The following is a 57,671-nucleotide window of genomic DNA, read 5'->3' on the forward strand; positions in this document are numbered from 1 at the left end:
TTCGGATGGGCTTTTTTCTCCACTTTTCGTTTTCGTCATATTTCCTCTGGCTCAGTCACGACTGAACCGATTAGGATGTATTCACCAAAAGAGTGCAGGAGTCTGCGTAATGGCAACAGGCACGCTGCCCGATGCTGGGCAGATCCTTAATTCTCTCATTAATAGTATTCTGCTATTAGATGATGATTTGGCTATCCATTATGCCAATCCCGCTGCGCAGCAACTTCTGGCGCAAAGCTCTCGTAAACTTTTTGGTACACCCCTGCCCGATTTATTAGGCTATTTTTCTCTTAATATCGACCTGATGCGGGAAAGTCTGATCGCCGGTCAAGGTTTTACCGATAACGAGGTGACCGTAGTTGTTGATGGCCGCGCGCATATTTTGTCGCTGACAGCACAATCACTGCCAGAAGGTTTTATATTGCTGGAAATGGCGCCGATGGATAATCAGCGTCGGTTAAGCCAAGAACAATTACAACATGCACAGCAAGTCGCAGCCCGTGATCTGGTTCGTGGGCTAGCTCATGAGATTAAGAACCCGTTAGGTGGCTTACGGGGGGCAGCACAATTATTGTCTAAAGCATTGCCTGATCCGGCATTGTTGGAATATACCAAAGTGATCATTGAGCAGGCAGACCGCTTGCGTAACTTAGTTGATCGCTTATTAGGCCCACAACGGCCCGGTCAACACATCACACAAAGTATCCATCAGGTTGCTGAACGGGTTTGTCAGTTAGTCTCGCTGGAAAAACCAGATAATGTGACGTTAATCCGTGACTATGACCCAAGCTTGCCTGAACTGGCCCATGATCCAGACCAAATTGAACAAGTGTTGCTGAATATCACTCGCAATGCATTACAGGCTTTGGGGGGAGCTGGCGGCACTATTACGCTGCGCACCCGTACTGCGTTTCAGATAACACTGCATGGTATGCGCTATCGTTTGAGCGCTCGCATTGATATTGAAGATGACGGTCCGGGCGTTCCAACGCAATTACAAGATACCGTGTTCTATCCGATGGTAAGTGGTCGCGAGGGGGGAACTGGCCTTGGCTTGTCTATCGCCCGTAATCTTATCGATCAACATTCGGGTAAAATTGAATTCAACAGTTGGCCGGGACATACCGAATTCTCGGTTTACCTGCCTATTCGCCAGTGAGGTTTCTATGCAACGAGGGATAGTCTGGATCGTCGATGACGATAGCTCCATCCGCTGGGTGCTTGAACGTGCACTGACTGGAGCAGGTCTGAACTGTGCAACCTTCGATACCGGTAACCAGGTGTTGGATGCACTCGCGACACAAACCCCGGATGTGTTGTTATCGGATATTCGCATGCCTGGCATGGACGGATTAGCCCTGCTGAAACAGATTAAGCAGCGCCACCCGATGCTCCCGGTCATCATAATGACGGCACATTCTGATTTAGATGCTGCGGTCAGTGCCTATCAGCAAGGGGCTTTTGATTACCTGCCTAAACCTTTTGATATTGATGAAGCCGTAGCTCTGGTTGAGCGGGCTATCAGCCATTATCAGGAGCAGCAGCAACCGGCACGCAGCCAACCAGCCAGCGGCCCAACCGCTGATATCATTGGCGAAGCACCGGCGATGCAAGACGTTTTCCGTATCATCGGCCGCTTATCTCGTTCTTCTATTAGTGTGCTGATTAACGGTGAGTCGGGTACCGGTAAAGAGTTAGTGGCCCATGCGTTACATCGCCACAGCCCACGGGCTAAAGCGCCGTTTATCGCGCTGAATATGGCGGCGATCCCGAAAGATTTAATTGAATCTGAATTATTCGGCCACGAGAAAGGTGCCTTTACCGGCGCGAATCAAGTGCGCCAAGGTCGTTTTGAACAAGCCGATGGCGGCACACTGTTTTTAGATGAAATCGGTGATATGCCATTGGATGTACAGACCCGCCTGCTACGCGTGCTGGCTGATGGTCAGTTTTATCGCGTCGGGGGTTACGCACCGGTCAAAGTAGATGTTCGTATTATTGCCGCTACCCACCAAAATCTGGAGCTGCGTGTTCAGGAAGGTAAATTCCGTGAGGATTTATTCCATCGTCTGAATGTGATTCGGGTACATCTGCCACCGCTGCGTGAACGTCGTGAAGACATTCCGCGTTTGGCTCGTTACTTCTTGCAAGTGGCGGCTAAAGAGTTAGGTGTGGAAGCCAAAAATCTGCACCCTGAGACCGAAGTGGCGCTAACCCGTCTGCCTTGGCAGGGTAACGTGCGCCAACTGGAAAACACCTGTCGCTGGCTGACGGTGATGGCTGCCGGGCAGGAAGTACTGACTCAAGATTTACCTTCTGAATTGTTTGAAACCAGCACGCCAGATGCTTCAGGTCAGCGGACGCCGGACAACTGGGCAACCCTATTGGCACAATGGGCTGAACGCGCCCTACGTTCCGGTCATCAGGATCTGTTATCTGAGGCACAGCCGGAAATGGAGCGCACGCTGTTAACCACGGCATTACGCCATACTCAAGGTCATAAGCAAGAAGCGGCACGTCTGCTGGGTTGGGGCCGCAACACCTTAACGCGGAAGTTAAAAGAGCTGGGAATGGAGTAGTTGGGAGAAACAGAGTAATTCCTGCCTAAATTCCCCCTCAAGGTAATGTTGACCATTGAGGGGGACATCATCAGATCACGCGTGAAAACTGCTGCTTGCGCGCCTGTTTCCGTAAATAGATATCGAAACACATACAAATATTACGAATCAGTAAGCGCCCGCGCGGTGTTACCCGAATGCCTTTATCATCCCGCTCCACCAGCCCATCGTGTTCGAAAGGTTCTAGTAGCTCAAAATCTTCAGCAAAATAATCTGCAAAACGAATACCATACTGCTGCTCAATCGGCTGATAACTGATTTGGAAATTACAAATCAGCGTTTTAATCACATCACGGCGCAAGCAATCATCTTCAGTCATCGCCAAACCACGCCACAGCGCATTGCCACGCTGCTCCACGCAGGAATAGTAAGTCTTCAAATCTTTTTCATTCTGCGCATAGCTGTCACCCAACATGCTGATAGCAGAAACCCCCAAACCGAGTAAATCACTGTCGCCTTGGGTGGTATAACCTTGGAAATTACGGTGTAATTCACCTTCACGCTGCGCAATGGCTAATTCATCATCTGGCCGGGCAAAATGATCCATACCAATAAATTGATAGCCAGACTCAGTTAAGAAACTGATGGTGTGCTGCAAAATATCTAGCCGCTGTTCGGCGCTCGGCAGATCGGCATCTTTAATTTTACGTTGAGCAGCAAACAGACTCGGTAAATGTGCGTAATTGAACACACTCAGGCGATCAGGATTCAGCTCTGCCACCCGTTTGAGGGTAAAAGCAAAACTCTCTGGTGTCTGTTTTGGCAAACCATAAATCAAATCGATATTGGTTGAGTTAAAACCAAGGGCTTTAGCGCGGGCAATCAGGGCAAAGATAAAATCCTCATCCTGCTCACGATTAACCAGCCGTTGAACCTCTTTATTAAAATCTTGCACCCCCATGCTTAGGCGGTTAAACCCCTCAGCACGCAGGTGATCAAGGACATCCAGTTCAATTTCACGTGGGTCTACTTCTATTGATTGCTCAGCACCGGGCAGGAAATCAAAGTTTTCACGTAGCAGATTCATCAGGTGGGTAATTTGTATTTTATTCAGGTAAGTGGGCGTACCACCGCCCCAGTGCATCTGGCTAACCTGACGCCCAACAAATAACGCCGCACGCTGGCGGATCTCTTTTTCCAAGACCGCCAGATACTCATCAGCTTTATGCTGTTGCCGTGTCACCAGCTTATTGCAGCCGCAGAAATAACACAGCTTATGGCAAAACGGGATATGCACATACAGCGACAAAGGCCGTTGTGGGTAACGCTTCACTGCCTGCTGAAAAGCAGATTCATTATAATCTTCACTGAATTCAAGCGCAGTGGGGTACGACGTATAGCGCGGCCCTGAATAATTATATTTTTGAATCAGGGATAAATCCCAAACTATAGCCTGCTCAGACATGTTCATTCCTTCCGATATTTGCGCCTACCGGGCCGGTTAGAGGGCAGATGTTTTCGTTGTCTGGCCGCAGTAGCACTGCGCAACCGCTTTCTTCGTTGCGACAGTAGCCATAGTTTACCCAATAACCACACTAGATAACATGTAAGCAGTAGGGCTATTATCAGGATCACCCAATTCATGGTTTAAAATGTATCTTTTGGGTTACCGCGTTTCAGCAATTGCAAAATGTCTTCCTGCTTTTCTTCTGGCGCTTCGTCATCTTCATCGTCGCCCAATTCAATACCCAATTGTTCCATTAGGGCATCAATACGATCCAACGTCAGATCAACATAAGCCTGATCTTCTTTGCTCAATACTTCATCATTATCCAGACGATCCAGCAATGCATCCAGACGCTCATCGTTTTCCAGCTTAGACAGCTCTTCTTCCGGCGTCAGACGTGGCTTAGCTTCAACTTTAGCCACCGGCTTAGTGGTTGGCTTAGCTTTAACCTTACTCTCAACCACCAGCGGCACGGGTACTTTACTGCCGATACGTGGATCTTTCTCTTGAGTCTCGGACTGGCCCTTCTTATTGCTGCCTTCTACATTGGTTCTCGCCCCTGAGCGATTGCCACTATGTTTCTTCTGACGTTTACGCTCGCGAGCTTCAATATCAAGCTCTACACGGGTCTTTCTAATACGCTTAGGCGTCGCGGTACCTTTCGGGGCCGCAATATTCGCGCGTGGTGCTTTATTTGGCTGCTTCATAACCTGTGCTCTTAAATGGGTAAATAAGTATGGGATCGGATTTAGTATAGGATTGGGCCGGAATCTAGCAGAAAGAAGAGAAAGAAAAAAGGCGGCAGATTAACCTGTCGCCCTTTTTCGCATCTTCTGCGGAAGGATATCCTTACAGCACACTCCCTGCACTGACATAACAACCGGATATCTCCCTCCTGCAATGCGCCATCCTTGCCATATCTGCGGCCCTCAAGGCAACTCAACCAGCGCGCCTGCCAGTATACCTGAACCCTGTTACTTGAAGGGTATAAAAGATAAACCCCCTTTTTTTTGCCTGATGCAGTTATAATCGCTGCATGTAAGCTATCTCTCACGGAGACGACAAATTTTGACTATTAGAAACTATAACTATCACATGACCCACTTCGTCATCAGTGCTCCGGATATCCGCCATCTGCCACGTGATGAAGGTATTGAGGTGGCATTTGCTGGCCGTTCAAATGCCGGTAAATCGAGTGCACTTAATACGTTAACTAACCAGAAAAGTCTGGCCAGAACCAGTAAAACACCCGGCCGTACTCAGCTAATTAACCTATTTGAAGTCGTTGACGGTATTCGTCTGGTTGACTTACCGGGCTATGGCTATGCTGAAGTCCCGGAAGAGATGAAACTCAAATGGCAACGCGCGCTGGGTGAGTATTTGCAAAAGCGTAACTGTCTGAAAGGATTAGTTGTGTTGATGGATATTCGCCATCCACTGAAAGATTTAGATCAGCAGATGATTACCTGGGCGGTTGCGGTTGGCACCCCGGTTCTATTATTGCTGACCAAAGCGGATAAGCTGGCTTCGGGCGCCCGTAAGGCTCAATTGAACATGGTGCGAGAAGCGATTATTCCATTTATGGGTGATATTCAGGTTGAAGCTTTCTCTTCTTTGAAGAAGATTGGCGTCGAAAAACTACGGGAAAAACTGGATACCTGGTTTAGCGAGATACCACCAGAAGTTATGATTGATGATTATGACGATGAAGGTGAGTGAGTAAGCGCTAACAGCAGCCCGCAAGGGCTGTTATCCCCAAGGGTGATGTTTTATATCGCCCTGAGTTAATACCTGGCAATACCACTTCCCCCTAGAGTAAAAAAATCATCAACCCGTATTTTCACGGGTAATGCCGGGCTGTTTTCCTATCGGTTCGCGAAAAGTGCTCACAAATCCCAATAAAAAACGCCCCAGTCAATAAATGACTGGGGCGGCTAATATATAGCCAAATCCGATTACGTGAAGTAAAAGGTCTGAAAGATAGAACATCTTACCTCTGTACCCTACGTCTGTAACTCTACATCATTTTTTCGCGGGGCAAAAGAATTTTTTGTTGTATAGTTACACAAATTGGCACGATTCAGCGCACATCTTCCCCGCATAATGGCGGATAAATGTAGCTTAATTACATAAAATGCTTTATTTATCGCCACTTACCCACAAAGCTAGTGAGCCTGGTCCCAGTTATCACCAACACCGACATCCACCTTCAGTGGTACCGCCAGTTGCATACTCTGCTCCATCAGTTCACGAATCTTTTGTTCCGCGCTTTCCAATACACTTTCATGCACTTCAAACACCAATTCATCGTGTACCTGCATGATTACCCGCACCAATGGTTCTGGTTCCTGTTGTAACCAGGCATCCACTGCAATCATTGCCCGTTTGATAATATCAGCGGCGGTACCTTGCATTGGCGCATTGATAGCTTCACGTTCAGCAGCTTTACGGCGAGTTGCATTACGAGAATGAATGTCTGGCAAATAGAGGCGACGGCCATCCAGCGTGGTGACATAACCTTGATCGGCGGCTTGCTTACGTGTGCGCTCCATGTATTCCAACACACCGGGATAGCGCTCAAAATAGAGATCCATGTAGCGCTGCGCCTCTCCACGGGGAATGCTTAGCTGCCGCGCCAGACCAAAAGCGCTCATACCATAAATAAGACCAAAGTTAATCGCCTTGGCACTGCGGCGTTGTTCAGTTGTGACCTTTTCTAGTGGCATACCAAAGACTTCCGCAGCTGTCGCACGGTGGATATCTTTTCCCGCAGCAAATGCAGCTAATAGCCCTTTATCCTGCGACAAGTGCGCCATAATACGCAGCTCAATCTGTGAGTAGTCAGCCGCCATAATGCGATAGCCTTTAGGCGCAATAAAAGCCTGCCGTATACGACGCCCTTCTTCATTCCGCACTGGAATGTTTTGCAGGTTAGGATCACGTGAGGACAAACGCCCTGTCGCGGTCACCGCCTGGTGATAAGAGGTATGGACCCGGCCCGAAATTGGGTTAATCATCAACGGCAGCTTGTCGGTATAGGTACTTTTCAGCTTAGCCAGACCACGATATTCAAGGATCACCTTCGGCAACGGGTAATCTAATGCCAGCTCAGCCAACACTTCTTCATTAGTTGACGCGGCCCCGCCAGGGGTTTTCTTCAAGATGGGCAGTTTTTGTTTTTCGTACAAGATGGTCTGAAGCTGCTTAGGTGATGCCAGGTTGAACGGCTCTTCAGCCAATTCATGAGCCTGTTTTTCTAACTCATCAAGGCGGATAGTCAGCTCTTTTGAATGTGCGGCCAAGATATTCTGGTCAATCAAGACACCAGTACGCTCGATGCGAGACAGAATTGGCAATAGCGGCATCTCAATTTCCTGGAATACCCGCTTTAACCCTTCACTTTGTTGCAGTTTTGGCCACAGCACCAAATGCAACTGTAGCGTAACGTCGGCATCTTCTGCGGCATAAGGGCCTGCTTGTTCCAACGCAATTTGATTAAAGGTCAGTTGGTTTTTACCCTTACCGGCGATCTCTTCAAAGGTAATAGTTTTGTGGTTGAGATAACGTTCTGCCAGACTATCCATATCATGGCGACCAGCAACACTGTCTAAAACGTAAGATTCCAGCATAGTATCGAAAGCGATACCGCGCAGCTCAATGCCATAACGTGCCAGCATGCTTTGGTCAAACTTGAGATTCTGGCCAACTTTAAGGGCTTTATCGTCTTCCAGTAGTGGTTTTAGCGTGGCCAAAACCCAATCCCGGTCGAGCTGTACAGGAGAGTCCAAATAATCATGCGCCAAGGGTAAATAAGCGGCTTCGCCTGGTGCAACGGCAAAAGAGATACCAATTAAATTGCTGCTAAGCGTATCCAGGCCGTCAGTCTCAGTATCAAACGCGAAAACCTCTACTTTTTTGAGGCGCTCAATCCACTCTACTAAGGATTTCTCATCCAAAATGGTCTGATAATTTTCTTGTGATAGTACTGCGGTGACCTCAACCGCATCAGCTGGCTCTACTGCCACAAAAGCTTTATTACTTGTTTGTGCCGTTGGCCGATCTTTTTTACCGTCCAGCCATTTGCCCGCTTCTACATCCACTAACCAGCGCTTAAATTCATAACGGCTGAATAACTGATGTAATTGATCATCATCTGGGGGGGAAACTTTTAGCTCATCACAAGTCACATCCAATTCAACATCTGTTTTAATGGTGGCTAATTTATAGGAGAGATAAGCAACATCTTTATTCTGCTCTAACTTGGCTGACATGGTTTTGGCACCACGGAATGTCAGTGTGGATATTTTATCCAAATTACTGAACAGCGCATCCAGCCCACCCAAACCTTGCAATAAAGCTTGTGCGGTCTTTTCGCCAACACCTGGAACCCCTGGAATATTGTCTGAGGAGTCCCCCATTAGTGCTAGAAAATCAATAATCAATTCAGGAGGTACACCATATTTTTCACAGACTTCCTGTGGCCCCAAAATAGCGTTATTCATTGTATTGATTAAAGTGATATTTGGCGTAACTAATTGCGCCATATCCTTATCACCGGTACTGATTAATACAGCATGACCTGCTTTTTCAGCTTCCTGCGCTAAAGTACCAATAACATCGTCGGCCTCAACACCGGAGACAACCAATAAAGGTAGCCCCATTGCCTTAACCATTTGGTGCAACGGCTCAATTTGAGCTCGCAAATCATCTGGCATCGGTGGCCGGTGGGATTTATAGTCAGCGAAAAGCTCATCACGGAATGTTTTACCTTTAGCATCGAATACTACCGCTACATGGCTAGGACGATATTGCAGCAATAGACTGCGCAACATGTTCAACACGCCGTACATCGCACCCGTTGGTTCACCGCTGCCGTTGGTCAGTGGTGGGAACGCATGGTAAGCACGATAGAGGTAAGAGGAACCGTCAACGAGGATCAATGGGTTTTCTGCAATCTGGGCCATAGGGTTTCTTCATCTTTATTCAGCAAGGTCTAACGCTAAGAATGCCATAGCTGGCGACAAGAGACGAATTTTAGCGTCCATTGTTGTGCGAAAGAGAGCATTTTTACGTAGTGATCCTGAAGATCCAATCTGTGGATAACTTTGTGAGTAAAAGCATGTGCAGATTATATCTGCTCTACTTATTTTTTAGAGGTAATATTTAAAATTATAATAATCATATAGTTACATTCATTGTTTTTTTATTTTACTGTCATTTTTTCTTTATCTAAATTGTGGATATTACTTATTCAGTTACAGTCTTAAGGTAAATAAATTCCACGGGTGGATAATTTAGTGTTCTCTCTTTTTTATTACCCACCATCAAGTCGTTTTCTCTTTTTAGCATCGCTAATATCCGTATTTATCCATCACTGAAATAAATAAATCTATCGAAAACAACATGGAAAAAAATATAAAATCAGTATTTAGTCGTATTACTGTCACATTAGTAAATATGATGATTCCGTGGCAGAGATAGATACAGAATTGAAGTGCTGATGACAATGTAGGTATTGGATAAGTGAAAGAGGAGCTAACAAAAGCCAGCTCCTCCTTTTGTACAATTACTTTTGGGTCAGTAGGAACTTAACGACATCCGCATACTGTTTAACATAGGTATCCATTGAGCTGGTATCCATGCCATCATTCTTAATCATATATTTGCCATTAACAAACATGGCTGGCACACCACGTAATTGTAAATCTTCAGCCGCTTTTTGTTGTTGAGCAACCAGTGATTTAACGACAAAACTATTTAATGCTGCATCATAATCTTCGCCACTCACACCCGCTTTAATAAAGACATTACGAATATCATCAGGGGTTTGAACAGTTTGTGTTTTCTGTACACCTTCAAACATCAGTGGGGTGATTTTTTCCTCAACACCCAATGCCATGGCAGCAGCCCATGCCTGAGTCAATTGCTTACCTAATGGCCCAAGGAACTCAACATGGTATCGAGTCATTTTTGTCCCTTCTGGCAGTGCTTTTTTTACTGCCTGAGGGATATGATAAACTTCTTCAAACTGAAAGCAGTGCGGGCAATAGAAAGAGAAAAACTCTAAAACCTGAGGCTCACCCGTTACTGGTTTATTTAACGTCTGGTACTGGGTTCCATCTGTAAACTGTGCGGCAGATGCACTGAATGCCATCACCATGCCAACGAGAGCTAACCATACATTTTTCATACTATAACAATCTCCATTATCTTAGCTTTAGTACATTGGCATCAGCTGCAAAGGGGGTACCTGCAACAGCTTAACCTGTTCTGTAAATGATGCAGTCTGCTGTAACCAAAAATCAGACTCCGCCATCCACGGAAAACTTTTCGGAAATGCAGGGTCCTGCCAACGTCTGGCGACCCATGCAAGGTAATAAACCATGCGCATTGCGCGTAAAGGTTCAATCAATGCAAATTCACGCTGATCAAAATCAGCAAATTCACCATAAGCTTCCAGCAAGATATCCAACTGGATCAATTGCTCTCTGCGCTCGCCGTGTAATAACATCCACAAATCCTGAACCGCCGGACCATTTCTGGCATCATCCAAATCGACGAACATTGGCCCATCACGCCACAAAATATTACCAGGATGGCAATCACCATGTAGCCGCAACGGCTGCCAATCGGTGTGCCAATACTGCTTAATGGTGGCGATCAACAGATCGGTTGCCGCCAGAAACTTGTCTTTCTGTTTTGCCGGCACTAACACACTGCTGGCCAGTAACTGACGTGGCTCGGTCAGATATTCCTCAATACCCATCGTTGGCCGGGCAACAAAAAGTCCATCGCTACCCACCTGATGAATTCTGCCGAGAAAACGGCCCACCCACTCCAGTTGATCAAGATTGTCTATTTCATATTGCCGCCCACCGACACTTGGGAACACAGCAAAGAAAAAGCCGCCATGAGTATGCAAAGTTTCGCCGTTTAGCGCTAATGGGGCGATAACCGGAATCTCAGATTCTGCCAAATCAAGCGAGAATCGATGTTCCTCGATAATTTGTTCACTGCTCCAACGCTCGGGACGATAAAACTTCACCACATACCGTTTACGATCTTCATCCATAAACTGATAGACGCGGTTCTCATAACTATTAAGCGCGGTTAACCCTGAATCCACCCGTAATCCTACAGCCTCAAGGGCGTCCATAATCAGGTCTGGAGACAAAGTCTGAAAATTAAAAGCAGAATTGTTCATAACAACATTCAGTCTGTATAAGTAACAGCGGCGTGCTGAGAATAAGAAATAGTATCATTAAAGCCCCCTCCCTACGCAGACAGGAGTGTGACTAATCTTTAATGATGCCACGAGCTCTCAATAATGCTGTTTTAAAATCCTCTTCATAATCCTTTTTCAGTCCTGGAATCACTTCCGTTGATGCCGAGCCACGCATTTTCAGATGATAAATAAGAATATCGTCTGTCAAATCTGCGAAATTACCTTCAAAACCAGCTTCCTCTGACAATTTTTGTAAAAACTGCACCAGATTTAAATCAGGTTCTTGCTGCCAGGCCGGATGTAAAAGCTCAATCAGTTCATTAACACGATGACATTTCATAGCGAAGTTATCCTATTCAAAAATATGCTGACAAAGTAGCAGGGATATTCACACAGGGAAAGAGAGCCTATTGTCAATAAAAGTAAATCCTGACCTGTTCACCTATTTGAAGATACAATCCCATAGTCAGTTTAATACCGTGGAGTGATAGAAATGCGACCTAATATTACAGGCGTTATTCTTGCTGGAGGCCTTTCGTCCAGAATGGGCGGAAATGATAAAGGATTAATCTCCCTAAATGGAAAGCCACTGTATCGACATGTGATTGATAGGTTAAGACCTCAGGTTGAGAATTTACTGATTAATGCTAATCGTAACCAAGCCCTCTATCAACAAAGTGGCGTTCACGTCATTAACGATATCATTACTGGCTTTGTAGGCCCATTGGCTGGCATGCATGCTGGATTAAGCCATTCAACTACCGAATGGGTTGTCTTTGCTCCCTGTGACGTTCCTATGCTTCCACTTAATCTGGTTTCTCAACTCTGGCAGTCAAAAGGGCAGGCTCTTGCTGCTTATGTTAGTGATAACGAGCGTGAGCATCCAACATTAGCTTTAATGCATGTTAGTCTTAAACCAACGCTAGCAACGTATCTGGCAAAAGGGGAGCGTAAGTTAATGATATTTATGACGAGTATCAACGCGCAAAGAGTGGTATTCGATGGACAACCCAATCAATTCAGTAACCTAAATACTCCCGCAGATTGCGAGTTATGGGAACAAGCTAAAAGAGAGCCATTATGAGCAGCAAGACGCCCCCGTTACTCGGTATAGCCGCGTACAGTGGTACAGGAAAAACAACCTTACTAAAACATCTGATCCCCTTACTTCAACAGCGCCAAATCCGCGTTGGCTTAATCAAACATACTCATCACAATATGGAAATTGATACGCCGGGCAAAGACAGTTATGAATTGCGTAAAGCTGGAGCCCATCAAACGTTAGTTGCCAGTGATTGCCGCTGGGCATTAATGACAGAAACACCAGAACAGCCTCCGATGGATCTTCACTATCTGGCTAGTCGATTAGATACATCAACTATCGATTTGATTTTGGTTGAGGGCTTTAAGCACGAGCCGATCAGCAAAATTGCTCTTTATAGAGCAGCTGTAGGTAAGCCTTTCGCTGGTTTGATTGATGAATACGTTATCGCTTTGGCAAGTGACGAGCCGATAGATACTGTAGTAAAGCAATTAGATATTAATCAACCAGATCAGATCGCAGAGTTTATTTATAGCTGGCTCAAGATGGATCAGTCAGAGCTATAAAAACAAAAAAAGCCACCTATCAAGGTAGCCTTTTATTTTATTCATCGCTGTGACCGCCGGATTTGACTCACCTGCCCCTGCAATATTTGACTCGTCTGACTATGAGCCCTGCGACGCAACCACTCTAAGGTCACTATTTATACCTATTTCACTATTCTGCCCATAGCAAAAACCCCACGCTTTTGGCATGGGGTCTCGGCTTTATTTGATGCCTGGCAGTGTCCTACTCTCGCATGGGGAGACCCCACACTACCATCGGCGCTACGGCGTTTCACTTCTGAGTTCGGCATGGGATCAGGTGGGACCACCGCGCTATGGCCGCCAGGCAAATTCTGTCTAAACTAACCCGCTATGCAATCCTGCACACAGCCAGCCAGCCCAATCTCGGAACTTCGCTGAAAATTTCTATCTCTCAAATCTAAAACACCTTTGGTGTTGTAAGGTTAAGCCTCACGGATCATTAGTACTGGTTAGCTCAATGCATCGCTGCACTTACACACCCAGCCTATCAACGTCATAGTCTTTAACGTTCCTTCAGGGGGCTTAAAGCCCCAGGGAAGACTCATCTCGAGGCAAGTTTCCCGCTTAGATGCTTTCAGCGGTTATCTCTTCCGAATTTAGCTACCGGGCAATGCCATTGGCATGACAACCCGAACACCAGTGATTCGTCCACTCCGGTCCTCTCGTACTAGGAGCAGCCCCTCTCAATCTTCCAACGCCCACGGCAGATAGGGACCGAACTGTCTCACGACGTTCTAAACCCAGCTCGCGTACCACTTTAAATGGCGAACAGCCATACCCTTGGGACCTACTTCAGCCCCAGGATGTGATGAGCCGACATCGAGGTGCCAAACACCGCCGTCGATATGAACTCTTGGGCGGTATCAGCCTGTTATCCCCGGAGTACCTTTTATCCGTTGAGCGATGGCCCTTCCATTCAGAACCACCGGATCACTAAGACCTACTTTCGTACCTGCTCGAGCCGTCACTCTCGCAGTCAAGCTAGCTTATGCCTTTGCACTAACCTCACGATGTCCGACCGTGATTAGCTAACCTTCGTGCTCCTCCGTTACTCTTTGGGAGGAGACCGCCCCAGTCAAACTACCCACCAGACACTGTCCTCACCCCGGATCACGGGGCCGAGTTAGAACATCAAACATTAAAGGGTGGTATTTCAAGGTTGGCTCCATGCAGACTGGCGTCCACACTTCGATGCCTCCCACCTATCCTACACATCAAGGCTCAATGTTCAGTGTCAAGCTATAGTAAAGGTTCACGGGGTCTTTCCGTCTTGCCGCGGGTACACTGCATCTTCACAGCGAGTTCAATTTCACTGAGTCTCGGGTGGAGACAGCCTGGCCATCATTACGCCATTCGTGCAGGTCGGAACTTACCCGACAAGGAATTTCGCTACCTTAGGACCGTTATAGTTACGGCCGCCGTTTACTGGGGCTTCGATCAAGAGCTTCGCCTTGCGGCTGACCCCATCAATTAACCTTCCAGCACCGGGCAGGCGTCACACCGTATACGTCCACTTTCGTGTTTGCACAGTGCTGTGTTTTTATTAAACAGTTGCAGCCAGCTGGTATCTGCGACTGGCTTCGGCGCCGGGAGCAAGTCCCATTACCTAATGCCAGCGTGCCTTCTCCCGAAGTTACGGCACCATTTTGCCTAGTTCCTTCACCCGAGTTCTCTCAAGCGCCTGAGTATTCTCTACCTGACCACCTGTGTCGGTTTGGGGTACGATTTAATGTTACCTGATGCTTAGAGGCTTTTCCTGGAAGCTTGGCATCAACTACTTCACCACCGTAGTGGCTCGTCATCACACCTCAGCGTTGATAAGCAACCGGATTTACCAAGTCGCTCCGCCTACATGCTTAAACCGGGACAACCGTCGCCCGGCTAGCCTAGCCTTCTCCGTCCCCCCTTCGCAGTAACACCAAGTACAGGAATATTAACCTGTTTCCCATCGACTACGCTTTTCAGCCTCGCCTTAGGGGTCGACTCACCCTGCCCCGATTAACGTTGGACAGGAACCCTTGGTCTTCCGGCGTGCGGGTTTTTCACCCGCATTATCGTTACTTATGTCAGCATTCGCACTTCTGATACCTCCAGCAACCCTCACAGGTCACCTTCAACGGCTTACAGAACGCTCCCCTACCCAACAACACCTAAGTGTCGCTGCCGCAGCTTCGGTGCATGGTTTAGCCCCGTTACATCTTCCGCGCAGGCCGACTCGACCAGTGAGCTATTACGCTTTCTTTAAATGATGGCTGCTTCTAAGCCAACATCCTGGCTGTCTATGCCTTCCCACATCGTTTCCCACTTAACCATGACTTTGGGACCTTAGCTGGCGGTCTGGGTTGTTTCCCTCTTCACGACGGACGTTAGCACCCGCCGTGTGTCTCCCGTGATAACATTCTTCGGTATTCGGAGTTTGCATCGGTTTGGTAAGTCGGGATGACCCCCTAGCCGAAACAGTGCTCTACCCCCGAAGATGAGTTCACGAGGCGCTACCTAAATAGCTTTCGGGGAGAACCAGCTATCTCCCGGTTTGATTGGCCTTTCACCCCCAGCCACAAGTCATCCGCTAATTTTTCAACATTAGTCGGTTCGGTCCTCCAGTTAGTGTTACCCAACCTTCAACCTGCCCATGGCTAGATCACCGGGTTTCGGGTCTATACCTTGCAACTAGACGCCCAGTTAAGACTCGGTTTCCCTACGGCTCCCCTATTCGGTTAACCTTGCTACAAAATATAAGTCGCTGACCCATTATACAAAAGGTACGCAGTCACCCAACAAAGTAGGCTCCCACTGCTTGTACGTACACGGTTTCAGGTTCTATTTCACTCCCCTCGCCGGGGTTCTTTTCGCCTTTCCCTCACGGTACTGGTTCACTATCGGTCAGTCAGGAGTATTTAGCCTTGGAGGATGGTCCCCCCATATTCAGACAGGATGTCACGTGTCCCGCCCTACTCATCGAGTTCACAGCAAGTGTGTTTTGGTGTACGGGACTATCACCCTGTACCGTGCGACTTTCCAGACGCTTCCACTAACACACAAACTGATTCAGACTCTGGGCTCTTCCCCGTTCGCTCGCCGCTACTGGGGGAATCTCGGTTGATTTCTTTTCCTCGGGGTACTTAGATGTTTCAGTTCCCCCGGTTCGCCTTGCATGGCTATGTATTCACCATGCAATAGTGCAACGAATTGCACTGGGTTTCCCCATTCGGGTATCGTCGGTTATAACGCTTCATATCAGCTTACCGACGCTTTTCGCAGATTAGCACGCCCTTCATCGCCTCTGACTGCCTAGGCATCCACCGTGTACGCTTAGTCGCTTAACCTCACAACCCAAAGGTGTTTTTCGTTATTGGTGTGGCTGTGAACACACTCGGCTATGTTGTGCAGTGCGCGCAATCCTCATGAACGTTAAGTTCACTCCGGTTGCTGTGCGCTGTACGCCTTGCTGAGTGTCTTCTCGCTCACACTGCAACAATGATTACCCATTGGCATTGCGATTATTTGAGAGACTCTATTACAGGTTACTCTTTATCTCAGTACATCTACGGAGAGATAAATTTCGGCTGTAATGTTTCAATTTTCAGCTTGTTCCAGATTGTTAAAGAGCAATATCTTAAACACGACTCGTTAAAGTCATCTTTAAGATATTCAGTTGATAATGTCTTTCACACATTATCGGAGTGGCGTCCCCAAGGGGATTCGAACCCCTGTTACAGCCGTGAAAGGGCAGTGTCCTAGGCCTCTAGACGATGGGGACACAAAAATTTCTACTGAATCACTGATTCAGTATTTTTGTGTAAAGGTGAGAATGTGGTGACACATTCGAACGACTGATGCAGTAAAAACTCGATACCGAGGTCTTATTGCACAATCATCACCCTCATCAACAGGTGCTCTTGCTCATTTACATTCATCAGACAATCTGTGTGGACACTGCGCAATGCGTATCGTTAGGTAAGGAGGTGATCCAACCGCAGGTTCCCCTACGGTTACCTTGTTACGACTTCACCCCAGTCATGAATCACAAAGTGGTAAGCGCCCTCCCGAAGGTTAAGCTACCTACTTCTTTTGCAACCCACTCCCATGGTGTGACGGGCGGTGTGTACAAGGCCCGGGAACGTATTCACCGTAGCATTCTGATCTACGATTACTAGCGATTCCGACTTCATGGAGTCGAGTTGCAGACTCCAATCCGGACTACGACAGACTTTATGTGGTCCGCTTGCTCTCGCGAGTTCGCTTCACTTTGTATCTGCCATTGTAGCACGTGTGTAGCCCTACTCGTAAGGGCCATGATGACTTGACGTCATCCCCACCTTCCTCCGGTTTATCACCGGCAGTCTCCCTTGAGTTCCCACCATTACGTGCTGGCAACAAAGGATAAGGGTTGCGCTCGTTGCGGGACTTAACCCAACATTTCACAACACGAGCTGACGACAGCCATGCAGCACCTGTCTCACAGTTCCCGAAGGCACCGAAGCATCTCTGCTAAGTTCTGTGGATGTCAAGAGTAGGTAAGGTTCTTCGCGTTGCATCGAATTAAACCACATGCTCCACCGCTTGTGCGGGCCCCCGTCAATTCATTTGAGTTTTAACCTTGCGGCCGTACTCCCCAGGCGGTCGACTTAACGCGTTAGCTCCGGAAGCCACGCCTCAAGGGCACAACCTCCAAGTCGACATCGTTTACAGCGTGGACTACCAGGGTATCTAATCCTGTTTGCTCCCCACGCTTTCGCACCTGAGCGTCAGTCTTTGTCCAGGGGGCCGCCTTCGCCACCGGTATTCCTCCAGATCTCTACGCATTTCACCGCTACACCTGGAATTCTACCCCCCTCTACAAGACTCTAGCTTGCCAGTTTCAAATGCAGTTCCCACGTTAAGCGCGGGGATTTCACATCTGACTTAACAAACCGCCTGCGTGCGCTTTACGCCCAGTAATTCCGATTAACGCTTGCACCCTCCGTATTACCGCGGCTGCTGGCACGGAGTTAGCCGGTGCTTCTTCTGCGAGTAACGTCAATCAACCGTGCTATTAACACGATTGCCTTCCTCCTCGCTGAAAGTGCTTTACAACCCGAAGGCCTTCTTCACACACGCGGCATGGCTGCATCAGGCTTGCGCCCATTGTGCAATATTCCCCACTGCTGCCTCCCGTAGGAGTCTGGACCGTGTCTCAGTTCCAGTGTGGCTGGTCATCCTCTCAGACCAGCTAGGGATCGTCGCCTAGGTGAGCCATTACCCCACCTACTAGCTAATCCCATCTGGGCACATCCGATGGCGTGAGGCCCGAAGGTCCCCCACTTTGCTCTTGCGAGGTCATGCGGTATTAGCTACCGTTTCCAGTAGTTATCCCCCTCCATCAGGCAGTTTCCCAGACATTACTCACCCGTCCGCCGCTCGCCGGCAAAGTAGTAAACTACTTCCCGCTGCCGCTCGACTTGCATGTGTTAGGCCTGCCGCCAGCGTTCAATCTGAGCCATGATCAAACTCTTCAATTTAAGATTTGTTTGATTTGCTGCTAATAAAAGCAGCGATGCTCAAAGATTACTTTCTGCAAATAAGCATTCGAACCGAAGTTCAAATGTGTACTGCTTTGGTCACTCTTCAAGACTTTGATATTTCTTCTGCCTGCCGAAACAGGCTTCGATATCGTCTTGCGAGTGCCCACACAGATTGTCTGATAAATTGTTAAAGAGCGTTCGTTACCCGTTTGCCTTTCGGCGAATCTTACGGTAACGCGGGAGGCAGATAATACGCTTTCCCGCTGAAGAGTCAAGAGTTTCTTTGGTTTCTTTCGAAGTCAAAATCATTCTTTTCGCTTCCTGACCCGGCGAAGTATGTTTCGTTGTTCCCGGTCAGTGGAGGCGCATTATAGGGAGTTCCTGACAGCCTGCAACCCCTAATTTGAAAAAACTTTTCAACCGCGTTTTATTTCAGCAAAAATAGGCTAAAAGACCAATGTTTAAACAATTATTAAGCTAAACATTCACTACCAGTGTTAAACAGTAGAGTAAAATAGATATATAAGAAGACAGATAGGACAAATCACCATGCAACTAAATACCCAACAACAGGCCGCCCAGCGAAATCTCTCTTACCTGTTGGCTGAGAAGATTGGCCAGCGAATTCTCGCCGGAGAATATGCAGCCGGCAGCATACTGCCTGGTGAGATAGAGTTGGGGGAGCAATTTGGTGTTAGTCGTACTGCCGTTCGTGAAGCAGTAAAGATGCTGGCAGCAAAAGGGATGTTATTACCCCGCCCACGCATTGGTACCCGAGTGATGCCACAAACAAATTGGAACTACCTTGATCAGGAGTTACTCACTTGGTGGCTGAACAGAGAGAATTTCGATCAAGTGATGCAACACTTCCTTATATTAAGAACCTCACTTGAGCCTCAAGCCTGTTCATTGGCAGCCATTAATGCCAATGAGCAACAGCGAGCATTGTTAGCATCACTGATTGCAGAGATGCGTGCGTTAGATACTCACTTTAATCGTGAAAAATGGATTCAAGTGGATGCTCAATTTCATCAGTTAATATATGAAGCCAGTGGTAATCCGTTTTTGACCTCTTTCGCCAATTTGTTCAGTTCGGTTTATCACAGCTATTTTCGCGCCATTACCGGCGATGAAGTGATTAAGCTGCAATACCATCAGGATATTGTTGATACAATTTTGGCAGGTGACAGTCAGGGAGCCTTGCTGGCATGTCAGGTATTATTAACAGATAAAAATTAACGGCTAGCTGTTCTATCTATATATATAAAGAAGGTGCTCACACTCACCCCTATAATCAGGACGAACAATGATAAAATCTGCACGCAGTATGGCGGGCCTTCCTTGGCTAGCTGCCATGGCCTTCTTTATGCAGGCTTTGGATGCCACCATACTGAATACGGCACTCCCATCAATTGCTGAAAGCCTTAACCGCTCACCACTGACCATGCAGTCAGCAATTATCAGCTATACCCTGACGGTCGCGATGTTGATTCCAGTGAGTGGCTGGCTAGCGGACCGTTTTGGTACCCGACGGGTATTCATTCTGGCTGTATCTCTATTTACGCTAGGGTCATTACTGTGTGCACTTTCAGATTCATTGGCTTTTCTGGTGGCCTCCCGAGTTATTCAAGGGGTGGGTGGCGCAATGATGATGCCTGTAGCCCGGCTTGCGCTGATCAGGGCTTACCCACGCAGTGAATTATTGCCGGTTCTGAATTTTGTCACTATCCCAGGGTTAGTCGGCCCGGTGATGGGGCCACTATTAGGTGGATTACTGGTGACCTATACCACTTGGCATTGGATCTTTATCCTTAATATTCCTATCGGCTTACTGGGCATCTTTTATGCCCGTAAATATATGCCGGACTTCACCATGCCTAAACGTGCCTTTGATATTATCGGTTTCCTGCTATTTGGTAGCAGTTTGGTCCTGATATCAGTAAGTCTGGAGATAATGGGCCGACCGGATATCGCCAGCTATCTGCCAGTCACGGTGTTACTGAGTGGTTTATTGATGTTGCTCTTCTATATATTCCACGCTAAAGGTCATCCAAATCCATTGATTGGTTTACCGCTATTTAAAAACCGAACATTCTCGGTTGGGATTGCCGGTAACGTGGCCTCGCGTTTAGGGACTGGCTGCGTTCCTTTCCTAATGCCACTGATGTTGCAGGTCGGATTTGGCTATTCCGCTATTATTGCCGGTTGTATGATGGCCCCAACCGCCATTGGTTCGATGATGGCAAAATCTGCCGTTACTCAAGTATTACGTTCACTGGGTTATAGGACTGTATTGGTAGGTATTACGGTTATTATCGGAGTGCTGATTGCGCTATTTGCGCTGCAATCACCGGGCATGTCGCCGTGGATGATGATATTGCCGCTGTTTGTCTTGGGGATGGCAATGTCGACACAGTTCACTGCGATGAATACCATCACACTGGCTGACTTAACCGATAACAATGCCAGCTCAGGTAACAGTGTTTTGGCGGTAACCCAACAACTGGCCATTAGCTTTGGCGTTGCCATTAGTGCGGTGGTATTGCGGTTTTATGATGGGTTATCGTTTGGTGGCAATGTCGATCACTTCCACTACACCTTTATTACAATGGGAATAGTGACATTACTTTCATCCATGGTGTTCTTATTACTGAAACCAAATGATGGCGACAATCTAATTCAAGGCCGTAATAGCAAAAAAGCCACACAACCTGCGGAGAGTGAAGTTTAACAACTGACCACCGATCCCCGCTCGATTAGCTCGGGAGTGAGAATCAGAACTTGTGGTTCCGCTTCCGGGTTATTCAATCGATGAATCAGTGTATCAATAGCCAGTTCACCAAGGGAGTCTTTTGGTTGATGGATAGTGGTCAATGGCGGTGTCATATATTGTGCGATTTCAATATCATCGTAACCAATAACCGCCATATCTTGTGGTATCGATAACCCCGCCTGATGCAATGCCTGATAAACCCCAACAGCCATCGCATCATTACTGGTAAATACCGCTTCTGGCGGTTCCGGTAGCGCAAGCAACTGTTTCATGGCGACTAAACCGCCACAAAATTCAAAATCACCGGCAACTTCATAACCGGATGGAATAGGTAAACCTGCGCGATCCATAGCCTGACGGTACCCTTCCAAACGTTCTTTGGCAGGGGTTTTATCTTGTGGGCCAGCAATACAGGCAATTCGGGTATAGCCTCTGGCAATCAAATATGAGGTTGCCATTTCGCCACCCAATAATGAATTATCCTGAATCACGTCATTGACGCCCTCAAAGGGTGCCCAATCCATCATGATTATCGGTAATGACGGGTAGCAACGCAGAATATCTTGAGAAGGGCGGTGATTTTCAGTGCACATCAGTAGCAGACCATCGACGCGCTTTTGCATCAGAGTTTCAATGCTACGGCTCATGCGATCGATATCGCCTTCGGTATTGCATAGAATCAAACTGTAACCACGCTCATAGCAACTGCGCTCCACGCCACGGACTACTTCAGCATAAAATGGGTTGCTACTGGCGGTAACCAACATACCAATGGTACGGGTTTGATTGAGTTTCAAACTACGAGCCAGTGCTGAAGGGGCATAGTTGAGCTGTTTGATAGCAGCCAGCACTTTGTCGCGAATAGGATCACTGACAAAGCGGTTTTTATTAATAACATGTGAGACTGTTGACGTAGATACACCCGCCAGGCGGGCGACGTCTTTCATGGTGGCCAAAGTTATACCTGGCCTTGTAGGAAACTGTCTATCTCTGCACGCCACGGAATAGAGGGCTGCGCGCCGGGGCGAGTCACCGCGATAGCGGCTGCTGCGTGAGCAAAACGTACTGCTGAGTCCATTATCTGACCTTCCAATAACGCAGTTAATAATGCGCCATTGAATGTATCACCAGCAGCAATAGTATCTACGGCGTTAACCTTGAACCCGGCAACCAATTTCCCTTTACCTTGTTCACTAAGCCATACGCCACGGCTACCCAATGTAATGATTACGGTAGCGATACCTTTATCATGCAGAATTTGCGCTGCTTGCGCTGCGTCATCATCCTGATCAATATGAATCCCCGTTAAACGCTCGGCTTCTGTTTCATTCGGAGTAATCATATCCACCAGCGTTAATAGCTCGTCCGGTAATTCACGAGCTGGTGCCGGATTAAGAATAACCTGTGTTTGATGCAGCTTCGCCAATTTAGCGGCAGCAATAACTGTCTCAAGTGGTGATTCCAGTTGCATCAATAATGCATCTGCATCGATAACTTGCTGCTGGTAGCGACCAAGATATTCAGGTGTAACTGCCGAGTTAGCACCGGCATTGATACCAATGACGTTTTCGCCTTCACCATTCACGAAAATCAAAGCAACACCGGTTGTGGTATCCGCTACAGCCTCGATTGGCGCAGTATCAATGTTATCGTTGGCTAATTGCTGGCGCACCCGGTCACCAATATCATCTTTACCCACACAGGCAATAAACGCGATGTTTGCTCCGCTACGGCCAGCAGCTACCGCCTGGTTAGCACCTTTGCCACCAAACGCCACTTTATACTGCTTCCCGATCACCGTTTCACCTGGGCGCGGAAACTGCTCAACATTCAGAATATGGTCGGCATTGATGCTGCCCAAGACCACCAGTTTGCCTGTTTTCATCGTATTTATTCCTTTGTGAATGACACCGCCACCCGTAACGTTTTGTTTTCCGTTTTAGGGTAGCGGCGTTATATGCCCTGCTTTTCGATATTATTTAGTCACTAATTTCAAATCAACCGGGATAACGGCCTGCACTTTCTCGCCTTTCAATACTTTATCAGCGGTTTGCACGCCAATAACACCAATCTGGTCAGGGCGTTGAGCGATAGTTGCGCCCAGTTTGCCGCCTTGAACGGCTTTAAGACCGTCGTCGGTGCCATCAAAACCAACCACTAGCACATCGGCTTTACCGGCTGTTTGCAAGGCACGCAGTGCGCCCAGTGCCATCTCGTCGTTCTGTGCGAATACAGCCTGAACATTCGGGTGGGCGGTCAGCAGGTTCTGCATCACATTCAAACCTTTAGTACGATCAAAATCAGCAGGTTGGCTGGCTAACAGTTGGAATTTATGTTGATCCATTGACTGCTTGAAGCCTTCACCACGTTCACGGGCCGCAGACGCCCCCGCAATCCCTTCCAACTGAATCACTTTGGCATCATTACCCAATTTTTTGGCAATGAAATCACCGGCCATTTTGCCACCAAAACGGTTATCGGAGGCAACGTGACTCACCACAGTGCCAGAGTTTGCCAAACGGTCGAGTGTGATAACCGGGATATTGGCCTTATTCGCCATTTTGACTGCGTTACCGACTGCATCGGAATCAGTTGGGTTAATCAGCAACAGTTTGGTGCCGCGAACCGTCAGATCCTGCACGTTAGCCAGTTCTTTCGCTGGGTTATTTTGAGAATCCAATACCACCAGGTTATAGCCGAGTTTATCCGCTTCTTTTTGCGCGCCGTCTTTCATTGAAACAAAGAACGGATTATTCAACGTGGAAACTACCAGTGCGATGGTGTCTTTTGCCAATGCGTTAGCACTTACGGTGGCGCTCAGGGCAACAACAGAGATCAAGGTAGCTAGTTTCTTCATTTTCATGGTCGCAATTCCTGTAGGGAGTTAGGAGGTTATTTGCTGCTTTTATTGTCTACCAATACCGCCAGCAGGATAACCACTGCCTTTACGATCATTTGGTAGTAAGAGGAGACACCCAATAAATTCAAACCGTTATTTAAAAAGCCGAGGATTAACGCGCCAATCAGGGTGCCGACGATCCGCCCCTTACCCCCAGCAAGGCTGGTACCCCCAAGAACCACGGCTGCGATTGCATCCAGTTCATAGCCAGTACCGGCTGTAGGTTGTGCTGACGACAGGCGGGCCACTTCGATAATCCCAGCCAGTGCCGCTAACAATCCACATAATGAATAAACAATAATCTTAACTTTATCTACGCTAATACCAGAGAGCCGTGTTGCTGACTCATTGCCACCCAATGCGTAGATATAGCGGCCCAGGCGAGTGTGGTGCAACATGTACCACACAGCAATAAAGACGATAGCCATCAACCAGATTGGTGTTGGTATACCCAATGGGCGCCCGATACCGAACCAGCCAAAAGTATCAGCCACATCAGTAAAACCGGTATTTACTGGGCTACCATTGGTGTAAACCATAGTAACGCCACGTAATAACAGCATCATGACCAGAGTGGCAATGAACGCTTGTACCTTACCTTTAGCGACAATGACCCCGGTTATGGCACCAATAAATGCCCCTAGCGCCAATGCAGCTGCGACGGCAACCAAAGCATTCACTTCCAACCCAACAATAGATGCCGCTACTGCGCCAGTCAGTGCCAATAATGACCCGACAGACAAATCAATACCGGATGTCAGGATAACCAGCGTCATACCCACCGCCATAATGGCATTGACAGAAGTCTGCTGGAGAATGTTAAACATGTTATTTAGGGTAAAGAAGTTCGGGCTTAGTGACGAAACCACAGCAATCAGCACCAGCAGCGCAATCAGTGATTTTTGTTCTAATAACCATTCTTTACTGAACCAGCGTTTTGTCTGGATAGCTTGGGAACTCATATCTGATTACTCCTGCTCTACTCGTCATATTTCAAGCCGCATTTGCGTTGGCTTCCTGCAACTCGAATTATTTAGAGTGTAAATAAATTATTTTTCAATAAATCACGCTTGCCAACGGCTGCCGCCATCAACACTTCCTGGGTAGCCTGTTCAATAGAGAACTCGCCGCTTAGCTGGCCTTCATGCATCACAAGAATGCGGTCACTCATGCCCAGCACTTCCGGCATTTCTGAGGAAACCAGAATGATGCTCAACCCTTCTTGTTTGAATTGGTTGATTAATTGGTAAATTTCTTTTTTAGCCCCGACGTCGACACCACGGGTAGGTTCATCAAGGATCAACACTTTAGGACGGGTCATTAAACCGCGTGCAATAGCCACTTTCTGCTGGTTACCACCGGATAACAAACCAATAGGTTGTTCCATGGAAGGTGTTTTAATATTAAATAAACGAATGAAATCCGATACCGCCTGCTGCTCTTCAGCATGCTTGAGCGAACCACCTGAACGGCTAAAATAACGCAATGCAGTCAAAGACATATTCTCTTTAACTGACATTCCAAGTACCAAACCATCCCGTTTGCGGTCTTCAGAAATATAGACAATGCCATTTGCCAGACCATCTTGTGGTGAATGGGTGACAACTTCGCGGCCATCCAACATCACAAAACCTGATTTACGCGGTAGCGCGCCATAGATGATTTTCATCAGCTCGGTGCGACCAGCCCCCATCAGACCGGCAACCCCCAAAATTTCGCCACTGTATAAAGTGAAACTGACATTTTTCACGCCCGGGCCGCATAGCTGTTTGACCTGCAAACGCTTTTCACCACGGGGTATATTCAAGCGCGGGTACTGTTCTTCCAGCTTACGGCCCACCATCATCTCAATCAGTGAGTTTTCAGTCAGACTATCAACCGGTTTTTCGGCAATAAATTGCCCATCACGAAATACCGTGACGTCGTCGCAAATCTCAAAAATCTCTTTTAACCGGTGAGAGATATAAACAATTCCGCGACCTTCCGCCTTTAGCTCTTTAATCACATTAAACAGAGAGGCGGTTTCAGTGTCGGTGAGTGCATCGGTTGGCTCATCCATAATGATCACCTTGGATTCAAAGCTCAGCACTTTGGCGATTTCCACCATTTGCTGATCACCAATGGAAAGCTCGCCCACCAGCCGATGGCTGCTGTAACTGATATTAAGGCGCGCCAGCAGTAAATCGGCTTCGGCATACATCTTTTTCCAATCGATGCTGCCAAAACGATTAACAAACTCACGCCCTAAGAAGATGTTTTCTGCGATAGTTAATTGAGGAATCAGGTTAAGTTCCTGATGAATAATGCCAATGCCCGCTTCCTGCGAGTCTTTTGGGCCATTAAACGCCACTTCCTTACCCATAAAATACTGACTGCCAGCATCTTTACTGTAGATGCCGGTCAGCACTTTCATCATGGTCGATTTTCCAGCGCCATTTTCGCCTACCAGTGCCATCACCCTGCCGGGATAGACACTCAGTGCGGCACCGGAGAGTGCTTTAACGCCGGGAAAGGCTTTATCAATCCCTTTAAGTTGCAGCAAAGGTTGCATAAATGCCTCAGAAGGTTACGCCGGAACAGAGAATGACATTAGCAAAGGGGGAACATTCCCCGCTACGGATCACTGCCCGGCTTTGTTTGGTTTGCTCTTTAAAAGCCTCATGGCTGATATAGCGCAAAACAATTTGGTTTCCCTGGTGCTGCTCAAGTTGTGATAGTTGCGCGAGTAACGCTTCATGGAGTTGCGGATTATTTTTAACGATCTCCTCCGCCAAGACTGCACTTTCAACCTGCATTTCTTGTGTTACCACCTCAAGAACCTGAAGAAATCCAGGGACGCCTCGTGTCAGTGCCAGATCGATACGTGTGGTGGTTGCCGGTATCGGCAGCCCCGCATCACCTATCACAACCTGATCGGTATGGCCCAGGCGGGAGATAACAGCGGAAATATCAGAATTAAGTAATGCGCCTTTTTTCATTTTCTACTCCAACAGCGAAACGTTTCGCTGATACTGAGTTTAGAAAAATAGCCGCAGAAGGCAAACCCAATTTGATGAAATTGTGATCGCCATCGAAACGTTTCGCTGAACAGTGGGAAAAGAAGAAGAATAGGTACAAAAAAGGCCGTTAATCATAACGGCCTTTCAGATTAAATCTCTACCTGCGTCCCAAGCTCAATCACCCTATTCGGTGGGATCTCAAACTGGTCAGCTGCACGCAGCGCATTCCGACTGAGCGCAATAAATAACTTACCGCGCAGGAACAGGTACCACGGCCGCTTGGTAAGGATTAGCGACTCATGGGACATAAAGAATGAGGTTTCCATCATCTGGCATGGCAACCCCTCCAGGCCGCAGCGATGGAAGATTTCTTCCACATTCGGTGTTTCACGCCAACCATAACTGGCCACCACTCGCCAAAACGTCGGGGAGAGTTGTTCGATGGTTACCCGGTTCACATTGTGCACATACGGCGCATCTTCAGTTCGCAATGTCAGTAGCACAACCCGTTCATGCAACACCTTATTATGTTTAAGGTTATGCAACAGCGCGAAGGGAATGACATTCATTGCGCGCGACATATACACAGCAGTACCCGTAACCCGCACTGGGGGGGATTTCTCCAATGAAGCAATCATCGCTTCCAGTGAATTACCGTGTTCATGCATACGGCGCAGCAAACCGAAACGTTCACTTTTCCAGGTCGTCATGATGATAAACATCACCAGCCCCAGAGACACTGGCAACCAACCACCGGAGAACAATTTCAACGCATTGGCAGAGAACATAGGGACATCGATAATCAGCAAAATCACCAGTAAGATGCCGACAAATACCCGATTCCAGTGCCAGTTTTTCAATGCCACGATGCAGAACAGAATACTGGTTATCACCATGGTACCGGTTACGGCGATACCGTACGCGGCCGCCAGGTTACTGGAACGTTCGAAGCCAACAATAACCAATACCACCGCCAGATAGAGAGTCCAGTTAATGACCGGGATATATATCTGACCAGACTCCATTTCGGAGGTATGAATAATCCGCATTGGCGGTAAATAGCCTAGGCGAACCGCCTGCCGGGTGAGCGAGAATACACCGGAAATAACCGCCTGCGAGGCAATAACGGTCGCCAGGGTTGCCAGAATTAACAGCGGAATCAATGCCCAGTCAGGAGCTAATAAGAAGAAGGGGTTTTTGATGGCTTCAGGATTTTTCAGCAATAACGCGCCCTGACCAAAATAGTTCAGTACTAATGAGGGCAAAACCACGGTAAACCAGGCTAAACGAATAGGGAATTTACCAAAATGGCCCATATCTGCATATAAGGCTTCCACCCCAGTTATCGCCAGTACAACTGCGCCAAGCGCATAAAACGACACGGATTTATATTCAGTAAAGAAACCTATCGCCCATTTAGGATTCAGCGCAACCAATACTTCTGGATTCGCAATAATACTGCGCAAACCAAGTAGTGCGATCGTCAGAAACCAGACCAGCATCACGGGAGCGAATAATTTACCGACACTGCCGGTACCGTGCTTTTGAATCACAAACAGCAGGGTGAGTACCGCAATGGAGCAGGGAACAATATAAGGGTCTAATGCTGGGGCTGCTATTTCTAGCCCTTCAATGGCCGACATAACGGATATTGCCGGGGTGATGACCACCTCACCATAAAAGAAACTGCCGCCAATTAACCCGAGAATCACCAGTATTGAGGTGGCTCTGGAAGAGGTATTACGCCCTGCCAAAGACATTAACGTTAAAATGCCCCCTTCGCCGGCGTTATCGGCCCGCATGACATAGGTAAGATATTTAATCGAGACAATCAGGATAAGCATCCAGAAAATCAGCGATAAAAAGCCAAACACCACGTCCGGGCGGACATCAAAACCATAATGACCAGAAAAGCACTCTCTCAAGGTATAGAGCGGGCTGGTACCAATATCACCGTAAACTACCCCTATTGCCGCCAGGGTTACCGCCGATAAAGACTGTTTATGTTCTGTGCTCATAATTGATTTCTTTTTGCTAGAACATCCATAAGCTGATGCGTGCGTTTAAGAACCTTAATCCTCGGTTCTGTATTGTTTATACGCCCACCAAAAGGCGCACAGTATGCACGATTTCAATGGATTGCCTACTCTTAAATAGGCACCTAACAGAGCGAAAATTCATCAACTACAAATAACTGATGATATAAAAATTCTACGAATCAACGAACTATCTTATTAATAAAACCAGCGATCCCATGAAGAAAAGATGGTTTATTCCTTTTTATCAGGTAAAAATCAATCAACTAACGGAACATGTAGAACAATTATGGCGCAATCATCACAATTAGCAGAAAAAATCTCCCGCTTAAGCAGTGCCCTTGAAAGTGGTCTGTATGAAAGACAGGAAGCTATCCGCTTATGTTTGCTGGCCGCCCTCAGTGGCGAGAGTGTTTTTTTGCTCGGCCCACCGGGAATTGCCAAAAGCCTGATTGCCCGCCGCCTGAAATTTGCCTTCCGTAATGCCCGTGCATTTGAATATCTGATGACCCGTTTCTCAACACCGGAAGAGGTGTTTGGCCCCCTCTCGATTCAGGCATTGAAAGAGGAGGGACGCTATCAACGGATGACAGGCGGTTACCTGCCGGAGGCTGAAATCGTCTTTTTGGATGAGATCTGGAAAGCCGGCCCAGCAATTCTAAACACCTTGCTGACAGCGATTAATGAACGGCGCTTTAGAAATGGTGATCGGGAAGACAGCATCCCTATGCGATTACTCGTTACTGCCTCTAACGAGCTGCCTGACGCTGATAGTAGCCTGGAAGCACTTTATGACCGCATGTTGATCCGTCTATGGCTGGATCGCGTACAAGAGAAGCAGAACTTCCGCTCACTACTGCTCAGCCGACAGAATGAAAATCATAATCCGGTGGCAGAAAATCTCAGTATCAGCGATGAAGAGTTCTATCAGTGGCAACCGTTGATCGACAAAATCACCTTACCGGATCACTGTTTTGAGCTTATTTTTCAGTTACGTCAACGGCTCAGTGCGCAAGAACAAGCGCCCTATGTCTCAGATAGACGTTGGAAAAAAGCGCTACGCCTGTTACAAGCCAGTGCTTTCTTTAGTGGCCGCAGTGAAGTGACACCCATCGACTTAATCTTGCTGAAAGATTGCCTGTGGCATGACCTCAGTTCGCTTAAGCTGCTGCAACAGCAGCTTGAACAGTTATTAACCGAGCAGGGATATCAACAGCAAAGCCTGTTAATGAAACTACAGCATGTTCAGGGTCAGTGGTTGCAGCACCAACAACAGCAAAGTGACCATCAAGCGCTAACCGTCGTCAAACAAAGCGGTATGTTCAGCCGCAAATCCCAATATGCTCTACCAGACGACCTGACAGACAGCACTTTGACGCTTTTGCTGCAAAAACCGCTCAGCCTGCATGATATTCAAGTTACCCATTTGCAAATAGAAAAAGATGCCCTCGCTCAATGGTTGAACAAAGGAGGGAGCTTGCGCGCTAAATTAAATGGTGTCGGTTATGCCCAATCCATTGATGCAGAAATTGATGATAAATTTCATATCACAATACTAGATATCAGCCGCCAACCCTCCACACTTTCCCAACCGGGCACGGCAACTGCCAGTGTTCCCCCGGAATTGCTGGTGGAATTAACCACTGTAGAACATAGTCTTGCCGAACAACGGCGGCTATTCAGCCAACACCAGCCGTGTTTATTCACTCCCTCCTCATGGCTTGCCAAAGTCGAGGCCAGCTTGTTGCAGGTGGCAGAACAACTTAAACAGCAACAGCAAAAAATGCGCGGACACTGACAGATGCTCAGCCTGGCAACATTGGATATGCTGCTATCGATAAGTGAGGGTGAGCTTATCGAAGAGATGGTGATCGGGCTATTGGCGTCACCTCAATTAGCACTATTTTTCGAAAAATTCCCGCGAATTAAACGGGCGCTAATGAAAGATATTCCTGGTTGGAAGCAAAACTTACAGCAGCGTATCCGCGAGGCTAAAGCTCCGGCTACTCTGGCAAATGAGTTTTCCCTATACCAACAAAGCTTGTTGGAAAGTAGCCCACTATTTTATGTGCATCTGCCAGATATTGTGGCTCAGTTACAGCAATGGCAATCGCCCTTTGCTTCACAAGCCAATACATTGCTACAAACCGCTGATTTAGCCAGAAACCCTCAACCCGGCGATAGTTTACAAACCTTATTTTTACAGCGTTGGCGTGTCAGTCTAACGCTACAAACCATCACCATTCATCACCAGTTACTTGAGCAAGAGCGAGAGCAACTTCTGGCTGAACTCCAGCAGAGATTGGCGCTCAGTGGGGCATTAGAACCAGTACTGGCAACCAATGATGGGGCAGCAGGGCGGCTTTGGGATATGAGTCAGGGCCACTTACAGCGTGGCGATTATCAATTGCTACTGCAATACGGTGACTTTCTACAACAACAACCCGAATTACAACAACTGGCCGAGCAATTGGGTCGTAGCCGTTCAGCAAAGGCACAACCGACACCAGAGGCTCGCTTTGAACCTTATACTGTCATGGTTCGCCAGCCCGATACAGTGCCAGAGGAGGTCAGTGGCATTCATCAAAGCAATGATATTTTGCGATTGCTCCCGACGGAACTGGTGATGTTAGGGATGAGCGAGCTGGAATTTGAGTTTTATCGCCGTTTACTGGAGCGCCGCTTACTCACTTACCGTTTGCAGGGTGACAACTGGCAGGAGAAAACCTTACAGCGCCCGGTCAGTCTTAAAAGCAATGATGAACACCCTCGCGGCCCTTTTATCGTCTGTGTCGATACCTCAGGCTCCATGGGCGGATTTAACGAACAATGTGCCAAAGCATTTTGTCTGGCTCTGCTTCGAATTGCACTGGCAGATAATCGCCGCTGTTACATCATGCTATTTGCCACTGAAATAATTCACTACGAGCTATCTGCTGCCAGTGGTATTGAGCAGGCGATTCGTTTTCTTGGCCAACATTTTCGCGGAGGTACCGATCTGGCTGCTTGCTTAGCCAGCACATTAAATAAAATGGAAGATAGAGAATGGTATGACGCAGATGCAGTGATCATTTCAGATTTTATCGCCCAACGTTTACCAGACGAATTAGTCAGAAAGATTAAAATCCAGCAACAAGCCCACCAGCACCGTTTTCATGCTGTTGCCATGTCTGCGTATGGTAAGCCCGGTATCATGCGAATTTTCGATCATATCTGGCGTTTTGATACTGGGCTAAAAAGCCGCTTGATGCGCCGCTGGAAGCGCTAGTTAAGCAGGCCGGCTCCAACGTTTATCGACAACCCCAATATCGTCATATTAAAGATAAATGATAACACTGACTGCAAGAGTACTACGCGGCGGATATCTGACGTGCCGGTAGAGACATCGGCAGTTTGGCAAGCCACACCAATGGTAAATGAGAAATAAAGGAAATCCCAATAGGAAGGCGTGGTTATCTCTTTGGGGAAAAGTAACGGTAGAACCGTTTCTGATTTATCGCGGCGCATATAAAACAAATGTGCGTAGTGCATAGTAAAAGCGGTGGATAATAATAACCATGAAACCAATAACGTCAGCCCTGTCAGGACCAAATGGAACGCCTTGGCAGAGCCTGAGAGCTGATTCGCCGTGCTCAATTCAAATAAAATAACCAGAATACTGGCCAGACACGCCATGCTGACAATACTCAGCACCATACTGGCACTTTCATCCTGCACCCGGGCTATTTTGCTGATTTTCGTCGAATCAGTGCGTAATAATTGCAACCATAAAAACAGTAAATAAAGCCAGGCGGAAACATTCCAACTAACCATCAGACGCAGCAATACCGAGTAATGTGTTGGCAGCAGGAAATAAGTGACAACACCCGCGCCAACCGAAAACAACAATCGTGGCCGAGCGTGTAAATAGTGCTTTATAGGATGAAAAAGGGCCATAACATCAACAACCTTGCATATAGTGATATTTAAAATATTTATATATCACTACAGCATAGATTAAAAACCCACAATTATATTGGGAATCAATAATCCTTAATATAATTGGTGTTGTAGGTAGGCAGCAAGCGCACTCCCCCCTACAACATCTAGTATTAAGGGGATTTACAGTAGGCCTTCAACCTTCTCGCTAATTTCTGGCCCCCATACGCCACATTGAACCTGACCGATATGTTGCTGTTGCAGCAATAACATCACTAAACGAGACTGGCCGATACCGCCACCGATAGTTTGCGGCATTTCACCACTCAGCAGTGATTGGTGCCATTCCAGTTTCAGACGATCTTCATCAGAAGTCAGTGCCAATTGGCGTTTAAGTGCCTCAGCATCAACACGTATCCCCATGGATGAGATTTCAAACGCGTCTTCAAGAACAGGGTTCCAGACAATAATGTCACCGTTCAAGCCCGCAAAACCTTCAGCACTCGGCGACGTCCAGTCATCATAATCTGGCGCTCGGACATCATGAGATTTACCGTCAGCCAATTTACCACCGATGCCAATCAGGAATACAGCTCCCAGCTCTTTAGCTATCGCACGTTCGCGGCCTTTAGCATCCAGGTCAGGGAAACGCGCACGCAGGCTTTCGCTGTGGATAAACTGTATATTCTCTGGCAGGAATGGCTTCACACCAAATTCAGCACTGATCGCTACTTCAGTTTCTTTAATAGCGGTATAAATCTTGTTAACAGTGGATTTCAGATAAGCCAGGTTGCGTTCACCATCTCCCATCACGCGTTCCCAATCCCACTGATCGACATACACAGAATGAATAGCACTCAGGCAATCTTCATCAGGGCGCAATGCTTTCATATGAGTATATATCCCTTGGTCAGCACCAAAATCAAAGCGACCCAAGGTTTTGCGTTTCCATTTAGCTAATGAATGAACGACTTCAAAAGTTGCATCCGGCAATGTCTTCACTTTTACCTGAACGGCTTTCTCTGAACCTGAAAGGTTATCTTGAGTACCATCACCCACACGACTCAGGATTGGTGCCTGTACTTCAATCAGACCCAGTTGTTGTTCTAATTGACGGGAAAAGAATGATTTTACGAAGCTGATTTGTTGTTGTTTTTGGATAAATTGTTTTTTCATTGCCGTTTTCTCGATTCGTTATTACTGATTATGCTAATTAGGTTATGCCACCTGGCTTGACATCGATTAAGCAACAGAATGAGGGTTAAATTCAATATCCAACAAATAATATTGCCTTTTCACTTTTAATAATTCATTTTTATGGGTCTTAAATTAAGTAATCGTTAAAAAAAGGAGGCAAATATGGGTGAAATTTATCAAATCGATAATCTCGATCGCGGCATCCTGAACGCATTAATGGAAAATGCACGCACACCTTATGCTGAATTGGCAAAAAATTTTGGCGTGAGTCCAGGAACTATCCATGTGCGAGTGGAGAAAATGCGCCAGGCGGGGATCATTACCGCGGCTTGTGTTCACGTTAATCCAAAAAAACTCGGGTATGACGTGTGTTGCTTTATCGGTATTATTTTGAAAAGTGCCAAAGACTACCCGTCGGCACTAAAAAAACTGGAAGGTTTAGAAGAAGTTGTAGAAGCCTATTACACCACCGGCCACTACAGCATTTTTATTAAAGTGATGTGTAAGTCAATAGATGCGCTCCAGCAGGTACTTATCAACAAGATCCAGACTATCGATGAGATCCAGTCAACGGAGACACTTATCTCCCTGCAAAACCCCATCATGCGTACCATTGTGCCTTGAGCACTAAATAACTATACCCACATTATCCACAGGTAGATCCCAGCTGATTCACAGCGTACAATACCGGCTCTTTACTTCGGTTGGGTCCTTTATGGCTGACATTACCTTGATCAGTGGCAGTACACTCGGCAGCGCTGAATATGTTGCTGAACATTTAGCTGAGAAATTAGAAGAAGCAGGTTTTTCTACAGAGATGCTGCATGGCCCTGAATTAGACGAGCTTACGCTTGAGGGTACGTGGCTAATAGTCACATCAACCCACGGTGCGGGTGATCTCCCAGATAACCTTCAACCATTATTAGAACAAATCGAACAACAGAAGCCTGATCTTTCTCAAGTGCACTTTGGTGCTGTTGGTTTGGGCAGTTCAGAATATGACACTTTCTGCGGTGCAGTGAGAGCATTGGATCAACAATTGATCGCACAAGGCGCCAAACGTTTGGGTGATATTTTAGAAATTGACGTCATCCAACATGAAATTCCCGAGGATCCGGCAGAGGTTTGGGTCAAAAATTGGATTAATTTGCTCTAATTTGATTAAAGATCACGCGAACGAATGTGGATAAGTATGCTTAAAAGCAGGGTAAAACCGGTACATATCCACATAACAACCTTGGCACCTCAGAGTGCCTGTGCATAACATGCCATTTAGATCCCAGCTTATACGCAATAGGATCACCGATCATTCACAGCAAACGATCTTCCTTAATACTATGATCTTCCATGTGAATAATCACTTATCCACAGAGGATCATGATCCTAATAAGAGATCTAATAAAGAGATCTTTAAATAAAAAGATCTTCTTTTAATTAAGGGGGATCCTAAGCCGCTTGGTCGAAAGTCTAAACTTGAGTAGAATCCCCCACCCCAGGGCAAACACAGAAATTCGCATAACGGCGAGGTGCAGTACCATGTTTTATCCAGATCAATTTGACGTCATCATCATTGGTGGTGGCCATGCCGGCACGGAAGCTGCAATGGCAGCGGCACGCATGGGACGTCAGACCTTATTGCTGACGCACAACATCGACACACTGGGACAAATGTCTTGTAACCCAGCGATTGGCGGTATCGGTAAGGGACATTTGGTAAAAGAGATCGATGCTCTGGGTGGTCTGATGGCCATGGCGACTGACCAAGCGGGTATTCAGTTTAGGATACTAAACGCCAGCAAAGGGCCAGCGGTAAGAGCGACCCGAGCTCAGGCTGACCGTGTGCTGTATCGCCAGGCAGTACGTACCGCATTGGAAAACCAGCCAAACCTGATGATCTTTCAACAGCCAGTTGAAGATCTGATTGTTGAAAATGATCGCGTTGTGGGTGCAGTCACCCAAATGGGTCTTAAATTCCGAGCGAAAGCGGTGGTATTAACCGTTGGTACTTTCCTCGACGGAAAAATTCATATCGGTCTTCAGAACTACAGTGGTGGTCGTGCTGGTGATCCGCCATCCATCTCATTGTCACAGCGTTTGCGTGAATTACCACTGCGCGTTAATCGCCTTAAGACCGGTACTCCACCACGTATTGATGCGCGGACCATTGATTTTAGCCAATTGGCTCCTCAGTTCGGTGATACGCCTATTCCAGTATTTTCATTCTTGGGTAATGCTAGCCAGCATCCAGAACAAATGGCTTGTCATATCACCTACACCAATGAAAAAACCCATGAAGTGATCCGCAATAACTTGGATCGTAGCCCAATGTATGCCGGGATCATTGAAGGGATCGGGCCACGCTACTGTCCTTCGATCGAAGACAAAGTCATGCGTTTCGCCGATCGTAATTCACACCAGATCTTCCTTGAACCAGAAGGTCTGACCAGTAATGAGATCTATCCGAACGGTATTTCAACCAGCCTGCCTTTCGATGTACAGATGCAAATCGTCCGTTCAATGAAAGGGCTAGAAAATGCCCGTATCATTCGACCAGGTTATGCCATCGAATATGATTTCTTTGATCCACGTGATTTGAAACCGACCTTGGAAAGCAAATATATCCACGGTCTGTTCTTTGCTGGGCAAATCAATGGCACTACCGGCTATGAAGAAGCAGCGGCTCAAGGGCTGCTTGCAGGGCTTAATGCGGGCCGCTTAGCTAACGATGACGATGGATGGTCACCTCGCCGTGATGAAGCTTACCTTGGCGTGCTGGTGGACGATTTAAGCACCCTTGGCACCAAAGAACCGTATCGCATGTTTACCTCTCGCGCAGAGTATCGCTTGATGCTGCGTGAAGATAACGCGGATCTGCGCTTGACTGAGATGGGCCGTAAATTGGGGTTGGTTGACGATGCTCGTTGGGCACATTTCAGCAAGAAAATTGAGCAAATTGAAAAAGAACGTCAACGTCTGCGTGATATATGGGTACATCCGCACTCTGAAAATGTTGATGAGATCAATGCATTACTAAAAGCGCCGTTGTCTAAAGAAGCCAATGGTGAAGAATTACTGCGTCGGCCTGAAATTGACTATCGTTTGCTGACAACCCTAACCTCTTTTGGCCCAGCATTAACAGATCCACAAGCTGCGGATCAGGTTGAAATTCAGGTTAAATATGAAGGGTATATCGCGCGTCAGCAGGAAGAAATTGAAAAACAACTGCGCAATGAGAATACTCTACTGCCGGCTGAGCTGGATTATCGTCAGGTGTCTGGTTTATCGAACGAAGTCATCGCTAAACTGAACGATCACAAACCTAACTCAATCGGACAAGCCTCGCGTATTTCTGGCATTACCCCAGCAGCAATCTCTATTTTATTGGTTTGGCTGAAAAAACAGGGGTTGTTACGCCGTAGTGCCTAACAACCGACGTTTGCCTGCATTGCTAAGGGATAAGCAGTGCAGGTAAGTTCTTCTTTGCTTCAGGCCACAACTAACGGTTCAAACCACTGCCAAGCTAGATTATCATTCCTCATCCCGGCCCTTTTCATGCTGACTGAACGAGCTTAGTCAGAGGATATTGTTGTGTTAAAAAAATTAGATTCCCTGCTAAATGCCGCAGCTATTGTGTTACCTGAACAGCAAAAATTACAGTTGATAGGCTATGTAGAACTGCTGCATAAGTGGAACAAAGCTTACAATCTGACTTCTGTTCGTGACCCACAGCAAATGCTAGTGCGACATATTCTGGATAGTATTGTGGTTAACCCACATTTGCAGGGTGACCGGTTTATTGATGTGGGCACCGGCCCTGGGCTTCCTGGGATACCGCTGGCAATTGTACGGCCTACTGCGCACTTTACGTTGCTAGATAGCTTGGGTAAACGTGTACGCTTCTTGCGTCAGGTACAGCACGAACTGGGCTTAAATAATATTGAGCCAGTGCAAAGCCGAGTTGAGGACTTTGCCGCAAAACCGCCATTTGATGGTGTAATAAGCCGTGCATTTGCATCTCTACAAGATATGCTGTCTTGGTGTCACCATTTGCCAGCTAAGCCTGAAGGGCGCTTTTATGCGCTTAAAGGGGTGAGGCCGGACGATGAGTTAGCCGTACTGCCGGAGGGTATTAGCCTTGAATCGGTCGTGCGATTGCAGGTGCCAGAGTTGGAAGGTGAACGCCATCTGGTCATTCTTAAGTCAAACTAACTTTGTTATTTATCAAAAAAATGTAATAAATCCTTGGCGGATGGTAGGAAAATTATCGTATTTATTATTTTTAATATAGATAAGTATTTCTTCGCTTACTATCGTACCGGCAGATTATATTTTACGTGTTGTTTACAAAAACAGCGATAACAGATGGCATAACTATATTGAAAGCTGGCAAATAGTCACTTTAGTCATTACTTTAGCTGTGCCATCACTCTTTTTATGTAGACGAAGTGTTGCTTGATTATTATCTGAAATGTCAACGGGAAGTTTTTACTAAGTAGATAAGTTGTTCGATAATAGTTTAATTTTAACATTATGATTTATAAAACTTTTTAATGGCTCTTTTCGTTAAAGACAAACAGAAGCTTTATGGGATATAAATCAGTTTGTTTTAAGTTTTGTGATCAGTTGCACGCTTTATTGGTAATGGTTGGAATCGTCAGACAATTAAATGGGGGCTTTATTCCGAGGCTTTTCTTGTGAAAATAGTCCGAAAGAAGAAAATTTAAATAATTGTTCACCTTTTCGCTACTTATCGATTGAATTCGTTTGAGTGGCCCGTATAATTTGCTCGTTTTTTGCTGCTTGACTCAATGGGGTAAAAGGCAGTTTTATACCTCACTCAGCATACCCTTAGTGTGGTTCGGAGAGAACAAACGTCATGCCTGTATCCCTTTACAGTGGGAAAATCGCACGAAAGCTGCTGTTTTTGCAGTTAATGACTTTTGTTGTTCTCAGTGCTGCTTTTGGCTTTAAAAGCCTGGAATGGAGTGCTTCTGCTCTGGCAGGAGGATTGGCGGCTTGGTTGCCCAGCGCCATGTTTATGTTGTTTGCTTGCCGCCATCAGGCAAAAACAGCAGCTCCAGGTCGTGTTGCGTGGTCGTTTGCCATTGGCGAAGGGTTAAAAGTTATCATGACGATAATTTTGCTGATTGTGGCTTTGGGGCTGTTTAAAGCAGCGTTTGCGCCACTCGGTTTAACCTATTTGGCGGTGCTGATTGTGCAGATATTGGCACCGGCTGTGATTAGCGGCTACCGTACTTAACCGTTATCGTATTTAACTACAAAAAGGGTAAGAGGCATCATGTCTGCATCAGGAGAAATCTCTACTCCAAGGGACTACATAGGTCACCACCTGAATAACCTTCAGTTGGACCTGCGTACCTTTGAGTTGGTCAATCCCCACTCACCTGGCCCTGCAACGTTCTGGACGTTGAACATTGACTCTTTGTTCTTCTCTGTCGTGCTGGGGTTAGCTTTTCTGTTTGTGTTCCGCAAAGTCGCGGCAGGTGCCACCAGTGGCGTGCCTGGCAAATTGCAGACTGCTGTTGAGTTAATTATCGGTTTTGTCGATAACAGCGTGCGGGATATGTACCACGGCAAAAGTAAAGTCATAGCACCATTAGCCCTGACCGTGTTTGTTTGGGTTTTATTGATGAACATGATGGACTTACTGCCAATCGATTTACTGCCTTACATCGGTGAACATGTCTTTGGGTTACCTGCATTGCGCGTGGTACCTACTGCGGACGTGAGTATTACCTTGTCCATGGCATTGGGTGTCTTCATCCTGATTCTGTTCTATAGCATCAAAATGAAAGGTGTAGGCGGCTTCGTAAAAGAACTCACGATGCAGCCGTTTAATCACCCGATATTTATTCCAGTTAACTTAATTCTGGAAGGTGTCAGCCTGCTGTCCAAACCCGTTTCACTCGGTTTGCGACTGTTCGGCAACATGTATGCGGGTGAGTTGATCTTCATCCTTATTGCGGGTCTGTTGCCGTGGTGGTCACAGTGGATGCTCAGTTTACCTTGGGCTATCTTCCACATACTGATTATTACGTTACAAGCCTTTATCTTCATGGTTCTAACGATTGTCTATCTGTCGATGGCGTCCGAAGAGCACTGATTTTCTTAATATACCCTAAATAATTCGAGTTGCAGAAAGGCGGCAACTGAGCGAATCCCGAGGAGCTTACATAAGTTAAGTGACTGGGGTGAACGAAGGAAGCCAACGCACATGTAGCTTGAAGTATGAAGTGTATAACACTACTGCGTTTAACTGAAATAATTGGAGACTGTCATGGAAAACCTGAATATGGATCTGCTGTACATGGCTGCCGCTATAATGATGGGTTTAGCGGCAATCGGTGCTGCGATCGGTATCGGCATCCTGGGTGGTAAATTTTTGGAAGGCGCTGCACGTCAGCCTGACCTGATTCCTCTGCTGCGTACACAGTTCTTTATCGTCATGGGTCTGGTTGACGCCATCCCTATGATCGCTGTTGGTCTGGGTCTGTACGTGATGTTTGCTGTCGCGTAAGTAGAGTTTTCTCTACCGTGAACTACACCAAACTATTAACTTTTAAAGAGGCATTGTGCTGTGAATCTTAACGCAACAATCCTCGGCCAGGCCATCGCGTTTGTCCTGTTTGTCCTGTTTTGTATGAAGTATATATGGCCGCCAATTATGGCTGCCATCGAGAAGCGTCAAAAAGAAATTGCTGACGGTCTCTCTTCTGCAGAGCGTGCCAAAAAAGATTTGGACTTAGCGCAAGCCAATGCGACCGACCAACTGAAGAAGGCTAAAGCAGAAGCACAGGTGATCATCGAGCAGGCAAGTAAACGCAAAGCTCAGATCCTTGATGAAGCTAAAACTGAAGCCGAACAGGAACGTAACAAAATCGTGGCGCAAGCGCAGGCAGAGATCGACGCCGAACGTAAGCGTGCTCGTGAAGAGTTGCGTAAGCAAGTCGCGATGTTGGCTATAGCTGGCGCCGAGAAGATCATCGAACGTTCCGTGGATGAAGCTGCTAACAGCGACATCGTTGATAAACTGGTCGCTGAACTGTAAGGAGGGAGGGGCTGATGTCTGAATTTGTAACTGTAGCTCGCCCCTACGCCAAAGCAGCTTTTGACTTTGCTGTTGAGCACCAGGCGGTTGATCGTTGGCAGGATATGCTAGCGTTTACTGCCCAAGTGACGCGCAATGAACAGATCGCTGAATTGCTTTCCGGTGCTGTTGCACCAGAAACAATGTCTAAGACGTTTATTGCAGTCTGTGGTGATCAGCTCGATGAATCCGCACAGAACTTCATTCGAGTTATGGCGGAGAATGGCCGTTTACTGGTTCTTCCTGAGGTGCTACAGCAGTTTATTCAACTGCGTGCCTCGCTGGAGTCGACCGTCGACGTCGAAGTGAGCTCTGCGAGCCCACTGAAAGACGAACAGCTAGCTAAAATTGCTGCTGCGATGGAAAAACGTCTATCACGCAAAGTTAAGCTGAATTGCAAAATCGATAAGTCCGTAATGGCCGGCGTAGTAATACGTGCAGGCGATATGGTGATAGATGGCAGCGTTCGCGGTCGTCTAGAACGCCTGGCGGACGTCTTGCAGTCTTAAGGGGACTGGAGCATATGCAACTGAATTCCACCGAAATCAGCGAACTGATCAAGCAGCGCATTGCTCAGTTCAATGTGGTGAGCGAAGCTCACAATGAAGGTACTATTGTTTCCGTCAGTGACGGGATCATTCGCGTACACGGCTTAGCCGATGTTATGCAGGGCGAGATGATCGCACTGCCAGGCAACCGTTACGCAATCGCACTGAACCTGGAGCGCGACTCCGTAGGTGCTGTAGTTATGGGTCCGTACGCCGATCTTGCCGAAGGCATGAAGGTTAAATGTACTGGCCGTATCCTGGAAGTTCCCGTCGGTCGTGGCCTGTTGGGTCGCGTCGTCAATACTCTGGGTGAACCTATTGATGGTAAAGGTCCGGTAGAAAACGACGGCTTCTCAGCTGTTGAAGCTATCGCACCTGGCGTTATCGAACGTCAATCCGTTGATGAGCCTGTTCAGACGGGCTATAAGTCAGTGGATGCCATGATCCCAATTGGTCGTGGCCAGCGTGAATTGATCATCGGTGACCGTCAGACAGGTAAAACTGCTTTGGCGATTGATGCGATCATCAACCAACGCGATTCCGGCATCAAATGTGTGTATGTTGCTATCGGCCAGAAAGCCTCTACTGTTGCTAACGTAGTGCGTAAACTGGAAGAGCATGGCGCTTTGGCTAATACCATTGTGGTTGTAGCTACCGCCTCAGAATCTGCAGCATTGCAGTACCTGGCACCTTACTCCGGTTGTGCTATGGGTGAATATTTCCGCGACCGCGGTGAAGATGCGCTGATTATTTATGATGACCTGTCTAAACAGGCTGTTGCATATCGTCAAATCTCCTTGCTGCTCCGTCGTCCACCAGGTCGTGAAGCTTACCCTGGCGACGTATTCTACCTCCACTCCCGTTTGCTGGAGCGTGCTGCGCGTGTTAACGCCGACTACGTTGAAGCCTTTACCAAGGGTGAAGTGAAAGGTAAAACCGGTTCTTTGACCGCATTGCCAATCATTGAAACTCAAGCAGGGGACGTTTCCGCGTTCGTTCCGACTAACGTAATTTCGATTACCGATGGTCAGATCTTCCTGGAATCCAGCCTGTTTAACGCCGGTATTCGTCCTGCGGTTAACCCAGGTATCTCCGTATCTCGTGTGGGTGGTGCAGCGCAAACCAAGATCATGAAAAAACTGTCCGGTGGTATTCGTACTGCTCTGGCACAGTATCGTGAACTTGCTGCGTTCTCCCAGTTCGCATCCGATTTGGATGATGCAACACGTAAACAGCTGAGCCACGGTCAGAAAGTGACCGAGCTTCTGAAACAGAAACAATACGCACCGATGTCTGTTGCGCAGCAATCTCTGGTTCTGTTCGCAGCTGAACGTGGTTATCTGGGTGATGTTGAGTTGGCGAAGGTAGGTAGCTTTGAAGCTGCGCTGTTAGCGTTTGCTGACCGTGAGCATGCCGAGCTTCTGCAACAAATCAACCAAACTGGCGCGTACAACGATGAGATCGAGGGCAAGCTGAAAGGCATCCTTGATACATTTAAGGCAACCCAGTCCTGGTAACGCTATGCGGCCTTGCTTTTCATTAGAAAAGCAGGCCGTCTGGTAATGAGGAGAAGCAGAAATGGCCGGCGCAAAAGAGATACGTTCCAAGATCGCCAGCGTGCAAAACACGCAAAAGATCACCAAAGCCATGGAGATGGTCGCCGCCTCCAAAATGCGTAAATCGCAGGAACGCATGGCGGCCAGCCGTCCTTATGCAGAAACTATGCGTAGTGTGATTGGTCACCTTGCGTTAGGTAATCTGGAATATAAACATCCGTACCTGGAAGAGCGTGACGTTAAGCGCGTTGGGTATCTGGTGGTTTCTACAGACCGTGGCTTGTGCGGTGGTTTGAACATTAACCTGTTCAAAAGACTGTTGGCTGAGATGAAAGGTTGGTCTGAAAAAGGCGTTGAATGTGATTTAGCGCTGATTGGATCAAAAGCAGCTTCTTTCTTTGGTTCCGTGGGTGGCAAGATTGTCGCTCAGGTTACTGGCATGGGGGATAACCCTTCCTTGTCAGAGCTTATCGGGCCAGTCAAAGTGATGCTGCAAGCCTATGATGAAGGTCGTCTGGATAAGCTGTATATCGTTAATAACAAGTTTATCAATACGATGTCTCAGGAACCACGGATCATGCAGCTACTACCGCTTCCGCCTGCGGAAGATGGTGAGCTGAAGAAGAAATCCTGGGATTACCTGTATGAACCCGATCCTAAAGCATTGCTGGATACCCTCCTGCGTCGCTATGTGGAATCGCAAGTTTATCAGGGCGTCGTTGAAAACCTGGCCAGCGAGCAGGCCGCGCGAATGGTAGCGATGAAAGCCGCCACCGATAACGGCGGTAGTCTGATCAAAGAGCTGCAGTTGGTTTACAACAAGGCTCGTCAGGCCAGCATCACTCAGGAACTCACCGAGATCGTCGGGGGAGCCTCCGCGGTTTAACCAGGTTATTACCCTAAATAGTTCAGATTGCGAAACGGCGGCAACTGAGCAAATCCCCTGGCGCTTGCTAATAAAGTAAGCAACTGGGGTGAGAAAAAGCAGCCAACGCCCAAGCAATTTGAAGTATGACGGGTAAACGTATTACGTAGAGGATTCAAGATGGCTACTGGAAAGATTATCCAGGTAATCGGCGCCGTAGTGGACGTCGAATTCCCCCAAGACGCTGTACCAAAAGTGTACAACGCCCTTGAGGTTGAAGGCACTGCTGAGAAGCTGGTGCTGGAAGTTCAGCAACAGCTAGGCGGTGGTGTTGTTCGTTGTATCGCAATGGGCTCTTCCGATGGTCTGAGCCGCGGGTTGAAAGTCATCAACCTGGAACACCCAATTGAAGTGCCGGTTGGTAAATCAACTCTGGGCCGTATCATGAACGTATTGGGTGACCCAATCGACATGAAAGGTCCGATCGGTGAAGAAGAGCGTTGGGCAATCCACCGTGAAGCGCCTTCTTACGAAGAGCTTGCCAGCTCACAAGATTTGTTAGAAACCGGTATCAAAGTAATGGACTTGATTTGCCCGTTCGCTAAGGGCGGTAAAGTGGGTCTGTTTGGTGGTGCGGGTGTTGGTAAAACAGTAAACATGATGGAGCTTATTCGTAACATCGCGATCGAGCACTCAGGTTATTCTGTATTTGCCGGTGTGGGTGAGCGTACTCGTGAGGGTAACGACTTCTACCACGAGATGACGGACTCCAACGTTCTGGACAAAGTATCTTTGGTGTATGGCCAGATGAATGAGCCACCAGGTAACCGTCTGCGCGTTGCTCTGACCGGCCTGACCATGGCGGAGAAATTCCGTGATGAAGGTCGTGACGTACTGTTGTTCATCGATAACATCTATCGCTATACCTTGGCCGGTACGGAAGTATCCGCACTGCTGGGTCGTATGCCATCAGCGGTAGGCTACCAGCCAACGCTGGCAGAAGAGATGGGTGTGTTGCAGGAACGTATTACGTCCACCAAGACGGGTTCAATCACTTCTGTTCAGGCCGTTTACGTGCCTGCGGATGACTTGACTGACCCATCACCAGCAACCACCTTTGCTCACTTGGATGCAACCGTCGTTTTGAGTCGTCAAATCGCCTCTTTGGGTATTTACCCTGCGGTTGACCCACTTGACTCCACCAGCCGTCAGCTTGATCCGCTGGTTGTTGGCCAGGAGCACTACGATGTAGCGCGTGGCGTGCAGTCTATTCTGCAACGTTACCAGGAGCTGAAAGACATCATCGCAATCTTGGGTATGGACGAGTTGTCAGAAGATGACAAACTGGTTGTATCCCGTGCGCGTAAAATTCAGCGCTTCCTGTCTCAACCGTTCTTCGTGGCAGAAGTCTTTACCGGTTCACCGGGCAAGTTCGTTTCGCTGAAAGATACCATTCGTGGTTTCAAAGGCATCATGAACGGCGACTATGACCACTTGCCGGAGCAGGCGTTCTACATGGTTGGCACCATTGAAGAAGCAGTGGAAAAAGCCAAGAAACTGTAACGCTGTTGACTGGAGGGTGACATGGCTGCAATGACTTACCATCTGGATGTTGTGAGCGCAGAGAAGAAGATGTTCTCTGGCGTGGTACAAAAAATTCAGGTGACGGGTAGTGAAGGCGAACTTGGGATTTTCCCTGGTCACGCCCCACTGCTCACTGCCATTAAGCCTGGCATGATACGTATCGTGAAGCAGTTCGGTGAGGAAGAGTTTATTTATCTTTCTGGCGGCATCCTTGAGGTGCAACCGAGCGTTGTGATCGTATTGGCTGACACAGCTATTCGCGGAACTGATCTGGACGAAGCTAAAGCGCTGGAATCTAAGCGTAAAGCCGAAGATCATATCAACAACTCCCACGGCGACGTCGACTATGCTCAGGCATCCGCTGAATTGGCGAAGGCGATTGCGAAATTACGCGTAATCGAACTGACCAGGAAGGCGATGTAATTTTATACTAATGGGTTGCGTTAACTCGTTGATTTATAAAATTACTATATATACTCAGGTCATTGGGGTTGCAGGTAGGTAGCAAGCTAACGCTACTGCAACTTCCAGTACGAAGGTATAAATAAAAAATAGAATGCCAGTCAGTAAATCTGATTGGCATTTTTTTTACCTATACACCAGATAACACAGATACTCGCCTTTTGTTTATCTCCCTTAATCCGCTTTCCTACTATTTAGTTAAGCCTCAGCTAAACTCAAAGCGTTTCTTTCTGAAAACTCTTGTTTCTTGTCGTAAAATAAGTGGTTAATAGCGTAAATATGTACATGTGTTTTGACAAAAACAGCACGGGAATCGTCGCTGATCGCAGACACTTTTCGCCCCATTTTTTCGTTACATGACGAGTAGCAACAACCCTTTAACCATGCGGGTTGAGTACATTTTTCGTTGAGAAATATGTAGTAATTATTTCGCTAAACAGGTTTACTTCCGTCTATTAAATTGGAGTTATCAGGTTGCTTATGTCTAACAGCTCAATGAGTGTAGTCATCCTTGCCGCAGGTAAGGGAACACGCATGTATTCCGACCTTCCTAAGGTGTTACACCCATTGGCAGGTAAGCCGATGGTTCAGCATGTTATTGATGCTGCCATGAAGCTGGGTGCAAAAAACGTTAATCTGGTTTATGGGCACGGCGGCGATCTGCTGAAAAAGACGCTATCCGATCCCTCTTTGAACTGGGTATTACAAGCTGAACAGTTGGGTACCGGGCACGCGATGCAACAAGCCGCACCGCACTTTGCTGACGATGAAGATGTGCTGATGCTATACGGCGATGTGCCGTTGATCTCTGTGGATACCTTACAGCGACTGCTGGCGGCGAAGCCACAAGGCGGCATTGGCTTGTTGACCGTCAAGCTGGATAACCCAAGTGGTTATGGCCGTATCGTGCGTGAGAATGACGACGTGGTGGGGATTGTTGAGCATAAAGATGCCAGTGATGCACAGCGCGAAATTAATGAAATCAACACCGGAATACTGGTTGCTAATGGGCGTGATCTAAAGCGCTGGCTATCACTGTTGGATAACAATAATGCTCAAGGTGAGTTTTATATCACCGATATTATTGCATTGGCACATGCTGATGGTAAGAAGGTTGCTGCGGTTCACCCCGCTCGGTTGAGTGAGGTTGAAGGGGTAAATAACCGCCTGCAACTCGCTGCTCTAGAGCGTGTATACCAGTCTGAGCAGGCTGAGAAACTGTTATTGGCCGGTGTGATGTTACTGGATCCCGCGCGCTTTGATTTGCGCGGAGAATTAACACATGGTCGTGATATTACTATCGATACCAATGTCATCATTGAAGGTCATGTGACTTTAGGTGATCGGGTTCGTATTGGTAGCGGATGCGTACTGAAAAATTGTGTGATCGGTGATGATTCTGACATTAGCCCATATAGCGTATTAGAAAACTCACGCCTGGATACTGGCTGCTCTGTTGGGCCATTTGCCCGCCTGCGCCCAGGTGCTGAATTAGCTGAAGGCGCACATGTTGGTAACTTCGTTGAAATCAAAAATACCCGCTTGGGTAAAGGCTCGAAAGCGGGTCATCTTTCCTATTTGGGCGATGCCGAGATTGGTTCGGGCGTAAATATTGGCGCAGGAACCATAACTTGCAACTATGATGGAGCTAATAAGTTTAAAACTATTATTGGCGATGATGTCTTTGTTGGGTCCGATACTCAATTGGTCGCGCCGGTCACTGTTGCAAAGGGTGCCACTATCGCTGCGGGAACTACCGTAACTCGCGATATTGCGGAAAATGAGTTAGTGCTTAGCCGTGTTAAACAAGTCCATGTTCAGGGCTGGCAGCGTCCGGTGAAGAAAAAATAAGCTATACCCGTTATATTTCAAGCTGCATGTGCGTTGGCTGCGTTCAATCACCCCAGTTACTTACTGGTCGTTGACCTTAAAATAAGTAAGCTTCTGGGGATCTGCTCAATTGCTGCCTTCCTGCAACTCGAATTATTTAGGTTATATTAAAACAGCCCCTTCAATATCGTTTATTCTTTGAAGGGATGTTTTGCCCTGTGTTTTTGGTTTATCTATTGATGCTGAAAACACAGAGCAAAACATAATAATCCCCAACTCTACAGGCTCGGGGAACCCGGAAAATCCGGAAAATCAGGTCACTGACATCGACAAGGTTCTAAAAGAACCTTACATAGGAATAAAATAGATGTGTGGAATTGTTGGCGCAGTAGCGCAACGTGATATCGCTGAGATTCTGATCGAAGGTTTACGTCGTCTTGAATACCGTGGCTATGACTCTGCTGGTTTAGCAGTGGTTGACGCTGAAGGTAATATGACGCGTTTACGTCGGGTGGGTAAAGTACAGGCGCTGTCTGATGCTGCCGAAAATCAGGCTTTACATGGTGGCACCGGGATTGCACATACCCGTTGGGCTACCCATGGTGAGCCATCGGAAGCCAATGCGCACCCTCATGTTTCTGACTATATCTCTGTGGTACACAACGGCATTATTGAGAATCACGAACCTTTACGTGAATTACTGATTGGTCGTGGCTACCGTTTCAGTTCTGAAACAGATACTGAAGTTATTGCTCACTTGGTGCACTGGGAGCTACAGCAAGGTGGATCTTTGCTGGAAGTGGTTAAGCGTGTTATCCCGCAATTACGTGGCGCTTACGGCACTGTCGTTATGGATAGTCGTGACCCAAGTCGTTTGGTGGCTGCGCGTTCCGGTAGCCCATTAGTGATTGGTTGTGGTGTAGGTGAAAACTTTATTGCCTCTGACCAACTGGCGTTATTACCCGTGACTCGCCGCTTCATCTTCCTGGAAGAAGGTGATGTGGTTGAAGTAACTCGCCGTAGCATCGCAATTTTTGATAAACAGGGTAATGCTATTGAGCGCCCTGAAATTGAATCTCAGGTGCAGTACGATGCCGGTGATAAAGGTGTTTACCGCCATTACATGCAGAAAGAGATTTATGAACAGCCAATGGCGATTAAAAATACGCTGGAAGGCCGTTTAAATCATGGTGTAATTGATTTGTCTGAACTTGGCCCTAAAGCGGATGCATTATTGGCAAATGTTCAACATATTCAAATTATTGCCTGTGGTACCTCTTATAACTCAGGCATGGTTTCGCGTTATTGGTTTGAATCATTAGCCGGTGTGCCTTGTGACGTAGAGATTGCGTCTGAGTTCCGTTACCGCAAATCCGCTGTGCGCCCAAACAGCCTGTTGATCACCTTGTCACAATCAGGTGAAACTGCCGATACCTTAGCTGCTCTGCGCTTATCAAAAGAGTTGGGGTATTTGGGGTCGCTGGCTATTTGTAACGTCGCTGGCTCATCGCTGGTGCGTGAATCAGATTTAGCGTTAATGACCAAAGCCGGTACTGAGATTGGCGTAGCATCAACGAAAGCCTTTACCACTCAGTTGACAGTATTACTGATGCTGGTGGGGCGTATTGGCAAGCTGAAGGGCGCTGATGCCAGTCTGGAGCAGAATATTGTTCATGCGTTACAGGCTCTACCTGCTCGTATTGAACAGATGTTGTCTCTGGATAAAACCATTGAAGCGCTGGCTGAAGGTTTCTCTGATAAACACAATGCCTTGTTCCTTGGTCGCGGTGATCAATATCCGATTGCGATGGAAGGCGCGCTGAAACTTAAAGAGATCTCTTATATTCACGCTGAAGCTTATGCTGCAGGTGAGTTGAAGCACGGTCCATTGGCATTGATTGATGCTGATATGCCGGTCATCGTGGTTGCGCCAAATAATGAATTGTTGGAAAAACTGAAATCCAACATTGAAGAAGTGCGTGCCCGTGGCGGTTTGCTGTATGTGTTTGCTGATCAAAATGCCGGTTTCACTGACAGTGAAGGGATGAAAATCATTCAGTTACCACATGTAGAAGAGATTATCGCGCCTATCTTCTATACCGTGCCACTACAGTTACTCTCTTACCATGTCGCGCTAATTAAAGGCACCGACGTGGACCAGCCACGTAACTTGGCAAAATCAGTCACGGTTGAATAAGCTGCGATAGATATAGCACAAAATATTGTGGGCGGATGAAATAGCCGTTAACTCGAAAAGTCCGGTTATGCTGTTTAAAAGCATACCGGATTTTTTTATGACCAAATTAAAACAGTCATTGTCAGGAATCGGCAAAAGTTACGTTGCCGGTTTTTTAGATAGCTGCCGCTATCATCAGTTTATATATAAAAACACAATATATTACCCAACGACACTTTAATGCCACAGCGTCGTTGGGAGAGTGTCAAGGGACATAAATAATTTCGAAGGTCGAGGTTAAATCTCTAAGCTCTTTCCTTGCCCCATCCTGGTAATGAATCTGCACATCATAATGGTAGATCAGCTTTTCTTGCGGATTAAGAATGAGTTGCAAGGCCGACACTTTCACTTCTAAGGTTTTGGTAGGCTGCTCGCTATTCAGTGCTATCGTCTGGTGGTTGATACTGATTAGTATCTGTTCTATGGGTTTCGGGCCGGTGGGATCATAAGCACCCTGGCTGCTGATAAACTTCAGCGTTTTGACAATTTCAACTGGGGTGGAATTATCGATAAACAGCTGGGGATTATTTTTATATGCAACCGGCATCCTGAGCTGTACCGGGATATTGTCAGGGCTAAAGCCTTCCTGTTTAACTTCCAGCTCGCCATTGAGCAACAGATGCTGTGCCGTGGTATCAAACAGCGCATCCCAAATTTTTGCAAACTGCGCCGATGGCAGCGTGAACGAATCAATAATACCGCTTTGCAGGTTTACTATTGCGTTGGTTTCTTCGGTTTTCCCCGCCGGTAATGACAAGCGTAGTTTAAGGCTATGCGCACTGGAAAAAGGGATCAACTTACCCTGTGGCTGGGATTGGATAAAGGTAGTTTCGGCGTCGCTAATGCGTTGTCTGTCCACCTTGGGTAGCAAGAAATAGTCAAAGGTCACATTAAACTGAGCCACCTCTGTTGCCCCTTCTGGTGCAGAAAAGGAGATCGACAACATGGGTTTATTATTGTCATTGCTGTTACTGGCCAGTTGAAACGTATCGGGTAAATAATAAAGATAATCTTTACGAATATTATCCTGATAATAGTTATACCAGTATTGATGATATTCTATTGGTGTGAGAATTAATTCAAGACGTGGATTAGGTGGCGCAATGCCGCGGTAGATATAAGGATAATAATTTTCCGCAAAATAAAATATTTTAGGATCAGTAATAGTATTTAGCAGGCCGGTATCAGATTTGATGGCGATCACCAACGTGGTTTGCGCATCGTAGTTGGATAAGGCTCTTAATAACGCATCTCGCTGCTCAAGTCGGGTTAGTTTTAGTTGAGCCTGATATTGCCGTTCAGCTTTGAGTGCCACGTCCTGAAATATCATTTCATTGAATTTGCCAAACTGATTGAAATTGAGCACTACATAAGGCATTTCCTGAATGTTTTTGTTGAGAAAAAAACTCAGTACCATCGTCCAACTAATGCCATCTGTTATGGTTTCAATCTGATAGCGTATTTCGCCAGAGACATTCTCGGTACTGACCTGTGCTATCAATTCATCGGATAATGGCGTTAGAGTTGTCCGTAATTTTCTGGTCAGATTAACATTGTCGGTAAACTGCTGCTGCGCGTTTTCCAGAATAATTTTGTTTAGCGTGACCAGATCATTGAGAAAGATGTTCATAGGTATCCTTCGTATCATAGAGAACAGAACAACGCCTTAGCGCTGATAAATAGGATGAGGTCCACAGATACTGCCCATCGTGACGACGATAGAGTGGTATTTCCCTAGCACTATTGGCAAGCTGCCATTTTTTTAACGGCGTAATAATGTCAGATAGTGTATCGATACCGATATTTTGGGCATATTCAAGTGTGGACAACCATTCGGCGGGATGAGCGTAGTAGGGGGTTAATTGGGTTATTCTCTGATATTCGTTTTGGCTCCAGACGACGGCTTTATTCAGCATGGTGATAATACGATAATAAGCCGGTAGGGTTGCGCATTGTTCGCCATAAAAACGATACAGTAAAATTAGCGCATTGGTATTAACACAGCAGTCGAGCTGGCTAATCTCATTATTTTGTTTCATCCAAGTGTGGAAGGTTTGACATTCAGCCCATTGATGCTGTGGTTCGGTAAGTCGGGCATCAACCTTCTGTAGCTGATAGCCATTCATCTCAATCAGCGTCAGGCGAACGGCGTCAGGCGAAATACGGCCAAATTTGTATAACATTTCGGTAATTATCGCCGTGTCATCAATATCGGCGTCAATCATTTGGCCGTTCATCCAACGGGGATGAGCGTGACGAGGCCAGAAACTGAAATGACCGGGGCGGGTTTCACAACTAGCGAGAAAATCCAGCGCGCGATCAATATAGGAAGCCGTTTGCTCGGTGTAGTCGAGCGTCCTTAATACCTGAGCAGTGACAAAAGCATTGGCATCCTGATGCCACTGGCCGTCGGGTGTTCTGACGCTGGACAGGAATGCCCCGTTTTCTGATTGCTGTTGTCGGAGGATTGCATCTGGCGACATGCCGCGCGGCGGCGGCGGGCTACGGTCTGGTAGGGCAACCTCGCGCCAAAGGTCGTTCTGCGGGCTGAAGGTACAACTGACGCCGCACCTTGCCTGTGCATCAACCGTAAAGCCGATGACATTAAACTGAAGAGGCACATTCTCCTTGAGCAACGCTTGTAGCAGCGGCATGGGCTGTGCCACGTGCTGCAATAGCTCACCAATCTTGATGGCAGCCTGCGCGTTGCCGCCTAAAAAGCGCGGCGCCATAGTAAACAGGCTAAAACTTTCCAACTGGCGTCGATGGTTATAGACCAGGCTGAAACCATAGGTGGTGGCGGGGAATTCATCTGGATTAGGCATGTTAGCTAATACCTGCCTGAGCAGCGCGGCCAGCGGAGGAAACCCACGTTCAATACCAAATAACCGCATAACGTTGGCAATGTCTGCCAGCGTTATTTCTGCGCTGTGCCACTGATAATAATATTCAGTTGGTGTGTCAGGGTTATCTGGGTAATAGCCAATCATCAACAGCGATAGTCCGGCTGCGGTTAACTGATGCAGGGGATAATCGCTATTGGCGTGATTTAGCGGGGAGGCATACAGAGCGATTAATGCTTGATTATTTGGCGGTACTTCGGAGTAAACCTTGGTTTTAATGCCGTCAGCGGTATATTTCCGCCCCAACCATGAGCCAAATTTTAGCGCTTGGGTAGGCGTATCCGGCCGTTGTATCCGGGCAATGTGTGCGAAGCAGGATGCAGACGAGTCTGACGAGGCGTGTGGGTAATTTTCCGCACTGAAGGCCCCAATATCACGAGCCTGGGTGAATAGCGGGAGAAAAGTATCAAACGTGCAAGCCACAGCCTGCGGTTTTATGCTGGATGTCGTGAACTCCAGTGGGCAACCGTTATAAGCCAATAGACTGGTATTAAATGCCGCAGACAGCAGCCCCGATGCCATCCGTTTCTGGCTAAAACGGTGAATGTCGGGTAATAGCGTGCCTGCTAAATCCGGCACATGATGGCATAAAGTGGTTACCAGGGCGTCCAATGCCGCTGGTAACACCGCAACGCGTTCAACCATGATTATTTACCGTAGCTCATGTCGGAATAACGATGGCAGGCGGATTATCTGTACCGTCGACCAACCGGGTATGCCCGCCGACCTCAAGATAGGTAATCGTATAATGAACCGTCCAGGGTTTCTCTGTCAGGCAGCGATACTTGAAGGTTTGCGCTTTGGTTTTATCGGGATTAAAGGAGAACTTCTTGGTTTTCTTTTGTTCTTTGTCATCAAGATAAGTGAGTTCAACCAGCACCTGATTGTATTTATCCCAGGAGAACTGGCGATCGAGGAAAATATCAATTTCATTGAAAGTGAGTAAATTACTCGGATCGAGACCGATGGTGGTAGAAGCGGTTTTGAATTTTGACTGATAGCTGCTGTTACCTTCCCAGCCGGAGCTGCTCGCTGATTTAAAAATAAACTCGCCTTGAATATCGAGTAATTCATTTTTGTCTTTGCTTCTGGCAATATTTTTCCGCCATTCTTTACCGTCCTCGGTAAAGGCATCACTGGTATAGACATTGTTATTGTAGCTGGCTTGAAATGCTGCCGCTTTGATACCGAACTCTTCAAAGCCATCAGGGCCGAAGATTTGCAGTTCGATTTTCTGAAAGAACGGATCATTGACGTTTACTTCAATAAAATAAGGTTTATCTTTTTGGGCTTTTAACGTGTCGGTGCCGATAAAGTTTTGTGGTACGGCGGCCTGAGTAATCGCTTTTGATGAAGTGTAGTTAAAGGATAAGGTTTTATGCTCGGTAATGTTGACCACTTTTAATTCCAATGATGCGCAGGGGAAAAGACCGCCTTTCCCTTTTTCATCTTTACTGCCAATCAATGATTCCAGAATGGAAGCGCTGGCTGATTTTGCCTGCTCATTACTTTCTGCGTTTGGTTTAATGGTTGCGTTGAAAAATATCTTTAGTAGTTCTTCTTTGACAAACTGTAATGCCCACTCTTTTTCTTTGGTCGCCTGATCGCCGGGCATACTTTCGGTCACTTTAATCACGAGTTTTTGATCTTGCTCCAGTTTCTTAATCACGCTGTCAAAGCCGAGCCAAAAACTTGCCGGTGTCTCGACCGGAATAGGAATATTAATGCCAAACTTAGCACCGAATTCCTTATAAACGCTGTCAAATTCCGCTGTAACATCCACTTTCAATGCTGGGGTGATACCGGTATAAGTGAGGTTGTAAGCCACCGCCGCTGGTGCCTGCGCTTGATTAAACGCAGCCTCCAGAATAACCGCCTGTTGTGGCGTCAGTTTGGCACTGAAAATGGCGGTGTTATTACCAAATAGGCTAGAGCTTTGTGCGCTAATCAACTGGCCGTTGGAATTTTGTGCATCCAGAACAAAAAAGTTCACAGTACCATTATTAAACGGTACTGGCGCTTTACGGGCATTTTTCGGCTTGATCTTCAGTTTATTCAGGTAATCGGTAAACGCGGTGTTGAGTTCGCCTTCATCGACGGCAGTATTGACCTCAAAGTTTATGTACCCGCCCTGTTGGTTGGCGTCATCACCGGTGTATTTAATTAATGAAAATACCGGTTTCCCATCGCGTACGGCAATATGAATATCACCGGGCAAATACCAAAATTGGTTTTCATCTGAATCATCAGAAAAAAACGTGATGTTTTTAATCGTGGCGGTTTTTTCTCTCAGTAATAACATGATATTTCCTCATGGTCAGTTAGTAATATTGATCTGTTCTTCATCGGTAATGAGTTTTTTATTTTCAACGCCGCCGTCATTATCAATAATCATGATGTCGAGATTAATAAACAGTAATGTCGGGTCGGGTTGATCTGCGCTAAATAATGCAGGTTCTGACTGGTCTTCAGAGAAATAAAATGCTTCCTTTAACGTGTTCATGGCGAATTGGTTATAGCAGTAAGTCACATTGACTAGAACCTGTGTGATTCTTTCCCAGTCAAAAGCTGGGGTGATTTTCAGCGTTCTTTGTTTATAGAGTCGTGAAGATATGCTGACATCCTGGCTGGTGGGTTGGTCTAACCTTACTGGTATATGGGGAGTGTTAGCGCTAATGCTATATTCTTTGATTACCGAAAAAGTATAGCATTCAGGATCTGGTAGCATGATGCTGTATTCTTCTGACGGTTTTTTCTCGGTGATGTGGAAGTTTTTTGATGTGCTGTTTTCTTTGTTTTCAATATGGGTACAGGTGATATTTACCAATATTGATGTATACCATGCCCAGTTGAATCTTTTTTCTGTGGCAATAACGAAATGATAACGGCTATATAACGATTCAATGTCTAAAAAAATTTCGGTTAAGGATGTGCTCATGATGGCTGAACTGACAAACATCACACCACCGACCGGATGGTTAAAATATAATGTGAACTGATACTCCACCGGCCAGGACATTTTTTTTGTTACAGGGTCGATAATGGCGGAAAAATGGAACGTTTTGGCCGCCATATTATTTCTGGAAAAAACTAACGGGGACCGCGTGTTACCATAAGTCAAATTGAGCGCCACCAATTGAATATTTTCGTCTAACTCAGATGTCAGCAGTTGAGCTTTTATGCTGCGGTAAGAGAAAAAATCATCCTGAAGCTCGTGATAGCTTACGACGTCGATGGCATCATAATGGCTCTGGCTAACCAATGTGGCAAAAAGCGCTTGAGGATAGAGAGATCGCCGTACTACCGTAGTTTCGGTGATTCGGGCACTGAGCGTGCGTTTATCAATATCTTTAACTGAGATGTTTTGTAATTGGAAACCAAATTTAGGCGCGGGGGCTGTTTTTATTTGACCAAATACTGGGGTGAAAAATTCGCAAGTCAGAATCGTGCTCAATTCAGCCGTGGCTTGTTTCATATAATGGTCGGGGTTGGTATTTCTTACCTTGATAGTAACCAGCTTATTACTGATTAAGGTTTCGGAAATATCATCAATATTAAAAGAAAAAATCAGCGCATTAAAACCGAATGAGATTTTCAGATATTCATATACCTGATCCCATTGGGCATCAAGTTCAAAGGTTGAGGGGGGTAATTGTTGCAGGTAGTCGATTTTATAACTGACGGCAATCGGTGCTGATTCCGGTTGCTGAAGCAGCGCGACGATTCGCTCAATATCATTCGTATCAGTCAGTGCGGCCATGATGTAGCAAAACTGATTATTCCCCAGCGAGGTGTGATTCAGCAGTTGAGGCATAGCTTGTGGAATACAGAGCGTGGCAGTGCTGGCAATAATTTGTAAGGGGAGCAGGGTCGCGTCCGGCGGAATATCGGGATTATCCCGCGCCGCTGCCTGTGCAGCAGCCATACTGCTGTTCAGTTGCGTCTGCAATGAGAGTATTGCGTAGTAAGTCGTCGGTTGTGCGGTGGCGCTGCTCCTGAATATTTGATAATGCACTTCGGGAATAGCCTGCTCATTTACCAAAATACTGGGTGCCAACGCGCTATAATAATAAACTTGGCTACCTGGCATTGCATTAATAAAACCGATAGTTTGTTCCGTTATTCTGTTATCCATGGGGGTGTCCATGTTGAATAAAAAACAATCAACCGAGCATCAGTCATCAATGCAATGACCGATGCTCTGCCTATCCAATAGTAATGAACACTGTTCATCACCGCCTCAACGGGAGGGCCGGTTCAGAGGCAGCACATCTGGCCGCCGCTACACCAGAAGAATGACGGGCCATTAACACTTCACCACCACCGCGACCGAT

The 57,671-nt window shown here is 47.0% G+C and carries 44 protein-coding genes, 1 tRNA gene and 3 rRNA genes (1 of these 48 cut by a window edge); 24 read left to right on the forward strand and 24 right to left on the reverse strand.

The features are described 5' to 3' along the window. Window positions 1-109: 109 nt before the first annotated feature. Window positions 110-1,159, forward strand: coding sequence for a nitrogen regulation protein NR(II) (glnL, locus tag Q2T72_RS21645; protein WP_083161629.1), 1,050 nt, complete (start codon window positions 110-112; stop codon window positions 1,157-1,159). A 7-nt stretch (window positions 1,160-1,166) separates the two neighbouring features. Continuing rightward, window positions 1,167-2,579 (forward strand): nitrogen regulation protein NR(I), encoded by a 1,413-nt coding sequence (gene glnG, locus Q2T72_RS21650; protein WP_042568869.1) that lies wholly within the window; start codon window positions 1,167-1,169, stop codon window positions 2,577-2,579. Between the two features lie 70 nt (window positions 2,580-2,649). Here the strand turns inward: glnG and hemN are convergent, their stop codons facing one another. Both hemN and yihI read right to left on the reverse strand, forming a co-directional pair. Further along, window positions 2,650-4,023: an oxygen-independent coproporphyrinogen III oxidase gene (gene hemN / locus Q2T72_RS21655; protein WP_372569809.1), complete on the reverse strand. Its 1,374-nt coding sequence runs from the start codon at window positions 4,021-4,023 to the stop codon at window positions 2,650-2,652. Window positions 4,024-4,205: 182 nt separating this feature from the next. Next, entirely contained in the window at window positions 4,206-4,772 is a 567-nt protein-coding gene (yihI, locus tag Q2T72_RS21660) for a Der GTPase-activating protein YihI (RefSeq protein WP_083161625.1), read from the reverse strand. A 361-nt stretch (window positions 4,773-5,133) separates the two neighbouring features. Between yihI and yihA the strand changes: the two genes are divergently transcribed. Beyond that, complete coding sequence (gene yihA, locus Q2T72_RS21665; RefSeq protein ID WP_032907610.1) at window positions 5,134-5,784, forward strand: ribosome biogenesis GTP-binding protein YihA/YsxC; 651 nt, start codon at window positions 5,134-5,136, stop codon at window positions 5,782-5,784. 446 nt (window positions 5,785-6,230) lie between these two features. On the opposite strand, the gene polA is transcribed toward yihA, so the two are convergent. From polA to Q2T72_RS21685, 4 genes are all read right to left on the reverse strand, one after another. Beyond that, window positions 6,231-9,029, reverse strand: coding sequence for a DNA polymerase I (polA, locus tag Q2T72_RS21670; protein WP_372569810.1), 2,799 nt, complete (start codon window positions 9,027-9,029; stop codon window positions 6,231-6,233). Window positions 9,030-9,631: 602 nt separating this feature from the next. Continuing rightward, window positions 9,632-10,255, reverse strand: a complete 624-nt coding sequence (gene dsbA / locus Q2T72_RS21675) for a thiol:disulfide interchange protein DsbA (RefSeq protein WP_372569811.1) — start codon at window positions 10,253-10,255, stop codon at window positions 9,632-9,634. Between the two features lie 27 nt (window positions 10,256-10,282). After that, on the reverse strand, window positions 10,283-11,269 hold the full coding sequence (locus Q2T72_RS21680) for a serine/threonine protein kinase (RefSeq protein ID WP_372569812.1): 987 nt from the start codon (window positions 11,267-11,269) through the stop codon (window positions 10,283-10,285). Between the two features lie 91 nt (window positions 11,270-11,360). Then, on the reverse strand, window positions 11,361-11,630 hold the full coding sequence (locus Q2T72_RS21685) for a YihD family protein (RefSeq protein WP_083161617.1): 270 nt from the start codon (window positions 11,628-11,630) through the stop codon (window positions 11,361-11,363). Between the two features lie 153 nt (window positions 11,631-11,783). Here Q2T72_RS21685 and mobA point away from each other — a divergent pair, with 153 nt between their 5' ends. Then, window positions 11,784-12,374, forward strand: coding sequence for a molybdenum cofactor guanylyltransferase MobA (mobA, locus tag Q2T72_RS21690; RefSeq protein WP_372569813.1), 591 nt, complete (start codon window positions 11,784-11,786; stop codon window positions 12,372-12,374). Beyond that, window positions 12,371-12,898, forward strand: a complete 528-nt coding sequence (mobB, locus tag Q2T72_RS21695; RefSeq protein WP_372569814.1) for a molybdopterin-guanine dinucleotide biosynthesis protein MobB — start codon at window positions 12,371-12,373, stop codon at window positions 12,896-12,898. The genes mobA and mobB overlap by 4 nt, the downstream gene beginning before the upstream one ends. A 210-nt stretch (window positions 12,899-13,108) precedes the next feature. On the opposite strand, the gene rrf is transcribed toward mobB, so the two are convergent. The 4 genes from rrf to Q2T72_RS21715 form a co-directional block, all read right to left on the reverse strand. Beyond that, window positions 13,109-13,224 (reverse strand): 5S ribosomal RNA (gene rrf, locus Q2T72_RS21700). A gap of 113 nt (window positions 13,225-13,337) precedes the next feature. Next, window positions 13,338-16,245: ribosomal RNA gene (locus Q2T72_RS21705) — 23S ribosomal RNA — on the reverse strand. 358 nt (window positions 16,246-16,603) lie between these two features. Further along, a tRNA-Glu gene (locus Q2T72_RS21710) sits at window positions 16,604-16,679 on the reverse strand. A 198-nt stretch (window positions 16,680-16,877) separates the two neighbouring features. Next, window positions 16,878-18,420, reverse strand: a 16S ribosomal RNA gene (locus tag Q2T72_RS21715). Together the 16S, 23S and 5S rRNA genes with 1 tRNA gene alongside form the textbook arrangement of a ribosomal RNA operon. A gap of 552 nt (window positions 18,421-18,972) precedes the next feature. On the opposite strand from Q2T72_RS21715, the gene Q2T72_RS21720 reads away from it, so the two are divergent. Beyond that, window positions 18,973-19,662 carry a FadR/GntR family transcriptional regulator gene (locus Q2T72_RS21720; RefSeq protein WP_083161611.1) on the forward strand — a complete coding sequence of 230 codons (690 nt, stop codon included), beginning with the start codon at window positions 18,973-18,975 and terminating at the stop codon, window positions 19,660-19,662. 67 nt (window positions 19,663-19,729) lie between these two features. Beyond that, window positions 19,730-21,154 (forward strand): multidrug transporter subunit MdtD, encoded by a 1,425-nt coding sequence (gene mdtD / locus Q2T72_RS21725; protein WP_083161609.1) that lies wholly within the window; start codon window positions 19,730-19,732, stop codon window positions 21,152-21,154. On the opposite strand, the gene rbsR is transcribed toward mdtD, so the two are convergent. The 7 genes from rbsR to kup form a co-directional block, all read right to left on the reverse strand. Next, window positions 21,151-22,152, reverse strand: a complete 1,002-nt coding sequence (rbsR, locus tag Q2T72_RS21730; RefSeq protein WP_083161607.1) for a ribose operon transcriptional repressor RbsR — start codon at window positions 22,150-22,152, stop codon at window positions 21,151-21,153. The genes mdtD and rbsR overlap by 4 nt on opposite strands. A 2-nt stretch (window positions 22,153-22,154) precedes the next feature. Further along, a complete protein-coding gene (rbsK, locus tag Q2T72_RS21735; protein WP_083161605.1) occupies window positions 22,155-23,081 on the reverse strand; it encodes a ribokinase in 927 nt (308 codons plus the stop codon). 90 nt (window positions 23,082-23,171) lie between these two features. Beyond that, complete coding sequence (gene rbsB, locus Q2T72_RS21740) at window positions 23,172-24,059, reverse strand: ribose ABC transporter substrate-binding protein RbsB (protein WP_083161603.1); 888 nt, start codon at window positions 24,057-24,059, stop codon at window positions 23,172-23,174. A 29-nt stretch (window positions 24,060-24,088) separates the two neighbouring features. After that, the gene (gene rbsC, locus Q2T72_RS21745; protein WP_083161601.1) at window positions 24,089-25,057 is read right to left on the reverse strand and encodes a ribose ABC transporter permease; all 969 of its coding nucleotides are present in this window, start codon (window positions 25,055-25,057) and stop codon (window positions 24,089-24,091) included. Between the two features lie 71 nt (window positions 25,058-25,128). Then, on the reverse strand, window positions 25,129-26,646 hold the full coding sequence (gene rbsA, locus Q2T72_RS21750; RefSeq protein ID WP_083161599.1) for a ribose ABC transporter ATP-binding protein RbsA: 1,518 nt from the start codon (window positions 26,644-26,646) through the stop codon (window positions 25,129-25,131). Window positions 26,647-26,653: 7 nt separating this feature from the next. Next, window positions 26,654-27,073 carry a D-ribose pyranase gene (gene rbsD / locus Q2T72_RS21755; protein ID WP_083161597.1) on the reverse strand — a complete coding sequence of 140 codons (420 nt, stop codon included), beginning with the start codon at window positions 27,071-27,073 and terminating at the stop codon, window positions 26,654-26,656. A gap of 170 nt (window positions 27,074-27,243) precedes the next feature. Then, window positions 27,244-29,112 (reverse strand): low affinity potassium transporter Kup, encoded by a 1,869-nt coding sequence (gene kup / locus Q2T72_RS21760; protein WP_083161595.1) that lies wholly within the window; start codon window positions 29,110-29,112, stop codon window positions 27,244-27,246. 307 nt (window positions 29,113-29,419) lie between these two features. Between kup and ravA the strand changes: the two genes are divergently transcribed. Together ravA and viaA are read left to right on the forward strand one after the other, a co-directional pair. Next, a complete protein-coding gene (gene ravA / locus Q2T72_RS21765) occupies window positions 29,420-30,928 on the forward strand; it encodes an ATPase RavA (RefSeq protein WP_372569815.1) in 1,509 nt (502 codons plus the stop codon). 3 nt (window positions 30,929-30,931) lie between these two features. Further along, a complete protein-coding gene (viaA, locus tag Q2T72_RS21770; RefSeq protein ID WP_083161591.1) occupies window positions 30,932-32,398 on the forward strand; it encodes an ATPase RavA stimulator ViaA in 1,467 nt (488 codons plus the stop codon). On the opposite strand, the gene Q2T72_RS21775 is transcribed toward viaA, so the two are convergent. Then, complete coding sequence (locus Q2T72_RS21775; protein ID WP_083161589.1) at window positions 32,395-33,066, reverse strand: DUF1345 domain-containing protein; 672 nt, start codon at window positions 33,064-33,066, stop codon at window positions 32,395-32,397. The two genes, viaA and Q2T72_RS21775, sit on opposite strands and share 4 nt — an antisense overlap. A 165-nt stretch (window positions 33,067-33,231) precedes the next feature. Beyond that, window positions 33,232-34,224: an aspartate--ammonia ligase gene (asnA, locus tag Q2T72_RS21780; protein ID WP_372569816.1), complete on the reverse strand. Its 993-nt coding sequence runs from the start codon at window positions 34,222-34,224 to the stop codon at window positions 33,232-33,234. A gap of 183 nt (window positions 34,225-34,407) precedes the next feature. Between asnA and asnC the strand changes: the two genes are divergently transcribed. From asnC to glmS, 15 genes are all read left to right on the forward strand, one after another. After that, complete coding sequence (gene asnC / locus Q2T72_RS21785; protein WP_083161588.1) at window positions 34,408-34,869, forward strand: transcriptional regulator AsnC; 462 nt, start codon at window positions 34,408-34,410, stop codon at window positions 34,867-34,869. A 91-nt stretch (window positions 34,870-34,960) separates the two neighbouring features. Further along, entirely contained in the window at window positions 34,961-35,401 is a 441-nt protein-coding gene (gene mioC, locus Q2T72_RS21790) for an FMN-binding protein MioC (RefSeq protein WP_372569817.1), read from the forward strand. A gap of 380 nt (window positions 35,402-35,781) precedes the next feature. Beyond that, window positions 35,782-37,671, forward strand: coding sequence for a tRNA uridine-5-carboxymethylaminomethyl(34) synthesis enzyme MnmG (gene mnmG / locus Q2T72_RS21795; protein WP_372569818.1), 1,890 nt, complete (start codon window positions 35,782-35,784; stop codon window positions 37,669-37,671). A 162-nt stretch (window positions 37,672-37,833) separates the two neighbouring features. Further along, window positions 37,834-38,454, forward strand: coding sequence for a 16S rRNA (guanine(527)-N(7))-methyltransferase RsmG (rsmG, locus tag Q2T72_RS21800; protein WP_083161586.1), 621 nt, complete (start codon window positions 37,834-37,836; stop codon window positions 38,452-38,454). A 667-nt stretch (window positions 38,455-39,121) separates the two neighbouring features. Further along, window positions 39,122-39,505 carry a F0F1 ATP synthase subunit I gene (gene atpI / locus Q2T72_RS21805; RefSeq protein ID WP_083161585.1) on the forward strand — a complete coding sequence of 128 codons (384 nt, stop codon included), beginning with the start codon at window positions 39,122-39,124 and terminating at the stop codon, window positions 39,503-39,505. 39 nt (window positions 39,506-39,544) lie between these two features. Then, window positions 39,545-40,369, forward strand: coding sequence for a F0F1 ATP synthase subunit A (gene atpB / locus Q2T72_RS21810; RefSeq protein WP_005161179.1), 825 nt, complete (start codon window positions 39,545-39,547; stop codon window positions 40,367-40,369). A gap of 174 nt (window positions 40,370-40,543) precedes the next feature. Beyond that, window positions 40,544-40,783: a F0F1 ATP synthase subunit C gene (gene atpE, locus Q2T72_RS21815; protein WP_004393045.1), complete on the forward strand. Its 240-nt coding sequence runs from the start codon at window positions 40,544-40,546 to the stop codon at window positions 40,781-40,783. A gap of 60 nt (window positions 40,784-40,843) precedes the next feature. Further along, window positions 40,844-41,314, forward strand: a complete 471-nt coding sequence (gene atpF / locus Q2T72_RS21820; protein ID WP_005186686.1) for a F0F1 ATP synthase subunit B — start codon at window positions 40,844-40,846, stop codon at window positions 41,312-41,314. 14 nt (window positions 41,315-41,328) lie between these two features. Then, on the forward strand, window positions 41,329-41,862 hold the full coding sequence (gene atpH, locus Q2T72_RS21825) for a F0F1 ATP synthase subunit delta (RefSeq protein ID WP_005186689.1): 534 nt from the start codon (window positions 41,329-41,331) through the stop codon (window positions 41,860-41,862). Window positions 41,863-41,876: 14 nt separating this feature from the next. After that, a complete protein-coding gene (atpA, locus tag Q2T72_RS21830) occupies window positions 41,877-43,418 on the forward strand; it encodes a F0F1 ATP synthase subunit alpha (RefSeq protein ID WP_004703877.1) in 1,542 nt (513 codons plus the stop codon). A gap of 61 nt (window positions 43,419-43,479) precedes the next feature. Further along, window positions 43,480-44,343, forward strand: coding sequence for a F0F1 ATP synthase subunit gamma (gene atpG / locus Q2T72_RS21835; protein ID WP_002220756.1), 864 nt, complete (start codon window positions 43,480-43,482; stop codon window positions 44,341-44,343). A gap of 159 nt (window positions 44,344-44,502) precedes the next feature. Beyond that, window positions 44,503-45,885, forward strand: a complete 1,383-nt coding sequence (gene atpD / locus Q2T72_RS21840) for a F0F1 ATP synthase subunit beta (RefSeq protein WP_083161584.1) — start codon at window positions 44,503-44,505, stop codon at window positions 45,883-45,885. 21 nt (window positions 45,886-45,906) lie between these two features. Further along, window positions 45,907-46,329 (forward strand): F0F1 ATP synthase subunit epsilon, encoded by a 423-nt coding sequence (locus Q2T72_RS21845; RefSeq protein ID WP_004393020.1) that lies wholly within the window; start codon window positions 45,907-45,909, stop codon window positions 46,327-46,329. A gap of 519 nt (window positions 46,330-46,848) precedes the next feature. Beyond that, complete coding sequence (gene glmU / locus Q2T72_RS21850; RefSeq protein ID WP_372569819.1) at window positions 46,849-48,219, forward strand: bifunctional UDP-N-acetylglucosamine diphosphorylase/glucosamine-1-phosphate N-acetyltransferase GlmU; 1,371 nt, start codon at window positions 46,849-46,851, stop codon at window positions 48,217-48,219. Between the two features lie 346 nt (window positions 48,220-48,565). Beyond that, window positions 48,566-50,395 (forward strand): glutamine--fructose-6-phosphate transaminase (isomerizing), encoded by a 1,830-nt coding sequence (glmS, locus tag Q2T72_RS21855; RefSeq protein WP_372569820.1) that lies wholly within the window; start codon window positions 48,566-48,568, stop codon window positions 50,393-50,395. A 244-nt stretch (window positions 50,396-50,639) separates the two neighbouring features. Here the strand turns inward: glmS and Q2T72_RS21860 are convergent, their stop codons facing one another. From Q2T72_RS21860 to Q2T72_RS21880, 5 genes are all read right to left on the reverse strand, one after another. Then, a complete protein-coding gene (locus Q2T72_RS21860; protein ID WP_372569821.1) occupies window positions 50,640-52,064 on the reverse strand; it encodes a hypothetical protein in 1,425 nt (474 codons plus the stop codon). Then, window positions 52,045-53,982 carry a hypothetical protein gene (locus Q2T72_RS21865; protein ID WP_372569822.1) on the reverse strand — a complete coding sequence of 646 codons (1,938 nt, stop codon included), beginning with the start codon at window positions 53,980-53,982 and terminating at the stop codon, window positions 52,045-52,047. The genes Q2T72_RS21860 and Q2T72_RS21865 overlap by 20 nt, the downstream gene beginning before the upstream one ends. Before the next feature lie 16 nt (window positions 53,983-53,998). Further along, entirely contained in the window at window positions 53,999-55,639 is a 1,641-nt protein-coding gene (locus Q2T72_RS21870; RefSeq protein ID WP_372569823.1) for a hypothetical protein, read from the reverse strand. Between the two features lie 15 nt (window positions 55,640-55,654). Then, a complete protein-coding gene (locus Q2T72_RS21875) occupies window positions 55,655-57,472 on the reverse strand; it encodes a hypothetical protein (RefSeq protein WP_372569824.1) in 1,818 nt (605 codons plus the stop codon). A gap of 171 nt (window positions 57,473-57,643) precedes the next feature. Beyond that, window positions 57,644-57,671, reverse strand: the 3' end of a protein-coding gene (locus Q2T72_RS21880) for a hypothetical protein (RefSeq protein ID WP_372569825.1). 2,126 nt of this gene lie beyond the right edge of the window; only the last 28 of its 2,154 coding nucleotides appear in the window; its start codon lies beyond the right edge, outside the window; the stop codon is at window positions 57,644-57,646.

Origin of the sequence: Yersinia sp. 2466 StPb PI, from assembly GCF_041538325.1 — a bacterium.
Taxonomy (GTDB): Bacteria; Pseudomonadota; Gammaproteobacteria; order Enterobacterales; family Enterobacteriaceae; genus Yersinia; species Yersinia enterocolitica_E.

Coding starts and splice junctions, on each gene's coding strand:
- glnL (WP_083161629.1), top strand. CDS start 110: ATGGCAACAGGCACGCTGCCCGATGCTGGGCAGATCCTTAATTCTCTC.
- glnG (WP_042568869.1), top strand. CDS start 1,167: ATGCAACGAGGGATAGTCTGGATCGTCGATGACGATAGCTCCATCCGC.
- hemN (WP_372569809.1), bottom strand. CDS start 4,023: ATGTCTGAGCAGGCTATAGTTTGGGATTTATCCCTGATTCAAAAATAT.
- yihI (WP_083161625.1), bottom strand. CDS start 4,772: ATGAAGCAGCCAAATAAAGCACCACGCGCGAATATTGCGGCCCCGAAA.
- polA (WP_372569810.1), bottom strand. CDS start 9,029: ATGGCCCAGATTGCAGAAAACCCATTGATCCTCGTTGACGGTTCCTCT.
- dsbA (WP_372569811.1), bottom strand. CDS start 10,255: ATGAAAAATGTATGGTTAGCTCTCGTTGGCATGGTGATGGCATTCAGT.
- Q2T72_RS21680 (WP_372569812.1), bottom strand. CDS start 11,269: ATGAACAATTCTGCTTTTAATTTTCAGACTTTGTCTCCAGACCTGATT.
- Q2T72_RS21685 (WP_083161617.1), bottom strand. CDS start 11,630: ATGAAATGTCATCGTGTTAATGAACTGATTGAGCTTTTACATCCGGCC.
- mobA (WP_372569813.1), top strand. CDS start 11,784: ATGCGACCTAATATTACAGGCGTTATTCTTGCTGGAGGCCTTTCGTCC.
- mobB (WP_372569814.1), top strand. CDS start 12,371: ATGAGCAGCAAGACGCCCCCGTTACTCGGTATAGCCGCGTACAGTGGT.
- Q2T72_RS21720 (WP_083161611.1), top strand. CDS start 18,973: ATGCAACTAAATACCCAACAACAGGCCGCCCAGCGAAATCTCTCTTAC.
- mdtD (WP_083161609.1), top strand. CDS start 19,730: ATGATAAAATCTGCACGCAGTATGGCGGGCCTTCCTTGGCTAGCTGCC.
- rbsK (WP_083161605.1), bottom strand. CDS start 23,081: ATGAAAACAGGCAAACTGGTGGTCTTGGGCAGCATCAATGCCGACCAT.
- rbsB (WP_083161603.1), bottom strand. CDS start 24,059: ATGAAAATGAAGAAACTAGCTACCTTGATCTCTGTTGTTGCCCTGAGC.
- rbsC (WP_083161601.1), bottom strand. CDS start 25,057: ATGAGTTCCCAAGCTATCCAGACAAAACGCTGGTTCAGTAAAGAATGG.
- rbsA (WP_083161599.1), bottom strand. CDS start 26,646: ATGCAACCTTTGCTGCAACTTAAAGGGATTGATAAAGCCTTTCCCGGC.
- rbsD (WP_083161597.1), bottom strand. CDS start 27,073: ATGAAAAAAGGCGCATTACTTAATTCTGATATTTCCGCTGTTATCTCC.
- kup (WP_083161595.1), bottom strand. CDS start 29,112: ATGAGCACAGAACATAAACAGTCTTTATCGGCGGTAACCCTGGCGGCA.
- ravA (WP_372569815.1), top strand. CDS start 29,420: ATGGCGCAATCATCACAATTAGCAGAAAAAATCTCCCGCTTAAGCAGT.
- viaA (WP_083161591.1), top strand. CDS start 30,932: ATGCTCAGCCTGGCAACATTGGATATGCTGCTATCGATAAGTGAGGGT.
- Q2T72_RS21775 (WP_083161589.1), bottom strand. CDS start 33,066: ATGGCCCTTTTTCATCCTATAAAGCACTATTTACACGCTCGGCCACGA.
- asnA (WP_372569816.1), bottom strand. CDS start 34,224: ATGAAAAAACAATTTATCCAAAAACAACAACAAATCAGCTTCGTAAAA.
- asnC (WP_083161588.1), top strand. CDS start 34,408: ATGGGTGAAATTTATCAAATCGATAATCTCGATCGCGGCATCCTGAAC.
- mioC (WP_372569817.1), top strand. CDS start 34,961: ATGGCTGACATTACCTTGATCAGTGGCAGTACACTCGGCAGCGCTGAA.
- mnmG (WP_372569818.1), top strand. CDS start 35,782: ATGTTTTATCCAGATCAATTTGACGTCATCATCATTGGTGGTGGCCAT.
- atpI (WP_083161585.1), top strand. CDS start 39,122: ATGCCTGTATCCCTTTACAGTGGGAAAATCGCACGAAAGCTGCTGTTT.
- atpB (WP_005161179.1), top strand. CDS start 39,545: ATGTCTGCATCAGGAGAAATCTCTACTCCAAGGGACTACATAGGTCAC.
- atpE (WP_004393045.1), top strand. CDS start 40,544: ATGGAAAACCTGAATATGGATCTGCTGTACATGGCTGCCGCTATAATG.
- atpH (WP_005186689.1), top strand. CDS start 41,329: ATGTCTGAATTTGTAACTGTAGCTCGCCCCTACGCCAAAGCAGCTTTT.
- atpA (WP_004703877.1), top strand. CDS start 41,877: ATGCAACTGAATTCCACCGAAATCAGCGAACTGATCAAGCAGCGCATT.
- atpG (WP_002220756.1), top strand. CDS start 43,480: ATGGCCGGCGCAAAAGAGATACGTTCCAAGATCGCCAGCGTGCAAAAC.
- atpD (WP_083161584.1), top strand. CDS start 44,503: ATGGCTACTGGAAAGATTATCCAGGTAATCGGCGCCGTAGTGGACGTC.
- Q2T72_RS21845 (WP_004393020.1), top strand. CDS start 45,907: ATGGCTGCAATGACTTACCATCTGGATGTTGTGAGCGCAGAGAAGAAG.
- glmU (WP_372569819.1), top strand. CDS start 46,849: ATGTCTAACAGCTCAATGAGTGTAGTCATCCTTGCCGCAGGTAAGGGA.
- glmS (WP_372569820.1), top strand. CDS start 48,566: ATGTGTGGAATTGTTGGCGCAGTAGCGCAACGTGATATCGCTGAGATT.
- Q2T72_RS21860 (WP_372569821.1), bottom strand. CDS start 52,064: ATGAACATCTTTCTCAATGATCTGGTCACGCTAAACAAAATTATTCTG.
- Q2T72_RS21865 (WP_372569822.1), bottom strand. CDS start 53,982: ATGGTTGAACGCGTTGCGGTGTTACCAGCGGCATTGGACGCCCTGGTA.
- Q2T72_RS21870 (WP_372569823.1), bottom strand. CDS start 55,639: ATGTTATTACTGAGAGAAAAAACCGCCACGATTAAAAACATCACGTTT.
- Q2T72_RS21875 (WP_372569824.1), bottom strand. CDS start 57,472: ATGGATAACAGAATAACGGAACAAACTATCGGTTTTATTAATGCAATG.